Source organism: Bacillus sp. EKM202B, assembly GCF_011066025.1.
GTDB lineage: Bacteria > Bacillota > Bacilli > Bacillales > Bacillaceae_G > Bacillus_A > Bacillus_A toyonensis.
Window position 1 is genome coordinate 1 of the sequence record NZ_JAAMNK010000018.1, and the last position, 57,671, is coordinate 57,671.

Consider the following 57,671-nt stretch of genomic DNA (forward strand, 5'->3'; position numbering starts at 1 on the left):
TAAAGTTAGTTTGTCTAGCATCTAAAAATAAAAATTGACGTTTCACGTTGTTTGTTTCGTTCAGTTTTCAAAGAACTTGTCCGCCGCTTCACAAGCGACTTCATCATATTAACATCTTCATTTTTCGATGTCAACAATGTTTCTTAATTTCTTTTTGTCATTTTCTGCGTTTCCGCATCAGCGACGTTTATTAATATACCATCGTGATTTCGAAATAACAAGTACTTTTTATAAAAAAAATAAAAAAATCACCTATCCTACTTTCTTCTATGTAAGGACTCCTTATCCTCTCTACTGAAAACAGGTATTTTGATTGTATACCAATACACTCCGAGCAACCAAACTGTAGGTCACAATAACTTCTCAGATTTTCATTCTCTTCTATATTAAAGTTCATAATCATTTACTCCCTATAGAATAATGATATAAATTAGCCGTAAGAAACGAATCAATCCACATTAAAAAGTAATTCGAACGAACAATTTCCTCCCCCATCAAAAATTGCACTTTATACAAATAATACAATCTCACCAAAAACATTATCTTAAGATTGTTGTTAGAATTTTTTTACATTTAATTAATGAAAAATATCCATTTTTTGTTATATAGTAAGAAAGTGCCCACAAAACTATAAATACTAATGGAGGAATTATCTTATGGATAGGTTAACAAAATTTTCATTAAAAAACCGAGCTGCTATTATTATCATGGTTTTTCTCATTTCCATACTCGGTGTTTATTCCGGCTCTAAATTACCTATGGAATTTTTACCAAGCATCGATAACCCTGCAATAACTGTCACAACATTATCTCAAGGGCTCGATGCTGAAACGATGACTAAAGACGTAACTGATCCCCTTGAAAAACAGTTTCGTAATTTAGAACATATTGATGGCATCATTTCCTCCACACACGAAGGATTATCACGCATCGACATTGCATATACATCCAAGGCAAATATGAAAGATGCAGCACGCGAAGTCGAAAAAGCAATTAATACGATTAAATTACCTAAAGATGTAACTAAACCTGTAGTTAGCCAATTAAATACTTCTATGATTCCACTCGCTCAAATTACCATTCAGAAGCAAAATGGATTTTCAAAAGCTGACGAAAAACAAATCGAGAAAGAAATCGTACCACAACTCGAAAGCATTGATGGTGTTGCCAATGTCATGTTTTTCGGAAAATCAACTTCCGAATTATCCATCGTTCTTGATCCTAACAAACTAAAAGATAAAAACGTAACATCAGAGCAAGTATTAAAAGTTGTACAGGGAAAAGAAACTTCCACTCCCACTGGAGCAATTACTGTTAATAAAGAAGAATACAATCTTCGTGTCATCGGGGAAGTAAAAAATATAAATGAGATTAAAAACATCACCGTAGCACCTCAAGTGAAATTGCAAGATATTGCTCAAATTGAACTGAAACAAAACTACGATACAATATCACACATAAACGGAGAAGAAGGAACAGGATTAATCATCATGAAAGAGCCGAGTAAAAACGCGGTTGCAATTGGAAAAGAGATTGATAAAAAAATTAAAGACATAAGTAAGCAATATAAAGATCAGTTTTCTATTAAACTTTTAGCCTCAACTCATGAACAAGTTGAAAATGCTGTTACTAGTATGGGAAAAGAAGTAATCCTTGGCGCAATCGCCGCTACTCTAATTATCTTAATCTTTTTGCGTAACTTCCGAACGACACTCATCGCTGTTGTCAGTATTCCATTATCTATTTTATTAACACTCTTTTTACTACACCAATCTAACATCACACTTAACATTTTAACTCTCGGTGGCTTAGCAGTTGCAGTTGGACGTCTCGTCGATGATAGTATCGTTGTCATTGAAAATATTTTTCGCCGTTTACAAAAGGAACCTTTCTCTAAAGATATTATTATCGATGCAACGAAAGAGGTTGCCGTCGCAATCACTTCTTCTACTTTAACAACGGTCGCTGTTTTTTTACCTATCGGCCTCGTATCAGGAGTAATCGGAAAATTAATGTTACCTATGGTATTAGCAGTTGTATATTCAATCCTTTCTTCTTTAATCGTCGCATTAACAGTTGTTCCACTTATGGCTTTTTTACTACTCAAAAAAACAAAGCATCGCAAGCCGAGCTCTTCACCACGATATGTAGCTACATTAAAGTGGGCTCTTTCTCATAAATTTATTATTCTACTAACTTCATTTTTATTATTTGCGGGATCAATCGCTGCATATATATTACTACCAAAATCGAACATAAAGTCCGAAGATGATACAATGTTATCCGTTAATATGACGTTTCCAGCTGATTATAATTCTGAATCTCAAAAACAAAAAGCCTTTGACTTCGAAAAGAAACTACTCTCTAATCCTGATGTAACAGATGTTATTTTACGAATGGGATCTAGCGCAGAAGATGCACAATGGGGGCAAACGACTAAAAATAATCTTGCCAGTATATTTGTAGTCTTCAAAAAGGGGTCTAATATCGACCAATATATTAAAGACTTAAAGAAAGATCATAAATCTTTTGAACCTGCCGAACTTGATTATATAAAAACGAGTTATTCAAGCTCTGGTGGGGGTAACAATTTACAATTTAACGTAACTGCTACTAACGAAACGAATCTAAAAAAAGCCGCTAACATCGTCGAAACAAAACTAAAGAGTATGGATGCTCTCTCTAAAGTAAAAACGAATTTAGAAGACTCTAAGAAAGAATGGCAAATTCATATTGATCAAACAAAAGCCGAACAATTAGGTTTAACCCCAGAATTAGCAGCACAACAAGTAGCATTCCTTATGAAGAAATCGCCTATTGGTGAAATTTCAATTAGCAATGAAAAAACTACTATTATGATAGAGCACAAAAAAGAAAATATTAATAAACAAACAGATATTTTAAACGCAAACATACTGTCACCTATTAACGGACCAATTCCTTTAAAGGACATTGCAACTATTTCAGAAAAACAACTTCAAACAGAAATTTTCCATAAAGACGGAAAAGAAACAATTCAAATTACTGCTGAAGCCTCAAGTGAAGATTTAAGTAAAGTAAGCGCAGAAGTAAACAATGCGATAACCAACTTAGATTTACCTAGTGGAGCAAAAGTAAATATCGCCGGCGCCACTGAATCTATGCAAGAGAACTTCACAGATTTATTCAAAATCATGGGGATTGCAATTGGGATTGTATATTTAATTATGGTTATCACCTTTGGGCAAGCGCGTGCTCCTTTTGCAATTTTATTCTCCTTACCATTAGCTGCTGTCGGTGGTATTTTAGGATTAATCATTTCAAGAACACCTGTCGATATAAATTCTTTAATTGGCGCATTAATGTTAATTGGGATTGTCGTCACAAATGCAATTGTATTAATAGAAAGAGTGCAACAAAATCGAGAAAATGGCATGGAAACAAGGGACGCCTTACTAGAAGCTGGGTCCACGAGACTTCGTCCAATTATTATGACAGCTGTAACAACAATCGTTGCTATGCTCCCTCTCCTATTCGGTCAATCTCAAGCAGGGAGTATGGTATCAAAAAGTTTGGCAGTTGTTGTAATCGGCGGTTTGGCAGTTTCAACTGTTCTTACATTAGTAGTCGTTCCTGTTATGTACGAATTACTGGATAAAATCGGTAGAAAAAGACGTTCACGCAGAAAAATCAGTACTTCTACAGAAACACCTGATATTTAAAGTAAAAAGGCGTTATCTTCACGAATGAAGATAACGCCGTTTCTTTACCTACCCATATAATCCATCCTTCTTTTGCGCATATCGCTCTATAGGTTGACCAAAGTCTACAATAAGATATTCGTTATTTGAAGGTCTTTTACTCCCCCCTTTATATCCATTTCTTCTATATTAAAATACAAAAAGAACCCCCTACTTATAAATAGAGAGTTCTTCTTTATAACTTATGCCGCTTTTACCTTCTTCGTCGTTTTACTTTTTCTTTTCGTTCCTGTAAAACGCTTATGCAATACAGATGCTATCAAGCGTGAAATAACATTGAATAGTAATACCATAATAATTAATACAGCTGCAGATTTTGTCGCAATCAACTTCGCATCCGGGATAATCCCTTCAGAATTCAACTTCCAAATATGAACCGCTAACGTTTCAGCTGGTCTAAATGGATTTAAAGGATGCGCAGGACTTGAGAAGTCCGCTGCTGAATTTAAAATTGGAGATGTTAAACCCGCTGTGTAAATTAATGCCGCTGCTTCACCAAATATACGGCCAGCCGCTAAAATAACACCTGTAATAATTTGCGGTAATGACGACGGGATAATAATACGCGCGATCGTTTGCCACTTTGTCGCACCTAATCCAAGACTCGCCTCTTTTACATTATGAGGAACTTCTGAAATCGCATTTTCACAAACACGCGTTAAACCTGGTAAGTTTAAAATAGTTAAAGCTAAAGCACCACCCATTACCGTGTACCCCCAGCCTGTCATTGTAACGAACACTAACAAACCGAATAAACCAACAACAATAGAAGGTAAAGACGCCATTGTTTCAATACATAAACGAACAAAACTTAAAAATCGACCTTGTTTTGCATACTCCGCTAAATATATTCCAGCACCTAATCCAAGAGGAATAGATATAATAAGCGTTATAACAAGCATATAGAAGGAATTGAATAACTGCGGACCAATCCCACCACCAGCTCTTGTATTGCTTGGTTCTCCAAACAAGAAATTAGGATCCCAAAATCCCCATCCCTTTTGTAAAATTTCAAACACTAAGAACACTAGCAAAGCTACAACTAAAGCCGCAACCGCATAAAAGATACCTGTCCAAACTTTATTTACCGTTCTTGCATTCATTATTATCGCTCACCTCTTTGACCAATCGCTCGAATTACTAAAATAAACAGGAATGAAATAACAAGCAAAATCATCGCTAATGTCCATAGCGCATTGTTCCAAGCTGTTCCGTTCAATGTATTCGTCATATCCATTGTCAGAATACCTGTTAACGTTGCTGTTGGACTATATATTCCTTCTGGTAATTTAATCGTGTTCCCGATTACCATTTGAACCGCTAACGCTTCACCAAAAGCACGCGCTAATCCTAAAACTATACCTGTTAAAATCCCCTGTTTTGCAGCAGGAACGATCACTCGACTAATCGCTTGCCATTTCGTTGATCCTAGACCATAAGAAGCTTCTAAATAATCAAATGGAACAGAGCGTATTGCATCAGAAGCGATACTAGCAATAGTAGGTAATATCATAATACTTAGGACAATAATACCCGCAATTAAACTAAACCCCACTCCTCCAAACGAATCACGTAATAGTGGCACTAAAATCGTAACCCCTAATAATCCGTATACAACTGAAGGAATACCAACTAATAGTTCTAAAACAGGCTTCAATACTTTATTTCCGAACTTCGGCGAAATTAAATTCATGAATATAGCAAGAGCTATAGCAATTGGCGCACTAATAATAACTGCACCTATCGAAACCAATGTTGAACCTATAATAAAAATTACAGCTCCGAAGGTTCCTTCGTCAGCATTCGGATTCCATTTTGTCGATGTTAATACCTCAGTAAATGAGATACCACTTTGCGTAAAAGATTGAATTCCTTTACCACAAATAAACGCAATAATAGCTAATGTAACTAAAACAATAAAAATACCACAAAACGTAACGAGTGATCTTCCTATATATTCACTCTTTACGTAATTTATTTGTTTTTTCCCCTTCATCACAGGACAGACCCCACTTCATAAATTGAAATGAACAGGACTGACCTTGCAGCCAGCCCCATAAATTTTATTACTTATTTAATTTAGACATCGGAATGTAACCCATATCTTCTACTTGCTTTTCGAAATCTTTACCTTTTACATAGTCAATGTAAGCTTTTGTTGCTTCTTTTGCCTCACCTTTTGTTACCATGTACTCGTAAGACCAGAATGGATATTTACCAGCAGCGATGTTCTCAACTTTTGGTTCAGATCCATCAATTTTAACCGTTTGTAGCGCACCTTTTTTCTCACCAACCATGTAAGACATTGCTAAGTAACTCACTGAACCTGGAGTAGAGTTAATCGCTTGCTCTACAGCACCATTAGAATCTTGTGTCGTACCAGTTCCATCATTAATTTTCGCGTCTTTCATCACTGTCTTTTCAAAAGTAGCACGTGTACCAGATGAAGCTGGACGGTTAATTACGTTGATTTTTTCGTCTTTCCCGCCAACCTCTTTCCAATTCGTTACTTTTCCAGTGAAGATATCTTGTACTTGTTGTACTGTTAAGTTATCAACTTTTACATCTTTATTTACGACAAGCGCGAATGCGATACCCGCAACTTTGTTATCTACTAATTCTTTTGCTTTATCAGCATCTTTTATTTTATCTCCAGATGGAACATCCGAATTACCAATTTGTACTGCACCAGATGCTACTTGGTTAATCCCTGTTCCACTACCGCCACCTTGAACTTGAATAGAAACTTTTGAATTTTTCTCCATGAATTTCTTTCCAGCTTCCTCTGCAAGAGGTTGAAGCGCTGTAGAACCTGCAGCTGCAATCGTACCTGACAATTCTTGTTTTGCATTATCGCTTCCTTTAGCATTATCTTTACTAGCTGTATCTTCTGCTTTCCCACATCCAACTAATGCTCCTGCTACCACTAAAGCTGCTAAAGAAAATTTAATACCCTTTTTCATAACCATGTCTTGTACCCCCATTTGGATTATCACTTTTCACATTCGTCTACTTTTTTCGAACACAAATTCATTGTAGGACAACAATATTATGTGAGTGTTAAGCAATTTTTAATTTTAAGTAAATAGCGATAATAATCCTAAAAAGCTAGGAATCCCAACATTTGTAGTTAAAGAACCCAACAAAATCCACACTAAACGAGCTGTAATGTAAATTTATTCTTAATAATGTAAACTCAATGTAAATGTTTTTCTTTCTTTTCACCTTTTAGTTAAAAATATATTTACAAATCCACTATATTTTTAACTTTTACAATCTCATTTTATTTACATTAAACAGAATTTCAGTATTTTTTTTTAGTACAACTAAATAAATTGGAACAATTCTAAAAATAATTGAATATTTTTAAAGTACTAATTGACAGCATCATTCAATGTAGTCTACTATATTAGTAGCAAAAAGTTTACCTAAGGAAACTTTTTAAACTTAAACTAACAATATAGAGATGAGGTAACTTTTATGGTATCGGCTAATACAAGACCACTTTCTGCATTTAAAACAGGAGAGTTTGTACAAATTGAGAAGATACAATTAGAAGGAACTATGAAACGACGTTTATTAGATCTAGGGTTTATCCCTGGGGCAACGATTAAAGTATTACAGCGCAGTCCACTTGGAGATCCGGTCGCTTATCAAGTAAGCAATACAACTATTGCACTGCGTAAAGAAGAAAGCTCCCTTATTTTCGGGGTATTAATAGGAGATGATTTCAGATGAGCAACCACCGTATTGCTTTAGCTGGCAACCCGAATACCGGGAAAAGTACATTATTTAATACTTTAACAGGCTTAAAACAACATACTGGAAACTGGACGGGAAAAACTGTTTTAAAGGCCGAAGGGGAATATGAACATAACGGAAATAAATATACATTAATAGATTTACCTGGAACTTACTCACTATATTCAAACTCTGCGGATGAAGAAGTGGCGAGAGATTATATTATCTTTGAAAAGCCAGAAGTCACTGTAGTTGTTATAGACGCAACTGCTATGGAGAGAAATTTAAATTTAGCACTCCAAGTGATGGAAATGACGAGCAACGTAGTTATTTGTATTAACTTAATTGATGAAGCTGAGAAAAAAGGCATCGTTATTGATGAAAAGAAATTAGCAACATCACTCGGTGTACCGGTAGTAAAGATTTCAGCTCGAAACCGAATTGGTATCGGGCATTTACTAAATGTCATCGCTAAAGTAGCAAATAAAAAAATAATTCCAACACCAATTAAAATTACTTACAGCGAAAAAATCGAAAATATGATTCAGGAATTAGAACCACAAATTTATAAAGTGTTCGGTGATGCGTATCCAGCACGCTGGATTGCGTTACGTATATTAGATGGGGATAAAAATTTCTTAACTACACTTCAAAAACACCATAATGAACCACTTGTAAGGGAGGTCGTAATAAATGGAATCTCACTCAGCCAGTAAAGCTCTTCCATTGGACTATATTATTCAACATGCACAAACACTATCAAAAGAAGATATACGAGATGATATTGTCGGAGATATTTACCGAACATCTGCAAGCATATGTAAAGAATCTGTTCAATACACAAATACTGATAAATTGTATCGTTCCGAAAAACTAGATAAAATTTTCACATCTCCCATCTGGGGATTTCCAATTATGCTCGGTATTTTATCTATCATTTTTTATCTTACAATTGCAGGCGCTAACGTACCATCTGATATGATTGCTGAGTTCTTTGGATGGGTAGAAGGATATTTAACATCTTGGTTCCAAGCAATGCATGCACCTGAATGGTTACACGGTATTTTAATACTTGGTTTATTCCGTGGTATCGGTGCTGTTATTAGCGTTATGTTACCACCTATGGCAATCTTTTTCCCTATGTTTGCACTATTAGAAAACTACGGATACTTACCACGTGTTGCGTTTAATATGGATCGTTTATTTAAGCGATCTGGTGCTCATGGTAAACAATCTTTAACAATGGCAATGGGATTCGGTTGTAATGCAGCTGCCATTATGTCAACGCGTATTATCGAATCGCCACGTGAACGTATGCTTGCTATCTTAACAAACAACTTCGTTCCATGTAACGGTCGCTGGCCTATGCTAATTTTAATGGCTTCACTATTTATGGCTGCTGGTTATACAGGTAGTATGCAAACATTTGTTACTGCTGGCGTTGTAGTTGGAATGGTTGTAATTGGTGTTATTATGACGTTAACCGTTTCTTGGGTACTATCGAAAACAGCTTTAAAAGGTGTTCCAACTCACTACACACTTGAGTTACCACCGTACCGTAAGCCAAAAATTTGGAATACAATTGTACGTGCAACACTCGATAAATCCATCTATGTTTTAAAACGAGCTATAGTTGTAGCTGCTCCTGCGGCTGCATTAACTTGGTTACTCGCTAATATTTTCATCGGCGACACAAGCCTGCTTATGTATTTTGTAAACTTCCTAGATCCATTCGCTAAAACGTTAGGACTTGACGGCTTTATTCTAGCTGCATTCATTCTTGGACTACCAGCTAATGAAATTGTTATTCCGATTTTATTAATGTCTTACTTATCAACTGGATCTTTAACTGAAATAGATGATTTTAATCAGATTAAAAATCTATTCTTAGAAAACGGTTGGACTTGGTTAACAGCGTTAAACACAATGTTGTTCTCCCTTCTTCATTTCCCGTGCGGAACGACACTAGTTAACATATATAAAGAAACAAAAAGTGCAAAATGGACATTCTTATCGTTTGCAATCCCTACCGTTATCGCCATTGTTGTTACATTCCTCTCTACACAATTGGTACATTGGTTAGGGCTTGTATAAAGTGCAATTTTACTCAATAGGGGCTTGTATTAGCCCTCACTAATCAGGCGTGTACGGGCAGTTGACTTCCTATCTAACACCTTGCTCCCACCGAATAGTCTTACTGCCCGTTAACGCGGGATAAAAGCAAAGCATACATAAAAGGTATCCCCCTCCACATATGCTTTGCGCGAAAGAAACCTGAAAATCATTCAGGTTTCTTTTTTTCTTTCCACGGCTGCGCCCCATACGTTGTGAGTTTTTTATGGATGAAGTATATGGTTCCCGGAAGAACCGCCATTAATATCGTGCAACTAATTCCTAATCCAGTAAACAACTTTCATCACCTTATTTCACTCTCTTCGGTAAAGCTGAGCCTGAATGTTCAATTATCGGATGAACATGAACAGTAATTTCAGCATCACTAAAATAATTCTGACCTTGATCCCAATTCTTACTTATTTTTTTCCACTCTTTATAATTATGTCTCTTATACACTTCCCCTAATTCTAATACATCTACCTTATATTTTTTTTGAACAAGCTTAATCGATTTTTGGATGCGTTTCTCCATTTTCTCCGAAATATCCTTCTCTAAACGCTTTTCATTCAAAACTTTTTTATGATCACTAAAGTGCAACTCCGCCAATGTGCCTTCCAGATATATGTGAATATCAAACTTTGGTTTTGTAGCATTCGTTGTAGATACTTTAATTTTCCGACGCAGCTTATGAATTTCATATGTAATAAGTTGATCCTTTTTACGAATGGTAAAAAAGCCTCCAATTTTTTTACCTATTATATAATTCATTCCTAATGTTTCTTCCCCACCCAAAATACCTACACACTTATTATCCTTCCCGCGAAACAACGCTGCCCCGTTCATTTGTACCCCTTGTTTTGTTAGTTCGAGAATAGGTAATACAAAACTCCGATTGGAAATCATCTTTTCCTGGACTTCACCAATTCTTGCAGCCTCAATCATTTGGGCATTTTTCGGAGGATGTTCAGCTAACATATCGATATACTGCGCTGGCAAATTTTCAGGCTTGGCACTCTGCTTTAAAATAGCTTCTGCATTTTTCTTCGAAACGAACAAACGAATATTCCTTCTCATTTCATGATCGCGAATATATACATCTAACGTATTTTGCAAAACATATGGATTCGCTAGTAAATCTTTAGAAAAAATAATCACTTGTATATGCGGAAAGAATAATGAACGACTAATTTTTTTGGCGATAATTCGGATTTGCTCAAAGACACTATCTGCTTTCGCACTAACATTAATATAATTTTCGCCATCTCCATCACCTTGTCCACCTTGTTGCGACAATTTACTGGGGAGTACCATCTGATACGTCCCTTTCATAATTGGATTTGCTTTCTTTGCCTTTACAATATCGTAAGCTGCACCTACTACAAATCCTCTTTCTTCTATTTCTTCTAACTCAGAGCACCCACTTATAGATCCAGCTAAAACCATAACCATTATTATTTTAAGAAGGTGTTTCATTTTTACCATTCCTTCTTTTTATTTTATATACAATAAAAACTAACAAAGGCGCTAACACGACAAACCCCATATCTATCCAAGCTAAATAAGTCCCATAACTTGACAATTTCTTCAAATTACTAGGTATCATATTCACCATAAAAATAATCGGGGCACTTACAAAAATGAAAATATGCTTCTTCACTTTCGGAAACATAGCACAAAATAATAAAGATGCGACATCATAATACATTGCTGTCGTGTTATAAATAGTAATAATCCAAGTAGTAAAAAAAATTGCATCAAATCTTTCTAAAAACCCTCCGCCAATTTCAATTTCTTTTCCTAGTTCAATTGTTGGATATGTCAATCCACGTGTTGTCATATATGTAAAAACACTAATACAAGTTACATAAATTAAAATGTATGACAATACGTTCACCATCACCGCTTTTGCAACTGCCATTGGCGCTTTTTTCGCTGTTTTATCGTTCAACAACACAGCATAAAACAGAGCTACCTCAAATCCGATGAATGTAAAAATAGAATTTTTAACTCCTACAGCATATTGACTGACATTCGTTTGAAAAGCCGGTAATAAATTATCTATTTCCATTAAGTTCACATTCAATAAAGAAAGAAGCACTATCGCAATTAAAACAATTGGCAAGAATAGAACATTTAACCTTAATAAAGCCGCTCTCGATCCAGCTACTCCATAAATAACAACTAATAAGAAGAAGAAAGACAATAGCTGTATTGGTGTATCACTAAATAAATATGTTTGTGAAATAACCGCAATCATTCGCGATTCATATGCTGTCAAAGCTGCAAATGTTAATACTAAGATGCTACTAATTGTGTATGCAACAGGTTTCGTCAAATGCGCACTCGTATATTGAACAAAGTTTTGTTTTGGGAATAAAATAGCTACCCTCGTTACAAACCAACCTAAAACCGCACATATCAATCCACCCAAAAGTAAAATAATCCAACCGTCCGAAAATAAAGTTTGATCAGCAATATCTCTCGGCATAGACAATGCCCCTATACCAATAATGGTTGACGATACCGCAAACCCAATTTCCCGAGATCCAATCTCTTCATCGCCATACTCAAATGGTTTCAATTATTTTCGCTCCTTTGGACGTATTGTAGAATCTTTTGTTTGCAAATATTCCGGTCTCTCTTTCAACATCGATTTTGGCATACGAATAAGTTCTTCTTTCCAATCTTTATAAAATGCAGGAGCAATAGGCGTTGTATAAGGAATACCAACACTCTTTAAATTCGTAATATGAATCGCAAGTGAAATAAGAGCTAAAATGATTCCGTACAATCCAAAAGCAGTTGCTGCTAATACAAAAACAAAAAGTAAAATGCGAAACGTAATTGTAATGCTATATACAGGCAGTGAAAATGTAGCAATTGCAGTAACTGCAATAATAATAACTAAGAACGGGTTTACAATTCCTGCATTCACCGCCGCTTCCCCAATTACAAGACCGCCTACAATCCCAATTGTTTGTCCCATCGGTTTTGGCAATCTAATTCCCGCTTCTCGTATTAACTCCATCGTTAATGCCATCATTAATGTTTCAATATATGCCGGAAATGGTACCCCTTCTCTGGCTCCCGCAATAGAATAAGCTAGTTTAGATGGGATAAGCCCTTGATGATATGATACAAGTGCTACATACATAGCTGGTAGCAAAACTGCCATTATACCAGAAACCATCCGTAAAACTCTCAATAACGTTCCAATCACCCAGCGCTCATAATGATCTTCGACAGATTGAAAAATATCAACAAATACAAGTGGAGCTATAAGAGCAAACGGTGATCCATCCACCAAAATAGCCGCCTTTCCTTTCGCTAATGAAGCCACAATATTATCAGGCCTTTCCGTATTTAAAAACTGCGGAAAGGGTGACAAATTATTATCTTGAATTAATTGCTCAATCGTTCCCGTCTCAAAAATGACATCTGTCACTATGGATTGAAGACGCCGATCTAGTTCTTTTACAATATACGGGTTAATAATATCTTCTATATATACTAAGGTTACTTCTTTCTGCGATCGTTTCCCCATAATATAAGATTGAAACCGTAACTTCGGATCACGTAAACCACGGCGAATTAACATTTTATTTACATTAATATCTTCATTTAACCCAACTCTTGGTCCACGTATTAAATCTTCTGTCACTGGAGGCTCTAGACTTCTTTTCTCCCAAGCTCTACTGTTAACAACAATAGCCGTTTGAATATTATCAATTAATATAACTGTATCTCCCGCTAAAATCGCATTTATAATATCCGGAAATGTTGTTTTCATACCGACTTCTGCGATAGAAATAAAGCGATCCAATAACGTTTGAACAATAGCTGCTTCTTTTTGTATTTCTTCATATTGAAGCGTACGAACTACATATTTATAAACATTATCCTTATCTGTTAACCCACATAAAAAAATAACAGCGCAGCGCGTTAAACTGCCAGCAAGAGCAACTTCTCTAATTGTTAAATCATTAGGTGAACCTAACTCATCTCTTATTTTCTCCATAACTTCAAACAAGTTACCTTCTAACTCTAACAATTCCCCCACCTAACTTCCTTTTCAACAAGTTTTTAGTTAGATTCCGCTAATAGAAGAAAATATATACAAAAAAGAGCTATCTCTTTTCAAAGATAGCTCTCGTGCACAGGTTATTTTTCTACTATTATATTGTCTGTTTTTATAGATACTCTTTTCGTAATCCCACTCACTACAAACATCACAATCATATTCATTAATAATGCGATTATACCTACGTTTAAATCTTTTATATACTGCGGGAAACTCGGAAACATCGTAGCTATAGTAGAACCAGATAAAGTAATATATGCAACAACTAACAGACCAATCGCCATTCCTGCAATCGCCCCTTGCTTCGTAATAATTTGACGTGGAAACAAACTACATACAAGTGCAGGGAAAAGTTGCGTTACAATACTGTATCCCATTAAAAGGAGAGCTCCTATTGTTTCTCCTCCTTTAAATGTAAATAAAACTGCTATAAACGTTACTACAGGCACAAATAATTTTGCTACTTTAGCCACTTGTCTATCTGAAGCAGATGGGATCATCGTTCGGTAAATATTTTTCGCTAACAATGTAGACGCGGCCATAACAAGCATGGATGCTGGAACTAATGCCGTTAATACCCCAGCACTACCAATAATTCCAATAAACCAAGGATCAAAAGTTTGTAAAGCAAGACGGAATAATGAAAGATCTACATCTCCTCCCTTTAGTCCAGGAACTTGCAGGATAGCAGCAAACCCTGCAAAAAATACGAAAAGTAAAACTAAAGAGTACAATGGCATAATTGCCGCATTTTTACGAAATACTTTTTCATTTTTAGCAGAGAAAGCAGAAGCAAATGTATGAGGCCACATATAAAAACCTAGGGCCGTTAATATAATAGTAGAAACAAACCAAGAAATACTCATCCCTTCTTCAGGTAAAGATAAAAATCCTGGTTTCGCAGCTTCTACAGCTTCGAACATCGGCTGAAACCCTCCGTAATAATGATACGGTAAATATATACCTAAAAACATAACAATAAACAGGATCATAATGTCCTTCAAAGCGGCTGTCCAAGCTGATCCATGTATACCTGAAACCATTACATATATAGTTATAACAATAGCGCCAATCCATACTGCAACAACAGGTGATACCCTTCCATAAGAAGCTTCTGAAACGATAATCCCCAATCCCTTCAACTGTAAAACAAGATATGGGATGATGGAAACAACACCAACAATTGAAACAATCAATCCAAGCGCTTTACTTCTATATTTCTTCGCAAAAAAATCTGGCTGTGAAACAAGGTTATGTTCTTTCGCATATTTCCAAATTGGCGGTAATAAGAAATACGATAAAATATAAGCTAGTGCGCCATAACCTAAAATATAAAAAGTAGGCGCTCCTTTACTATACGCCCATCCACTTCCTCCTAAAAATGTGAATGTCGTATAAATTTCGCCTGCCATAAGGAGAAATACGAAAATCGTTCCAAATCCTCTTCCTCCAACTGACCATTGCTCTAAATTCATATCTTTTCCACGCTGCGCCCGAATACCTAAAAATAGCGCTAGAAATAAGAATAAAATAATGATAAATAATGCTGTCATTCCATATCCCCCTTATTAGCAGGATCGAATACGTACACAATCCCCATACAAAGAGAGGTAATAAGCACCGATAATAATACCCAAAATAATAAAAATGGCATCCCTAGTACGTAAGGAGTGACCGAATTTGCAAATACTGGTCCAACTACTAAACAAAGAACGGGAATAAGTGCTAGCACGTGTATTTTCTTCATCTCATTCTCCTTTATTTATGAAATTCATAATGGATGATACAAACACTTCCACGCCAATCGGCAGTGCATCTTCGTCAATCGTAAAACGAGGATGGTGATGAGGATATATAATTCCCTTCTCTTTATTTCCTGCTCCGATAAAAAAGAATGTCCCTGGTGCCTTTTGTAAAAATGCTGAAAAATCTTCTCCAGCCATCGTTGGTTGTAAACGAACAACCCTGTCTCGTCCATAAAGTTGCAATGCCGTGCGTTCAATAAGCTCTGTAACTTCATAATCATTTACAACTGGTCGGTATCCATATTCATAAGAAAATGTATATTTCGCTCCGTAAGATTCTGTAATATACTTTACAATCCGTTCAATCTTCCCCTCTGTTTCTTCTCTCAACTCATGTCTTAAACTCCGCACTGTTCCTTCAATTTCCGCTTGTTCTGGAATCACATTATGGGTTGTTCCGGCATGAAATTGCGTAACAGATACTACGAGAGAATCTAACGGATTCGTGAGGCGAGATACAATTTGCTGAAGTTGTGAAACAACTTGTGTACCGATTGCAATACTATCAATAGTTTCATGAGGGATTCCAGCATGCCCACCCTTGCCCTCAATCGTAATTTTAAAAACATCCGGCGCAGCCATTGCCGCACCATAAATTACACCTATTTTACCAACCTCTAACGACGCCCACAGGTGAGCACCAATAATATAATCCACACCTTCCATTACCCCCGCTGCAACCATTTCCTCTGCGCCACCAGGAAAATTTTCTTCTGCATGTTGGAATAGAAAACGAATCTCCCCTTTAACCTTCTCTCTTTCCTCTACTAACTTATGTACCACACCAAGTAATATCGCCATATGTCCATCATGACCACATGCATGCATCACACCTTGATATGTCGAAATAAAATCAAAATCATTTTCTTCATGAATAGGAAGAGCATCCATATCAGCCCGGACCGCAATTGTTTTACCGGGCTGTTTACCTACTAACTTTGCCATCACACTATATTGAGTCGGTCGTGACACTTCTAAATATGGGATTTTTTGAAGTATGTCGAACACAAACTGCGATGTTTTCTCTTCTTGAAAAGATAACTCTGGATACTTATGAAAATGCCTTCTCCACTCAACCAACTGATTTTTTGACAAAACAAGTTCCTTTGCAACATCCATTTCTCTTCTCTCCTTCTTCACCAAGTTAAATGTTATTATAACGCGAATTATTAACTTTTAAAAGAATATTCCGAATTTTCCGTGTTATAGACTTAAAAATAAAAAGCCATCTAAAAGATGACTTTTTCCTTATTACAAAATAGTAATTGCTTGTTTTCCCATTTGCTCCCAAGCTTTCTCAAATTCCGCTCGTGGAACAGCCAAACGTGGATTGTTTTTAAGAGGATCATTTACATATACAAAGTTTTGATCATATCCAATTACTACTGCACTATGCTCATAATATGTAATTTTTACTTCACCTGAACTCGTATTCCATGTTTCAAAACTACTTTCAGCTAGTGGCTTAAACGTTGTATTAATAATGACCCATACTGGAGATCCAGAACTAATTACTTTATATATATCTTGCATGTCTCTACCTGTTAAATTAATTACTTTTTCAGGAACATATTTTTCTGCTAAATTAAAGATTGGTTGATTATATACACCATATCCAGGTTCAGCCTTCGTATAAATGTTTCCAACGAATCCCTCATAAGGATTTCCACGCAAACCATTTTGTTCAAATGGAACACGATGGATTTCGCTAGCAAGCTGCATCTTATCTACTTGTACACCTTTATATTGCAGTAACATAGCCAAACTTGTCACTTCACATCCACGAGGTAATTCTGGTAATTGTTTTATAAATGGAACATCTTCAATCATAGCTGATTCTTTCATTTCAGATAGAAAATCTAAGCGTAGCACTTGCGCCTTTTGTATAATTTTATCTTTCCCTATAAAAAACGCGGCCGCAAGTATAATCCCAAAAACAAAAAGATATTTTAACTTTTTCATTATAAACAAAACTCCATTAATTATTATTTTACAGACACAACTCTTATCATTGTACCCTTCTTCTAACTAGTTTGCTAGAAAGATTCTGTGAATTATTATTCACATTTATATCGTTATAAAATTCTAATTATTTTTAATAAAAAGAAAAAACAATATACTTTTTCGGAACATTTTGCTAAAATCGAAATTATTAACATAGTGAAGATATCACCTTGTTAATAAACATTCTTAGAGTATTTAGTCATAGTTCGTTTTTTACATACTCCATTCATTTCATAACAAATAAATTGAGTATGTGTCACATCCCCCGCTAATGATTAAACACTCAGAATGAAAACCAGTTAATACATACAAGAAAATAACGGGGTGAGGGGCATATGAATCAACAAGTAGAACAAACAAATTTAAAACGTACAATGAAAAGTAGACACTTATTTATGATTGCACTTGGTGGCGTTATTGGAACTGGACTATTTATGGGATCTGGTCAAATCGTCCATAACGCTGGACCTGGTGGTGCAATTCTTGCATTTTTAGTCGGTGGATTTGTTATGTATTTAACGATGTTATGTCTTGGTGAATTATCCGTTGCTATGCCAGAAGCAGGTTCGTTCCAAAGCTATGCAAGCAAATTTATTTCACCTGGTTTTGGATTTGTTGTCGGTTGGATGTATTGGTTAAATTGGGCTGTTACAGTTGGAGTAGAGTTAACAACTGTAAGTATTTTAATGAAACGATGGTTTCCAGACGTTTCTTCGTGGATTTGGTGCGTTACATTTGCAGCAGCACTTTTTCTTGTAAACGCTCTATCAGCAAAGGCATATGCAGAAACAGAATTTTGGTTCGCAAGTGTAAAAGTTGCAACAATTGTTATTTTTGTCGTACTTGGTGGTGCAGTTATGTTTGGTCTACTAGACTTTAACGGAAAACCCGCTCCAATGCTTCACAATTTCACTGAAAATGGCGGGCTATTTCCAAATGGTGCATTAGCTGTTCTTCTTACGATGATTACAGTAAATTACTCCTTCCAAGGAACAGAATTAATCGGAATTGCTTCAGGAGAAAGTGAAAATCCTGAAAAAACAATTCCAAAAGCAATTAAAAACACAATTTGGCGAACTCTATTCTTCTTCGTCCTAGCAATATCAGTTGTTGTAGGGTTACTCCCATGGCAAGAGGCTAATCTAGTCGAAAGTCCATTTGTACTTGTATTTGATGTAGCTGGTGTTCCATATGCAGCAGACATTATGAACTTTGTTATTATTACAGCCGTATTATCCGTAGCTAATTCTGGTTTATACGCAAATTCTCGTATGCTTTGGGCGATGGCAAAACAAGGAATGGCAAGTCCAGCTTTTACGAAGTTAACTAAAAAAGGGGTACCACTGAATGCACTCATTTTCAGTCTTATTTTTGCAAGCCTTTCTTTATTAACAAGCGTGTTTGCGGCAGATACTGTCTTTCTAGTTTTAACATCTATTGCAGCAATGGCTGCCGTTGTCGTTTGGATGTCAATCGCGGCTTCACAGTTTTTCTTCCGTAGAAATTTCGTAAAAAATGGCGGCGACATAAATGACTTAAAATATCGTACACCGCTCTATCCAGTAGTTCCAATCGTAGCGTTCTCACTCAACTTTATTACATTTGTTAGTTTAGCTTTCATTCCAGATCAGAGAATTGCTCTTTATTGCGGAATTCCATTTATGATTATTTGCTACATTTTATACCAAGTTAAATATAAAAAAGTTGTCACATTTGAACAGAAAAAAAGTATAACTCAGGAAATAAACTAAATATACAAAATATTCAGCTATTTTTCTTATAATAAGATAGCTTTTTTCTATTTATTGGATATCTTGGTATAACTTTATTTATCTTAAAATTTTCACAATCACGTTTTTCTCTGGAAAATAGTTTACAATATAATCAAGTTACAAATGATATTCACCTTAAAAAGTGTGCATTTGTGTCTATTTTTTAACAATATCTCAAAAACTATTGCCTTCTATAAATTAATAGGTTTATATTGTTTTATTGGCATAGTTTCAATCCAAGGAGAAAGGAGATTTTCAATCGTGCAACTAAAGAAAGCATTTTGGAAGTTGGCTTCGCTTCTTCCGTTATCATTACTTCTGTTCCTCGGTGGCTGTGATAAGAAACTCGCAGTATTAAATCCGCAAGGACCTGTTGCAAAAGCACAGTATGATTTAATTGTTTGGTCATTCTTGCTTATGTCATTAATTATCGCAATTGTATTCATCCTGTTTACAGTCATCTTGATTCGTTATCGTGAAAAACCAGAGAATATGGACTACGAGCCACCTGAACAACACGGTAACACATTATTAGAAATTATTTGGACGCTTGTTCCTGTTATTATCGTTATCGCATTATCGATCCCAACAGTAAAAGCAACTTATGCTTCGGAAGAGGTTCCGGAAGAGTCCAAACATATTAAACCAGTTGAAATTTATGTTACATCTGCAAACTGGAAATGGTTATTCAGTTACCCAGAGGAAAAAATTGAAACCGTTAACTATTTAAACATCCCAGCTGGTGTACCAATTCAATTCAAACTGACTTCTGTCGGCCCAATGAATGCTTTCTGGGTACCAGAACTTGGTGGTATGAAGTACACAATGGATGGCATGATTATGGATCTTTATTTACAAGCTGATAAGCCAGGTTCTTACCTAGGCCGTAGCGCGAACTTCTCTGGTGAAGGATTCACTCACATGGAGTTCGAAGTTGAAGCAAAAACAAAAGAAAAGTATGACAAGTGGGTAAAAGAAGTACAACAAACTGCTCCTAAACTAACAGAAGATAAGTACAACGAAATTGTTAAACCTGGTGTAGTTGGTCGTATGACATTCTCTAGTCATCACTTAAGTTATGTAGATCCAAAATCACTTGAATATTGTGATTACAACTACTACAAAAACAAAAAATAATAGCTATTATTCCAACAGATTGGAGTGAACACAGTGAAGCTTGATGAATTCTTTGTCACAGGTGACCCGATTATTTACGGTGCAGACGCTTCTATCGTTCTTGTGACATTAGCAATCATTTTCGTACTAACAAAGTATAAAAAATGGAAGTGGCTTTGGGATGAATGGTTGACAACTGTTGACCATAAAAAAATCGGAGCCATGTATATTATTTCTGCGGTTATCATGTTATTCCGTGGTGGTATGGATGGTTTAATGATCCGTGCACAATTAACATTCCCAGAAACAACTTATTTAAACGCTGAACACTATAACGGAATCTTTACAACACACGGTACAGTTATGATTCTTTTCATGGCGATGCCATTCGTTATGGGATTAATGAACCTTGTAGTACCATTACAAATTGGTGCTCGTGACGTTGCATATCCGTTCTTAAATGCTTTAAGTTTCTGGTTATTCTTTGTCGGAGCAATGTTATTTAACATCGCTTTCGTAATCGGTGGTTCTCCAGACGCTGGGTGGACTTCTTACTTCCCAATGGCAGGTACAGAGTTTACTTCTGGTGTAGGAAATAACTACTACGCAATTGCATTACAGATTTCAGGTCTCGGTACGCTAATGACCGGTATTAACTTCCTTGTTACTATCTTAAAAATGCGTACACCTGGTATGACTTTAATGAGAATGCCAATGTTTACTTGGTCAATCTTAATTACAACAATTATCATTATTTTCGCTTTCCCAGTATTAACAGTTGCTCTTGCATTAATGACATTTGACCGTCTATTCGATGCTCACTTCTTTACGATGGCGAGCGGCGGTATGCCGATGTTATGGGCCAACCTGTTCTGGGTATGGGGTCACCCTGAAGTATATATCGTTATTTTACCGGCATTCGGTATTTTCTCTGAAATCATTAGTACATTCTCACGTAAACGTCTATTCGGTTACAGTGCGATGGTATACTCAATGGTTGCAATTTCTTTACTAAGTTTCGTCGTATGGCTTCACCACTTCTTCACGATGGGTGCAGGTCCAGCGGTTAACTCATTCTTCTCGATTTCGACAATGGCGATTTCGATTCCAACCGGGGTTAAGATCTTTAACTGGTTGTTTACACTGTATAAAGGACGTATTCGTTTTACAGTTCCAATGCTTTGGTCATTGGCATTTATTCCAAACTTCGTAGTCGGTGGGGTTACAGGGGTTATGCTTGGAATGGCAGCAGCTGATTATCAATACCATAACAGCTACTTCCTAATTGCTCACTTCCACTACGTATTAATCGCAGGTACAGTATTCGCTATGCTTGCTGGATTCACATTCTGGTATCCAAAAATGACTGGTCATATGTTAAATGAACGCCTAGGTAAATGGACATTCTGGATCTTTATGAGCGGATTCAACATCTGTTTCTTCCCAATGTACTTCTTAGGTTTAGACGGTATGACTCGTCGTATGTACACTTACTCTGAAAGTCTTGGATGGGGATGGCTAAACCAAATCGCATCTGTTGGTGCGGTAATGATGGGTATCGGCTTCCTACTTCTTTGCTACAACGTAATTTGGAGTGCACGTCACGGTGAACGTGACACAACTGGAGATCCATGGGATGGTCGTACACTTGAATGGGCAACTCAATCTCCTGTACAACATTACAACTTCGCGAAGCTTCCTGAAATTAAAGAAGCTGATGCTTTCTGGTACATGAAAAAACGCGGAGAAACAGTTACACCAGCAGCAGAAGATTTAAAACCAATTCACATGCCAAGTAACTCTGGTGTGCCTATTATTGCGTCTTTATTCTTCGGTCTTGCAGGTTTCGCATTAGTATTTAGCTGGTTCTGGCTTGCAGCAATCGGCGGCGTTGGTATTTTAGCTTGCTTAATCTATCGTTCATTCGATTACGACGATGGTTACTACGTAAGTGTTGATGAAATTAAAGAAACAGAACATATAGCATGAGAGGTGAAATGACATGGCGGCTTTAGATAAAAGCTTACCTTTGGAATATCAATCCGAACAAAGCAGATTGAATATCCTAGGATTCTGGATTTTTCTTGGGGCTGAAATTATGCTGTTCGCAACACTTTTCGCCTCTTATCTAGTCCTTGCTGGTCGTACGGCAGATGGCCCAACTCCAGCACAACTGTTTGAACTTAAAACGCTTTTAATTCAAACATTACTACTTTTAACAAGTAGTTTCACATGTGGTATCGTAATTCACGAAATGCGTAAGCACAACCAAAAAGCAATGCTTGGATGGTTCACCCTTACATTACTTTTAGGTGCAGGTTTCCTATTCTTTGAAATCGAAGAGTTCATTATGTACATCGGTGAAGGCGCAACAATTCAAACAAGTGCTTTCCTATCTGCATTCTTCGTTCTTCTTGGAACGCATGGTGCCCACGTAACAGGTGGTATCATTTGGGCAACTTGTGTTATTATCCAAATTTTAAAACGAGGTTTAACACCAGTTACAGCTCGTAAAGTATTCATTATCAGCTTATACTGGCATTTCCTTGATCTTGTTTGGGTCTTTATTTACACACTAGTTTACTTGAACGGGATGGTGGCGTAAATGGGTCAAAATAACAACCAAGCAAACGGGCATGCACATAGCGGATTCCCTTGGTCACACGTTTTCGGATTTATTTTATCGCTTGCACTAACGTTTCTAGCGTTATACGTGGCACTTTACACAACATTGCCACTTTCAACAGTCTTAACAACTATTATCATAATGGCTGTTGCGCAAGCTTTATTACAATTAATTATGTTCATGCATTTAAAAGAAGGAGAAGGAAGAGTTCAAATTCTTACAATGATATACAGTTTCTTCGTTGCAACTGCAACAGTTGGTTTAACTGTATGGATCTTCTTCTCAATGTAATGTACATGAAAAAGACTGCTGAGATTCCTCAGCAGTCTTTTTTTATCCCCCTACCCTATTACATCCACATTACGGCATTAACCGCAGAATCATGAAAAATATACTTATTATGACAAATGTTAAGAAAACTCTTTCTTTATGAAATCGAATCCATATGCGTTGATTTTCTACCTATTATATGGCTAAATAGGTACTATATTTATTTGAAGGGAGAGAACGCAATGGAACATCATACTTCTGTTCTATCACTTATGGTTGTAGTTGCAATCGCGTTTTTCGTTCCCCTTTTGTTACAACGCTTTAAATTAAAAGCACTTCCTGTCGTTGTTGCAGAGATCATCGCAGGAATCTTTGTAGGTAAAAGTGGGTTTAATATTATTGAGCCAGATATGTGGCTCCAAGTTTTATCAACACTAGGATTTATCTTCCTCATGTTTTTAAGCGGGTTAGAAATTGACTTTTCTATTTTTAAACAAAAAGGGAAAAAAAGTACGAAAAACGAACCAAACACATTCCAAGCAGCAAGCATTATTTTCTTGTTTATTTTCATTTTATCTTATGCCCTATCATTACTATTCGTATGGCTAGGATTTGTAGATAATGCAATGTTCATGACTTTAATTATTTCGACTATTTCTTTAGGTGTTGTCGTACCAACATTAAAAGAGAATAACTTAGGAAAAACCGCAATCGGACAAATCATTTTATTAGTCGCTGTTATTGCAGACTTAGTTACAATGATTTTACTCGCTGTATTTGTCGGATTAAATTCTGAAAGCGGCCAAAGCATGTGGCTCCTACTCCTTCTATTCGGAGCAGGTATTATCATTTACTTTATTGCAAAACGCTTCAAAAACATCCCATACTTAGATAGCTTAAAAGCTGGTAGTGTACAAATTGATACTCGAGCTGTTTTTGCACTTATCTTAATTTTAGTAGGGTTATCTGAATCTGTTGGTGCAGAAAATATTTTAGGTGCCTTCTTAGCAGGTGTACTCGTATCGTTATTATCACCAAATGAAGATATGGTTGAAAAACTTGATTCCATCGGATACGGTTTCTTCATTCCTATTTTCTTCGTAATGGTTGGTGTAAATCTAGAAGTCTGGTCTATTTTTAAAGAACCTTCTAGTATGCTAATGATCCCAATTTTAATTGTAGGACTCTTTATTTCAAAACTTTTACCATCACTCGTCCTACGTAAATGGTATCCGCGTAATATCGTACTCGGAAGTGCCATCTTATTAACATCAACACTTTCCTTAGTTATTGCGGCGGCACAAATTGGTGAAAAACTAGGAATCATCAGCCCAAGTTTATCCGCTTCTCTTATTTTAAGTGCAGTTATTACTTGCATTTTTGCACCTATATTATTTAAAAAGATGTTCCCAAAAGTGGAAACACCAAAACCGAAAGTATCTATTATTGGCGCGAGCAGAATTACTCTTCCATTATCACTTGATTTAAAACGAGAAGACTATGATGTAACGCTATATATGATGCGCCAAAATAAAATAAATGATGAGGAAGCGAAATCACATGACTTCCCTATCGTGAAATTAGATGATATTACAATTGAATCATTAACTGAACGAACAGCATTTGATGCAGATCGCGTTGTCGTTGCAACAAGCGATGATGAACAAAACTTATTATTAGCAGAACATGCGAAAGAACTAGGTGTTGAACATGTCATTGCAAGTGTAGAAGATCCACTTCTACAAGAAAAAGCAACACAAGAACATATCGCTGTATTCTCGACTATTAACTCTACACGTATTTTATTACGTGCTCTTATCGATAAACCGAGTCTCGTTCGTTTAATCACAACAGCGAACGAAACAGTACGTGAAGTTGAACTACGTAGCAATAAATATAACGGCATCGAGCTTCGTCGCCTTCCGTTTTTAGGTGATGTACTTGTCATCCAAATTTACCGAGGTAATAAAGCATTAATACCGCATGGTGATACGAGGTTACAACATGGTGACACACTGCTTGTAACAGGTTCAAAAGAACATATTAATACACTAAAAAACATATTAGAATAGAAAATGCCCTTCACATAATTGAGGGGCATTTTTTTCCATTCTATATGGTAAAATGTTACTATCACATATTATGGGGATGGATCACATTATGTCTATTGTAACTTTAGCTCTATTATTATTAGCGGAAGTACTCGTTGCTATTATTCTCATCGGTGTCAGCATTGAAATTTGTAGTTATGGCTGGAAAAAATCAACTGGCGTCAAATACACTTGTCTCTTGCTTTCGCTCCTTCTTGGAACCGCTAGCATACTCGGACTTTTCGCTGCACCTGCCTATTTCTTTATACAACTAACAGAAAAAGGCTTATAAGGAAGGATGTTAATATAATTACCGTGAAATGTATTGATGCATCTGAAACTTGCGTATTACGTCAAAAATTTTTACACCCGAATCAAACATTAACAGATTGTAAATACTCTTCCGACTACGAAGCAGATACCTTTCACTTAGGTGCTTTTCTAAGCGATGAACCGATTAGTATCGCTTCCTTCTCAAAAAAATATACCCTGACTTACCAACAGGTGTTCATTATCGACTACGTGGAATGGCAACATTACCTAACTTTCGAAACAAACACGCTGGAAGCTCCTTAATTCAAAAAGCGTAACAAGTCTTGCAAGAGCGTAAAGCAAATATTTTATGGTGTAATGGCCGAATTACTGTAACTGACTATTACAAGCGCTTAGGCTTCCAGGAACATGGTGTAATCTTTGAAATTGAACCGATTGGCCTTCATAAAGTATTGTATATAAAAAGATATAAGAAAAGCTTTCCGCAATACGGGAAAGCTTTTCTTATATTTCAATCTTCACTTTTTATTTTTTTCATATATATGTATATAAACAAACTAGGAACTAAAAAACAAGCAAACATAATAAGTCCTGTCATACTAATTTCCTTTATCGAAATATCTGGTGTTACAATGATACAAATAGCTAAAATCCCAATAATAATACCTACTGGAATGGATAATAGCTTCATGAAATAACTACGAGATACTCCCCCTCTATGCTCATACACTTCCACCGAATTTTTTAAGTTTAAAAAGTTAATAACTATTATCCTGCCCCTTGTAAAACATAACGGTAAAACACGATACTTAGTATGACAATATTTTGTAAGATGAAAACTAGTCTAATGTGTTTTAACCCCTCAATCATTAAACGTTCATCTTTCACGATTCTCACCCTATCACTCCTTTTCCCCCCAAAACAAATCATTCAATGTTTTATCTACCGCATAACAAATTTTCAAACATAAATCTAAAGATGGATTGTATTTCCCCTTCTCAATTAAACTAATCGTTTGCCTTGTAACGCCTACTTTTTCTGCTAATTGTTGCTGTGTTAAATCTAACTGAACACGCGCGACTTTTATTTTACTTACAGCCATTCATGTTCCTCCTCTGCCTTAATGTAACATATATATTACATTAAGTAATTTATATTTTTCGTAATTAATTTTCACTTTATCCCGCTATTTATGGGTAATAAACCCCTCACTGATTATAGTTTCACTTTATTATACACAAAAAAGGGGCCTCTCATAAGAAGCCCCTCTTCTATATCTATATTATAAGAATAAATGACATCCAAATAAAATTGTAAATAAGTATAGTAACGGATGTACTTCCATCCCTTTCCCTTTCACAATCTTTAAGACCGGATACACTAAAAATCCGATTGCAATTCCATTCGCAATACTAGACGTTAACGGAATACCTACGAAAATTAAAAATGCTGGTAATGCATCTTCAAACTCATTCCAATTAATATCACGAATACTTTGTGCCATTAAACTACCGACAATAATTAATGAAGGAGCTGTAATAGCAGCTACACTTGATAAAGATGCAATTACAGGACTGAAAAATGCCGTTATAATTGTTAGTCCAACAACTACAATACCTGTTAATCCCGTTTTACCACCCGCAGTAATACCAGCTGACGATTCAATTGTCGCTGCTGTTGGGCTTGTACCAAAGATAGAACCTGTCGTTCCGCCAATCGCATCTGCAATAAAGGCTTTACCAAAACGTTTCTCTGTATTATCTGTAATTAAACCTGCTTGTTTAATTAAACCGAGTAATGCACCTGTCGTATCAAATAAAAGTACAAGTAAAAATGAAAATACAACACCATATAATTCATACTGAATTACATCTGAAAAGGCATTGATTGGATTTGAAACGATAATACCCTCTGGTAAATGAGGCATCGCTACAATTTTATCCTCAAACTTCAGTTGCCCCGTAAAGAAGGCGATAATTCCTGTCACAATCATACTAATAAATAATGCACCACTCACACGTAATACCATTAATACCGCAGCTAAAATTAAACCAATTAAAGTTAAAATAACGGCTGGAGAATGAAAATCACCAATCGTAACTAAATTAGATGGATGATCAACGATAATTCCAGATAGACGTAATCCAATAAAAGCAATAAATAGTCCAATTCCACCTGCAATTGCATGCTTTAAACTATCAGGAATTGCGACAATTAGCTTTTGTCTAAATGAAGTGAAAGATAATAAAAGAAAAATAATACCTGTTACAAATACTGCCGAAAACGCAATGACATATGTAATCCCCTCTGCCTGTTGAACAACAGAATAAGCAAAATATGCATTCATCCCCATAGCTGGAGCAATAACAATTGGATAGTTAGCTAAAAACGCCATACATAGCGTCCCAATAACTGTCGCAATAATAGTTGCAGCAAAAGCTTGATCAAATGGTACACCTGCATCAGATAATATTTTCGGATTGATGACAAGAATATACGCAAATGTAAAAAAAGTTGTGATGCCAGCTAAAAGCTCTTGCTTCACAGAAGTGTTATATTTTTGTAATTGAAACATGCTTATGTACCCTTCCTACATCTGAATTATTATCACACATTCTTTTCTTACTAGTATGTGAGAAAATATAATACTTAATCTTAACAATCAATAAAAAGAAGAGTCAATATATTCTCTAATAGTGAGAATTTTAAGTTTAAGTCTGACAACTCCAGATGTAGTACAGTTCTTTTCTGATTATTTTTGTAGCATAACAGATAGAAATGTTTTATAATTTGAAATAGTTAAATATTTAGGTAGCTCATTCTACAAGGGGGATTCTTCTTATGCAGCACACAAACAAATCTGGAACTTTAAATCGAGGTTTAAAAGAACGACATATTACTTTAATGTCACTCGGTTCAGCTATTGGCGTTGGGCTATTTTTAGGATCTGCTTCTGCTATTAAACTAGCTGGTCCTTCCATCTTACTAGGTTATATGATCGCTGGACTCGTTATTTTTTTCATTATGCGAGCGCTCGGAGAAATGGCAATTGAACAACCGGTTGCCGGTTCTTTTAGTAAATATGCTAATGATTATATCGGCCCACTTACTGGCTATATTACTGGTTGGAACTACTGGTTCTTATGGGTTGTTACTTGTATGGCTGAAATTACGGCGGCTGGAATTTACATGCAGTACTGGTTCCCAGATATCCCGCGCTGGACTTGGGCACTACTCGCTCTATTATTAATGAGCGCTTTCAACTTCTTATCAGTAAAAGTATTTGGAGAACTTGAGTTTTGGTTTGCCCTCATTAAAATTGTCACAATTATCTGTATGATAGTAGTTGGAGCTGGCATTATTTTATTCGGATTCGGAAATGGTGGTATCGCTACTGGTATTTCAAATCTTTGGTCACATGGTGGCTGGTTCCCAAATGGATTTTCCGGATTACTACTTTCCTTACAAATGGTATTATTCGCTTATTTAGGCGTTGAACTAATTGGTGTTACAGCTGGTGAAGCTCAAAACCCGAAGAAAACACTCGCAAAAGCTATCGATAACGTATTTTGGAGAATCCTAATCTTTTACGTCGGGGCATTATTCGTTATGATGGCAATTTATCCATGGAACGAACTTGGTGAGAAAGGAAGTCCATTCGTATTAACATTCCAACAAATCGGCATTGCAAAAGCAGCAGGTATTATTAACTTTGTTGTATTAACAGCTGCACTTTCTTCTTGTAACGGTGGTTTATTTAGTACAGGGCGTATGCTATTTACATTGGCACAACAAAAGAAAGCTCCTGAAAGATTCGGTCGTTTAAATAAAAATGGGATTCCAAGTCAAGGAATTGTAGCAACGGCTATCGTTTTACTTGTTGGTGTTATATTAAACTACCTTGTGCCTGCAAAGGTGTTTACATGGTTAACTAGTATTTCAACTTTCGGGGCAATTTGGACCTGGGGAATTATATTAGTCGCTCAAATTAAATTCCGTAAAGGATTATCAACTGAGAAAAAAGACAAGCTAACGTATAAAATGCCTTTACATCCATTAAGCTCTTACTTCTCACTTGGCTTCCTTGCACTTGTACTATGTATAATGGCGTATTCAGAAGATACACGAATTGCATTAATCGTTGGCCCAATTTGGCTTATTGGCTTAGCTATCGTGTATTACATGAAAGGGTTTCATAAGATTGATGAAACACCTACTTCAAAGATTAGTTAAACAATTTATCCCTTCCTTATTAATTGGAAGGGGTTTTTTATTGTCTATATAAATATTTCTCAACAAAATTCACGGTATTTTTACAATTTTTTAATATTTTTTACGTTTTCTGTCTTTATTTTTTCAGAAAAATAAATTACATTATTAAAGCACATATATTTATTATTAGGGGGATTCTTCTATGAAGAATAAAAAATGGATTACATTTTCTTTAGCAACAGCAATTACACTTAGTATGGGGAGTTCGTTCATACCGTCTACTTATGCCGAAAGCTCTGTAGACCCAGCTCCTGAAATTGCTGCAAAGGTTGTAAATCAAAACAATGGGAAGAAAGTATTATTTGATAATACGCACGGTCAAACTGCAGGGACAGCTGACTGGGTTATTGATGGCGGCTTTTCTGATTTCGGAAACGGCATTGCCCAAAATGGATATCATGTAAAAGAACTTCGTAAATCAACACCTATTACATACGAAGACTTAAAAAATTACAACGTGTTTATCGTTCCAGAGGCAAATATTCCTTACAAAAAATCTGAACAAGATGCAATGTTACAATATGTAAAAAATGGCGGCAGTATCTTCTTCATTGCCGATCATTATAATGCAGATCGTAATAAAAATCGCTGGGACTCTTCTGAAGTATTTAATGGATATAGACGCGGTGCTTGGGAAAATCCCGCAAAAGGAATGTCTAACGAAGAAGCAAACTCACAAGCTATGCAAGGAGTAGAAAGTTCCGATTGGCTATCTAATAATTTTGGTATTCGCTTCCGTTACAATGCACTTGGTGATGTTTCAGCTAAAAACATTGTTTCGCCTGAACAATCATTCGGAATTACACAAGGTGTTTCATCGGTAGCAATGCATGCTGGTTCTACTCTAGCAATTACAAATCCAAAACTAGCAAAAGGACTTGTTTATCTTCCAGAAAACCCATCAAAATGGAATAACGCTGTTGATAGTGGTGTTTATAACGGCGGTGGCGTTGCAGAGGGTCCATATGCTGCAATTGCAAAAGTAGGACTTGGAAAAGCTGCCTTTATCGGTGACTCTTCTCCTGTTGAAGATGCTACGCCAAAATACGTTCGTGAAGATTCTGGCCAAACAAAGAAAACTTACGATGGTTATAAAGAAGAAAACGATGCTGTTTTACTAGAAAATATCGTAAATTGGCTATCGAAACAAGAGACATTTACAAGCTTAGATCAAGTAAACGGTTTACAACTTGATTCACCTACTGCTTTACAAACATTTGAACAACCAAGCTTATCAACAGAGCCACAACCAGAACCTTGGAGTGCACCAAACGCTGGTTATCAATGGTTTAATACAAATACATTTAAACCTGGTTCATACGGATATAACGGCGCCGTAACAGCAAACGATTATGTGATTACACGCCCTAGCATTCTACCAAACAATGAAGTGTTCCAAATAAAGATTCAAGTAAACAACTTATTACCTAATACAACTTATAATAACTATTCTTTAGGTATCTTCACGACTGGCGGAACACAGGTAGCAAAAGTCCAAAATACAAACGGCACTTGGCCATCTACTTTCGGATATAGTAGCGCCTTCTCATTCACAACAAACAGCTTTGGTTCCGCTGAAAAAATTGTGAACGTACAACTTGATTCAAATACAACTGGACAAGCAACACTTCGTCTACGCCAAAATACAACTGCTAAATATAATGAAGCTGTAACGATTAATAAGAAGTAAAAGAAAAGGCAATCCACATGCGGATTGCCTTCTTCTCATTTCTCTTCTTTTGAGAAAAACATTCTGGAAATGACGATACCTATACTACCTACAATTAAGAATAACACTGCCCTGATCATCATTGAAACTTCTGGTAAGTCTAGAAGGAATAACTTTCCTATCGTTACTACTAAAACAACTAAGCCAGCATACAATATTTCATTCATATTTTTATTCCGTCCAAGCCAAACTGCAAATAATGCATATACCATCCATAATAACGATACTGATACGCTTATTATACTTCCATCTGTAGAAAGAACTTCGCCAACTCTAGTAATTGTAATAAATACAATGACCATGAACCAATAGAGAGCTATAGAATAAACATATTTTCCAAAACTCGTTAATACATCTTTCGCTCGTTTCATGCAATAATAAAATGTACCTATTAAAATAATATGAGCAACAAACCCAGCTGAAACAAAATGATCAAACGGGCTAAAAATCGTCTGTACCATTCCAATCGCATAAATAGTGGCACTTACATACAGTTTAATTTGTTGTTTTGCTTTAATAGAAGTAACCATACCGAGAAAACCTTGTAACAATAATACAATTGCTGCATTCACTAAACTGTACTCATATAAAATCGCTAAACTAAATGACCCCATTGCAAAACCAAATAAGAGATTTGCAAATATAGACTGTTTATTCTTCCTATATTCAAGTACAAACATAACAGTATGCACGAGTGCACTTATGACCAATCCCCACGTAGTAAAATCAGGTATTTTTGCAATAGATAAAATAAAGAAAACGGCATTTGTACTAAATATCGCTACTCTTGCTTCTTGTATAAACTCTCTCTCTGAAAACATATGCCAAAATAACAGCAAATGAATTACACCATATACAATCGTTAACTGTATTTGCAAATTCTCTACTAATATCGACATAACAGCAAAGAAGACAAACAGGACAATGGCAGCAACAACATAAGAAATCATATATAAGTACTTATAACGATTTTTCAACGCATACCATAATAAACTAAGTGTTAATATCGTCTCATATCCAAAGAAAATATAAGGATTCGGAGTCGTACTATTTAACAAGAACGGAACGAAGAAAGCTCCGACCGCTACGAAGATAGTAAGGTATTCCGATTGATACTTTTTCGCTAAATAAATTCCTAAAATAACCCATACAATATTACAGATAAACGCAATACTTGCTGGAATAAATCCATATAAATAATGTGCCGCAAACGTCGTTAAAACAATGCCTGTAATACTTCCTCCAGCTAATACTAACCCTAACGCTTGCCGCTCTCGTTTAATTTGAATATCCCCTATATAATACAAACCGATAGATAAGGCGATACCAAACACAATTCGTATCGCTGGTGTTAATAAACCAGCATCTACCCCTGCTTTAAATAACCAAATAACCCCAAGTAGCATAATACCGACAAATATACGCGGCAACCATGTTTGGCAAAACTTAATAATATTGAATGGTTCCGGTTTAAAAGCAGATATATTTACTTGTTTTTCCTCAACTTTTTGCACGGGCTCTTTGATCTTTACTACATCTTCTTGTAATTTTTCATCTATTATCGTTTCGATATATACTTTCTTTTCCTTACTAACATGTTGCTGAGCGTTTTCTACTTCTATTTCCCTTTGTTTTGCTTTCAACTCAAAAAGTGCTTCTTGCATCGTTTCAATTGTAGTTTCGAGTGCTTCTATTTTCTTATTCAAATCTTCCTTCATATGCTCCCCCCTCACCATTCATTCGAAACCTATATATTACCAATTATCTTTATCATACTCTTAGTCTATTCATTTTTAAAACTATTTTTCCAAAAAAAGAAAGGTGTTTTCCCATTATAGAAAACACCCTTTCACTTATTTGTCCTTATTTATCATGATACTAACGATTACACCAATACACACACCTACAAGAGCTGGAATGATCCATCCTACACCTTCTGTATAAAACGGAATATACTTCAATATTGGCGTCCACTGATTCGTCATCACATTTTTATTTAAAATATCGATTGCACTAAATACCGCTACAATCAAAATTGTAACAGGATATATGCACACATACTTCCCAATATATTTATGGAATAACCCTAAAATAATAAGCGTTAATGCAATTGGATAAATAAATCCAAGAATCGGTACTGAAACTTTTAAAATTTGTGTTAACCCTAAATTAGCTAAAATCATACTAATAAAGCTCAATATAAACGCCCAAACTTTATACGATACTTTCGGAAATACACTTGTAAAAAACTGACTACAAGATGTAACAAGTCCAATTGAAACACATAAACACGCAATAGTAAAAATAAGGCCTAACAAAACTACTCCGCCTTGTCCAAATAACGTCGTCATCACTTGTGCTAACACATTCGCCCCATTATTAAACGTACCTAACGAACCGCTAATTGAACCCACATATCCGAGGATGACATAAATAATAGATAATAAAAGACCTGCTCCAATACCAGCAATACTCATATATTTCGCTAAGCCTTGATCATCTTCAATACCTTTTGCACGTAAAGCATTTGCAATAACAATACCAAAGATTAAAGCCGCTAGCGCATCCATCGTTAAATATCCATCTAAAAATCCTTGGAACATAGGAACTTGTCCGTAATTTCCAGTAGCCTCTTTCACACTACCAACTGGTGTAAACATAGTTTTTATAAAAATAAGTGCAATCATACATAATAATAAAGGCGTTAAAACCTTCCCAAATAAGCCCATTAATTTAGATGGCGATAAACTTAACCAGTAAACAAAGCTAAAGAAAACGATCGTATAAACTAGTAAAACTACACTACCCGATTCTGGGAATAACTGACCTGGTCCCATTTCAAATGCTAGACTTCCTGCACGTGGTATACCAAGACCAGGTCCAATAAATAAGTACACAATACACGGAAAAATAATTGCAAATGAAGAATGTACTCTACCCGCTAACGTTTGAAAGCTTCCTGCTTTTGCAACAGCAATAACACCTAATATCGGAAGACCTGTTGCTGATATAATAAAACCTAACAGCGCAATCCACACGTGTTCTCCTGCTTCATATCCAAGGAAAGGCGGAAAGATAAGATTCCCCGCTCCAAAAAACATAGAGAATAGCATAAGACTAATAAGTAAAATTTCTTTTTTCTGTAACAATTTCATTTCTTTCTCCTTCTTCAATTTCATCTCTTGTGAAATCAATTCCACATATAGAAAAACGCGATAATCCGCTTCCTTACAAAGAAAACATAGTCCATAGTCTATCACAAAAGAAATGCCCATTCTATAGCTATTTCCCTTTTCCAATTTCTTCTGAAAAATCAACCTTTCCCCGCATTAACGGACAGTAAGACTCCCCCCCTAATAATTAAGCTAATAACCGGATATCCAGTGGGAATCAAACTGCCCATAAAAGCCCGATTCGTTCAACTAATAATCATATTGGAATAAAATCTTCCAATATGATTAAAGTTTCACTTCATTGACTTATAATAGTTAATAAAGTAAAATATTAAATATACAAAATTATTAACCTTGTTTTTGTTTGTGTCAGGAGGAAAATAACATGGAATCAGCGATACAACTAGAAAAAGAACAGCAAAGAAAAAAGAAACATCCTCCAGGTTTATACTTACTCTTCTTTACAGAAATGTGGGAAAGATTTAGTTACTATGGATTACGAGGATTATTAACATTATATTTAACGACAGCTTTAGTAAGCGGTGGTCTTGGGTTTAGTCCCGCATGGGCACTCTCCATTTACGGATTTTATACTGGAGCCTGTTATTTCACACCAATGATTGGTGGATACTTAACAGACCGTTTTCTAGGTAGAAGAAAAGCCATCACAATTGGTGGTATAACGATGGCAATCGGTAACCTTACACTATTTGCCTTGCAAAACCAATTAGGCCTATACCTCGGATTAGCGCTTATTATTATCGGTAATGGATTCTTCAAACCGAATATCTCTACACTGGTTGGAGAATTATACGAAGAGAATGATCCAAAACGTGATAGTGCATTTACCATTTTCTACATGGGTATTAACGTTGGGTCATTTTTAGCTCCACTCGTTTGCGGATTTTTATCAGAAAATTTATTCAAAACAACAGTTGATGGCGTTGTACATTACGGATTCCGTTACGGTTTCTTAGCAGCTTCAATCGGAATGATCATTGGACAAATTTTATTTACAACACTATCAAATCGCTTCCTTGGTGATATCGGTAAAAAACCAACTCGCGATTTGCAAACAGCTGCTGGACAACCATCAGTAGGAGATACACCGTTAACAAAAAAAGAAAAACAACGTACCGCAGTTATCGTCATTTTAACGTGCTTCGTTGTCTTCTTCTGGGCTGGTTTTGAACAAGCTGGTAGTTCATTAACACTATATACAAACAAATTTGTAGACCGCTCTGTGTTCGGATGGGAAGTTCCAACATCTTGGTTCCAATCGGTCAATCCATTATTTATTATTTTACTTGCCCCAGTCATTTCAGCATTATGGGCAAAACTTGCAACTCGCAAGCGCGGGGATTTAAAAATCCCAACCAAAATGGGACTTGGTATGATCTTACTCGGTATCGGTTATATCATACTTGTTATCGCTACATTAAAAACAGGTAGTGACGAACATAACATTACGGAAAAAGCAAACTTACTATTTATCGTCTTTACGTATCTTTTCCATACGTTAGGTGAGCTATTCTTATCACCTGTCGGACTATCAATGGTTAGTTCTCTCGCTCCAGTAAAACTTGCTTCTTTACTAATGGGTGTATGGCTAGCAAGTTCAGGTATCGCCAATATTTTAGGTGGACAACTTGCAAGCTTCACAACTTCACTTGGATATGCTGAAGTGTTTACTGTTATCGGCGCTGTAGCGATTGTTTTAGGTTGTGTTTTATTATTAATCTCTAAAAAACTAGTAAAATGGATGGATTAAAAAAAAGATGAGGAATTTCTCCTCATCTTTTTTATGCCTTCTTACCTTTTTCTATTGCTTGCTCATACAACTCTTTATGTTCTTTATATTCACTTGGCACGAAACTCTTATAGAAAAATGAAAACCAGCTGTCTCCCTTTTTAAATCCTTCTTCTCGAATTTCCGTTGCTTTTTTATTCGATTTAAATCCTTCAGTAAACCATTTTTTTAATGAGCCATTCTTTTCATACTTGGCAGGAATCTTCAAATCATAGTTTTCAAACGCATACTTATATCCAGCCTTTTCTACTGCCTTTTTTGTAGACTTATAGCCTTTTTCATACGCTGTTTCATATGACTTCACGTATACATCTTTCTCATTATTTCCAGGATTCTTTTCAGCTAGTTCCTTACCAGCCTTTTCCCCTAGTTCAGCTTGCTCTTTTTCAATTTTTTCTGTTCTCTCTTTATTTCCCACTTGGAAACCTTCTGCAAAGATTGGCTTAAACTCTGGAGTAATTTGACTATCGTCCATCGTCTCTTGTGCTAAGCCCTGTTCTTTTCCTTTTTCAAAATGCGTTTTCTTCTGCTCTTCTAAAGACCAAGTAGTAGTATAAGCAGTTGTAAATGCTTGTTTATATGTATCTGATTTTCCAGCTAAATGTACTTGTACATCATTTTTCCCTGCTTTAAAATCAGTCTCTCCATTTTTTTCGCCTTCAAGTTGACCTTTCTCCATATCAACTTGGCGCTTAGCTTCCTCTTGCTTACGTGCCTCTTCTGCTTTTCTTTGTTCCTCAGCTACACGTTGTCTCTCTTCTTCAGCTTTACGCTGTGCTTCTGCAGCACGTTGTTTTTCAGCTTCAGCATTGCGCTGTGCTTCTGCTTGTCTTTCAGCTTCTACAGCACCATTATTATTTTGGCTAGGAGCTGGACTCGTTGCACCACTACTAGAAGCTGGTTTATTGTGATAATGATATTCCCCGTACTGTAATCCCCATTTTTCACAGTTTGTACGACACGTATGTCCACCATTCGCATCTGTACGTCCTGGATGCGCATAAGCTGAAATTGGAGCTATCAATAACGCTACACTTGTTGTTAAAAGAAGTTTCTTCACCTGTTGTCTCACTCTTGTTCCTCCCAAAATTTAGAATTATAACTTTATTATACATAAATAGAAGGATTTTTAAATACAAACTAAAATATTCTATTATTTCTCAAAAGTAGTAAAAAAGAAGGCCAACTCTTTAAAGAGTTGGCCTTCTTTTTTATTTCTTCGCCTTCGTTCCTACTAAATCACCAGCTACAACATAACGCTTAGAATTATCTTTTACAGATACACATGTAATAAGCGTTATCTCATCTTTCCCATGATCTTCTACAACTTCCCATTTATCCGGAGTTACTTCAGATACACCAGTAACAGCGTACTCATATTCATTTTCATTATCATATAAATAAATTTTATCGCCTTTTTTCAAAGATGCTATATCACTAAATAAAACACCTTTTTTAGACATGTTATGCCCTGCTAGTGCGTAATTCCCTTTTCCCATTACTTGATTTTCTTTTACTGTCGCTGCACCTGATAACAGGTTTTTCTCAGTAGAAGATTTTAAAACAGGAATTTCTAATGAAACACTTGGAATCGAAATACGACCGATTACTTGTTTTTTATCTAACGATGCATTCGCTACTTCTGCCAAGTCTGGTTGATTAATTTTTGACGCATCTACAAATTCTGTCTCATGCTTTTCATAATCCATCTTTTGAACAGCTTGCACATTTTCAGTCTGTTTCTTTTCAGCCTTATATCCATCATAAAATGGCTTTCCAATTAAAACCCCACCTACAACAAATAGAAGGATTGCTACTATACTATAAATTCTTTGCTTATTCATATACAATTCCTTTCCCTTACAAAATCTTACTCTATATAAAATGATAAAATAATATTGCTATATGTACAAGTATAAGCTGAAAAGAAACCTTCTTGCCGATGCAAGAAGGTTTCTTTTTAAGCAATTTTATTTCGATATAAAGACACGTGAAAAATCGTCATCTGAATAAAGAAGATACTAAATGCAATATATATCGGATATGCAGGAACATATAGAATAACAATTGGAGAAAGAGTTAAAAACCCAACCGCACAAGGCAACACATACCATAATGACATAAATGTAGTACGACAAGCCTTTTCTGTAATTGCCTTTTCACGCTCATCTTCTTGAGGAAATAATAGTGGAAACATCCAATACGAGAGCTCTTTATATTTTTTCTTTTGAATTTTATAAAGAACCGTCGATACAATACCAAATGTTAAAAGTAATCCGAGCGGTATTAAACTTATTGAAACTTCAAATGGTACTCTCTTCGTTTGAATAAAATTAGCGACTTCAATAGTAAAATAATACAACTCAATAAAAGCCCAACCTGCTAATACCATTAAAAGTACATTTAGCATATAAGAAAATACAAGTCTATTCATCCTCTTTCCCCTCCTTATTTAAAACAAACACATCTTCCATCTTTAACTGGAACACATCACAAATCGTAAGTGCCAATAACAACGAAGGAACGTAATCCCCTTTTTCAATTGCAGCAATTGTTTGTCTCGTCACTCCAACCTTCTCTGCTAATACACTTTGCGAAAAATTGAAGCGAGCCCTTAATTCTTTCACTCTATTTAAAACGGTCAATTTTACCACCTCTCACCATCATTGTATGCTATCCTTAACAAAATGTAAACTCAACTTAACATAATTTTTACAAAAAAATCCAACTTTACGTATTGTAAAGTTGGATTACGTGTTAGTTTAAAATTGTAACTTTAACATTTTTTCTGCCCCAATTACTAGATGAAGCTTTATCAGGCATTAAAACATCGATTTTGTGACCTTTAATTGCGCCACCAGTGTCTGCTGCAATTGCTTGTCCATAACCTTCAACATATACAGTAGAACCTAATGGAATAACACTTGGATCTACAGCAATTAATTTCATTCCTGGGTTTGCAGTTAGATTATAGCCTCCCCATGCAGAATAAACTTGTTGTCCTGGCGCATAGCCATTTTCAGCTGGATCTGCTGTATAAGCTGTTGCATGTACATATATTTCTCTTCCACCAGCAGTTGGCTTCGAAGGTTGTGCAGGTTCTACCTTCGAATTATTATTCGCAACAGGTTCAGCTGGTTTATTAGCTTTCTCTTGCTTTTGTTTTTCAGCAATTTCTGCTTGTGCTTTCACTAAAGCTTCTTGCTCAGCCTTTGCAGCCGCTTCTGCTTTTGCACGCTCTTCTGCTGCAATTCTTGCTGCTTCTTGCTCACGAGCAATCGTCTCTTGTACTGCCTTCATATTTGATTCAATTTTAGCTTTTTCTTCTGCTGCTAAATTAAGTTGGCTTGCAATCTGGTTATATTTAGCTTGAACTGCTTGTAAGTTATCTTGACGCTTTTTCAAGTTATCTTGCAAATCAGCTTGCGCTTTTGCTAATTTTTGTTTGTCTACTACTAAAGATGCTTCTTTTTCGTCAATTGTTTTCTTATCTTCTTCAATTTGACGAAGATCTTGTTCTTGTAGACGTAAAATTTCTTTATCAGCTTCTAAAATAGTAGAAACTGCATTCATACGTTGTAAGAAATCTGCAAAGTTTTTTGACTCTACAACAACTTCTACTACTAAACTTGTATTTGAACTGTTTTGAACAGAAACCATACGTTTTCTCATAATATCTTTACGAGCAAGGACTTTATCCTCTAAAACGACAATTTCATTCTTTTTTTGCTCAATCTGCTTATGTGTTTCATCGATTTTACGTTGAATAGCAGCTTGATCCTCTTTATTTTTTGCAATTGTATTATTTAAGTTATGTAGTTCGTTTTCAATACCTTGAATCTCTTTACTAACAGCTTGCTTCTCTTGCTCTTTCTTCTGCATATCTGCATCGTTTTGCTGCAATTGCTGTTGCATGTTGTTAAGTTTCTCGTCGTTTGACTCTGCTTTTACAGCGACTGTACTAGAAAGACCGATAATTCCTGCTAATACTAGACTACTGATTCGCTTAAAATAGTTCATAATCCGACTCCCTTCTTATACAGTTATACATGATTTATTTTACAGTTTGTTTACAATACTATTAAATACAGTTTATTTTTCATGACAAAAAATAGGGAATTATAAATAAAATGTAATAGATTCTTAAATATTTAACAATTCCTATATTTAAAAATTATAAAAGATGCTAAAATCCAAATATAGAGAAAATATAACTTCCAAAGGCGGTTGAAATAAATACATGTTTACTCAAAAGAAATCACTCCAACATAAAATTGATCAATTAGAAGATCGTATAAAAGAATTAGAGGCAGAATTAAAACAAAAAGATATTGAAAAACAAAATATGATTTCTTCTATCCATGACCGTGTGCAAAACGTCGTTCAAGAGCATCAACTTGTAAATAACCAGCACCATACACTCCAAAATTTAATTCAGCAATTAAACTCGTGTTTTGAAAATGTTTCAACACGTACAACAAATTCTAATGAATTAAATAGTGAAATGTTACAAAAAGAACAAAGCTTAATTCAGTCTATTGAAGAGATTATTGACTGCTCTAATGAAGGAAAAGAATCTGTTCACCGTTTACTTATTGTAATTAATAAATTAGGTGAACAATCTCAGCGCACGTCTAACAGTATGAATCATTTAAGTGAACGCTCAAAAGAAATCGAACAAATTGTAGAAGTCATTCAAAACATTGCAGCACAAACAAATTTACTTGCGCTAAATGCAAGTATTGAAGCAGCGCGTGCTGGAGAGCACGGTAAAGGGTTTGCGGTTGTTGCCAATGAAGTAAGAAAACTAGCAGAAAGTACGGCAGAGAGTACAAAGAATATTGGCAACTTAACGAAAAAAATTCAAGAAGAAATTGAAAAAGCATACGAAAACACAAAAGATAATTTACATTTAGTCGATGAAGGTGTAGAAATGAGTGCCGATACAAACGCTAGAATCGAAAACATTTTAATTATGATTCAAACGTTACAAAATGGTGCTACAAATGTTATTCAAGCAATTGAAAACCAAAAATCTTGCAATGATGATATATTAAGAGAATTTGCAAACACTCAACAAATGTTCCAAAAATTAAATACTACTATTATGAACCATATTCATGATGCAGAAAAAGTCGATGTTCAATTGACTGATGGTCTTCAAGAAACAGTATCTTCTCATTAACAATAAAAACCCCTTATATCGCTATAAGGGGTTTTTATTATATTTCGAATATTTATTTCTTCCCAATATTCATCTATATCTTTGTTATAATGGGAAAGTTGTTTCTTTAGACTAATTAACAAGGAGGATGTTATGGAACAATTTTACTACATTTTAAAATACTTAATTCTTGGTCTGTTCCAAGGACTAACAGAACCAATTCCGATTTCTTCAAGTGGTCACCTCGTTTTAGCACAACATTTGCTAGGACTAAAAATAGAAGGATTTAGCTTTGAACTACTTGTTAATTCAGCTTCATTACTAGCTGTATTACTTATTTATAGAAATGATTTAATTCGTCTAACAAAGAATGGTCTATCTTATATATTTACAAGAGCAGAAGATGCAAAATCAGATTTCTTCTTCATTATTTACCTTGTAATTGCAACTATTCCAGCAGGTGTAATTGGCGTTTTATTTAAAGATTATATCGACCAGTACTTAAAAGGCGTGAAAATGGTTGGGATTTCCCTTCTTATTACCGCTGTCGGTCTTTGGATTATTAGAAACTTACGCGGGCGTAAAAATGATGGTGACCTTTCTATGAAAGATGCAATCATTATCGGATTAGCTCAAGCTTGTGCACTTATCCCTGGAATTAGCCGATCTGGCGCTACAATTGTAGCAGCGATGTTACTCGGTATGAAGCAAGAGACCGCTCTTCGCTTCTCATTCTTACTATATATTCCTGTTAGCTTAGGTGGGTTATTGCTAAGTATTACAGATATTGCTAAAGATCCTAATTTAGACACATTATTCGTACCATATATCGTTGCGTTTATAGCAACATTTATCATGACATATATTTCATTAAAATGGTTTATGAACATTATGGCAAAAGGAAATTTAAAATATTTCTCTTTCTATTGTATTATCGTAGGAGTACTTACTATCATTTTCTTATAAAGTAAACTTACAAATTTAAAGCGAGTCATTCTACTACACTAAGATGGCTCGCTTTTTTATACTTCTATTAAGTTGAAGTGCCTTATTTACTTTAAATTTTCAGAATAGTATAATATTAATTATGTTCCTACTAATAAAAATCCGTCTTCTTTACTACTATTATAAAAGAGGTGTTCCTATGTTTATTGTTACTAAACTAATTCATATTAAATATGGCTATGAGAATGATCTACTATATTCACTTAAACAATATTATCCATCAACTGGAACAAATGGTTTTATTAACATAGAATTTTCACATATGCATCGTACAGATGATGGAGCAAAATATATGGTCCGTATGTTATGGAAAACACAACAAGATTACCATGCGTGGCTTTCTCAAAGAAACGAAAGTGAAACTTGGAAGCACAAAATGCAAAACTATATCCTTTCTTCCACATCCAATGCTACTTATATGCATTAAACTTCACTCGATATTCCTAAGGAGCTTTTCCTAATATAAAATGATAAAACCCTCTTACCTTTTCTCATCCAGTAAGAGGGCTTCCCTTATTTATAAACTTTCTTTTCTTGACAATACAAACGAATAACATGTTTATTTTGTTGAAATACATCATGCGTTAGGCGGATAATAATAAAATTTCGTTTTGTTTGATCATCATGAACAAAAACCTGTTCTCCCTCTTGAAAACGCCACACACTTTCAAGAGTTGTAATATGATCCCCACTTACAGAAAAAAGCTCATATCGCATATCTTGTACCCTCTCTCAACTTATAATAATCACAATATCCTTATATTAAATTTAGTATAACTTAATTCCATTAAAATTTATAATTTTTTCTATTTCAAAATATTTTAATTTTGTTTTAAGGTTCTTTTAACGTTATAATGATAAACGAATTTTCATTGAAAGGAGCCTCATTTTGACTGCATATTTATTTCCAGTAAAAACAGCATTTATTTTATTTCCTTTTTTAGCAATGTTTCTCTTAATACCTTTTTTAATATTTAACTACCGAAAGTATGGTTATTTAAATAAATGGCGCTCATTTATTTTATATTCATTACTACTCTATTTATTAAATGCCTATTTTCTTGTTATTTTGCCATTACCACAAACGTATGATACTTGTAGCCTACAACCAGCTAATACACAGCACATGCAACTCTCACCATTTTATTTCATACAAGAGATTAGTAATCATACATCGGCAATTTTAGCGAAACCAACTACTTACTTCTATTTATTAAAAGAATCTGCGTTTTTACAAGTAGCATTTAACGTTCTATTAACCGTTCCATTCGGTGTTTATTTACGTTATTATTTCCGACGTAGTTTCTTACAAACAGTTTGTATTTCTTTTTGTCTTTCACTATTTTTTGAACTAACACAGGTAACTGGACTATACGGTATATACAATTGTGCATATCGCTTATTCGATATCGATGATCTATTTTTAAACACATTAGGCGGCGTAATTGGTTTTATCATTGCACCAATATTTACGTACTTCCTTCCGAAAACAAGCGAATTAGATAGTCATATTGATTTAGAAACGAAACCAGTCGGATTCGTTCGTCGTCTTATCGCTATGCAAATTGATTGGCTGTTCTTATCTATCGTCGTTCCTGTCATTAAAAATAAAGGAAACTCTCTATTTATTTCTAATATCCAATCTTACACAAATGTATACGAACTCCTTTTCATTACATGTTCAATCTTTATTTACTTTATTATCATTCCATACTTTACAAATGGAAGAACGATAGGAAAAGCTTTGCTTCGTATTTACATTAAAGGAAAATCAGATCGTATTACGATGAAGGAACTATTCATCCGTTACGGTATATTCTATTTCGTTTTAGGTGGAATCAATTATATTCTTTCTAGTAGCTCTATCTTAAATCTTACAGAGCCTTTAGTATTACTAGTTATACTGTTATTCCAATTCGTAATTAACGGCATATTTATTATTCATGTTTTCTTACATGTATTTAGTCGTGATAAGTTACTATTCTACGAGCATATTAGTCAAACAAGAAATGCAATTATACTAAAAAAAGCTGACAAGTAATACTTTGTCAGCTTTTTTTCATAATCGTAAATAACTTTTCTGTATAAGGGTTTAAAAACATTCCTGTTTCATCTAGTGACTTCCTCATTTTTAGAAACGAATGCAATTCTGGATATATGTTTTGTAACTTTTCGTATGTTAACGTATGCATTTTTCCCCAATGTGGACGACCTTCATATTTCAGAAAAATTTTCTCCACTTCACCAAAATAAGCGGCATACTTCATACCTTTATACATATGAACGGCGATATATGCCGAGTCCCTTCCATACGCTGGACTAAGCCATATATCATCACCTTTCACGTAGCGACATTCAATCGGGAAGTGCACCTTATACTTTTTCTTTTCAATAAGACTTGAAATTTCTTCTACAACAGCTCTCATATGCTTTGAAGGGACACTGTACTCCATTTCATAAAATGGAACCGTACGTGATGTAGCGAACACTTCATAGCTTGGGCCAATTATTTTTGTGTTTGGTGCAGCCTTAGCTGATAATCGACTTACTCCTTTACTTATGGAAGGAAACCATTTGCACCCTTTAGATAACAAAGAGAACATCCTATTTTCAAGTAACTCCACCTTTAGTTTATGCCATTTTAAATCAGTTCCTTTACTCGTTGTTTCATTTGTAAACTTCACCTGTACTTCATTTGAATAAGGAAAAACAAAAAACTCAAAATGACGATTCTTCTTATATTCTTCTAGCTTGTTCATTACAGTAGATAGTGACTGTTTTTCGCTTTCATAAACGAGCGAATATGATGGGATAATCTTTAATTTTATCTTTACGATGATACCTAGCATTCCAAGCGATAACTGAAATGCTTTCCAATATTCGACGTTCTCGGTTTCTGAACAAACTATACTCTCACCTGTTGATAAAACTGTCGTAATCTCTATAACTTGTGTTGATAAACTCCCAAAGTTAACACCCGTCCCATGCGTCCCCGTACTAATTGCTCCTGCAATAGATTGTGAATCAATATCCCCTAAATTTTCTTGTGCATAACCTTTTTCTTCAAGTAACTTCCCTAGGTCATGTAGCTTTGTTCCTGCCCATACTTCGGCAACCATCTTCTCCGCATCAATATTCACAATGCCCTTCAATTCGTCTAAAGAAACTAAAATTTCTTCTGTTTGCACGAGAGGCGTAAACGAATGCCCTGAACCGACAACACGAATTTTCTTCCCTTTTTTTTGTGCAAGCTCTACAACTTCTACTACATCTTGTATAGTTTCTGGATACATCGTATAATGCGGCGTTCCTTCTACATTCCCTGTCCAATTTCTCCATTTTTTCCCCTCTATAGAAAGCATTGGCCATCCCCCCGATATGTTGAATACTCCCCAATAATCTTCCCTTGTTTCACACGATACAGAATTGGAAAACGCTCACATAATTCTCCAGCTTTACTATGACGAAACAATATAGAATCTCCTATATTCACTCGCTCCTCACCGTTATAATGAACGGGAGTTTGTACTTCACCAGCACCTTCTAAATCTAATAGTTTTGCACCATCTGGTCTCCAAACCTCAGGCTCTTTATCTTTACCAACTGCGCCTGAAGCAATATATCCACCACCTAGGCAAGTATAGATAAACGGAGCTGGTTTACGTACAACTGGTAAAGCAAATCCGACAGCTGGATGAAATTGTACTTCTTTATAATAGTCAAACAGTCTGGGGGCATAAAAAGCAGAACCTACTGTAATCTCTGAAACTGAGTTATCTTGCTCAGTTGTTTTTATACTTCCTGTTCCACCCCCATTTACAAACCTAAGTTCAATACCAAGGTTTTGTATTTCTTTCACGATACGTCCTCTTCTTTCTTTAACTTCTAACACTGATTTCTTCTTTAAATAAGAAATTACTTTACTTTTTATCCATTGATTCGGTATATAATCTCCAACCCCAGCAATTTGAGCTTCATATCCCATTACACCATCTAGTATTAAAGATGATGATTCCTTCACTTTTTCTACTATTTCCAGAGCGCTCCGCACATCTTTTACCGGGGATCTTTTTACACCAAAATGAAATTGAAAAAAACGGCTACTCATATCAATATCCAAACAAACACGAAAACACCCTTTAGACTTCTCAGCAATTTTTTCTAAATAAACAATATGGTCTTCACAGTCCACCATACAAGTTATAATAAGCCCTTTCTTTGTTAGCAAACTAATTTCACATAAAGCCCTGTCATCATAAGCTGGATATCCTAATAATAAATCATTAAATCCTTGTTCAATTAAAAACAAAGCCTCTCTAGGTGAAAAACACATAATACCTTGAAATCGGTTGTTTGCAGCTAAAATCCGTTTCATAATTGGAACGGATCGTAATGATTTACTCGCTATTCGAATCTTTTTATCGCCACTTAGTTCAATAACCGATTGAATATTTCTTTCTAAAGCTACTTCATCTAAAAATGCACACGGTAATAGAACTTCTTTAAAAATTCCTCGATCCACATTTTTCGCTCCTCTTCTATATATGTCTTATACATATTGGAAAGAAAGAGTGATTTTCCTGTTTGCAAATAAAAAAAGTTTCTTCTTTACGAAGAAACTTTTTTGACTACTTCATAGAAATAGTAGCCTCTACTGGATAATGATCAGAGTAATCATTATACGTATATTTTTTAAACCATGATGTAACAGTCCATTGTGGAGATTTCGGCTGTAACACTTTATTTTCTATATGCGATGGGTTTGCATGATCTTTACTTGCAATAATATAATCTAAATACTCGGCAGGGCTATCAGGGAAATTGTATTTCGCAATACTGTTTGTCATCGCATCCCAAGTCGCTGTATGTCCAGTATAAGATGGAATAGAAGCATGTAATGTTTTAAACATAGATGCATACTCTGAATCACTATTATTCTCAGCGTTTATTTTATTTACGTTCATATCTCCACCAATTAACACATACTCGTTATTTGGTATATTTTTATTTTTAATAAAATCTTGAATTTCTTGTAGCTGTTTTGTACGTACAGATGCAGGTGAAGTTTTTCCACACATACTATCTTCAGCTTGTAAATGAGTCCCAATTACATGAACAAAACTATCATTTTTCTTAATTTTCGTGTATACAAATCCTTTATTTGATAAATTATCTGGTCCGCATCCTTTTTCGAATACATATTGAATTTTTTCAACGATTGGCCATTTACTCACAATCGCAACGCCCCCATCTTCAGGAGTCGAAGATGAATAGTTCCCTAATGTTTTATCCCATTCGTTTCCACTACTACGACCTAATACCGCCGTTTGATTTGGATATTCTCTCTTCAAATTTCCTAACAAACGATCTGAGGCGCTATTATCAAACACTTCATTTAATATAACAACGTCCTGATTCTTTATATAATCTGCCGCTCCAATTAAATCAGCACGCTCACTTTGTCCCCAATTCGGATATAAGTTTGTTGATAGCATGTACACGTTATGCGTCATTACTTTTAATGTATTATTTTGATTTGTAGGCGTTTCTGCTTGAGCTGAAGATCCACTATATAAAGCTCCTAAACCAATTCCAAAGCTAAGTACACCTTTTAGCAATTTACTTTTCACGTTTCATACCTCCATGTGTATAGTGATAAAAAGGCCAAATACTCTATTCTGAGATTTGACCTTTTTTAAATACTTAACGATTTCCGTACGTATCAAACCAAAGCTGGATGTATCCAGCAGTAACACGTTGTGCATCCATTAAACGCTTACCTGTCATTGGTGTAACTTCAGCGCGCCATTTATCTGCATAATCTTGCGATACAGCAGCTCTCACGAACCAATCTTTCGTATTATCATTTACAATGCCAGCGTAATCTTGTTTCGCAACTACTGCCGCTCCATGAATCCAATCTTCTGGATTTGTACCTTTCCAGTTCCAATATCCATTTCCATCCGTTACTTTGTAATTATCTTTTATCGTATCTACAAAGTTTTCATATTTAGAATGGAACCCTTGTGGATACGAAAGATTTGTAAAGTTTGCCGCATGCATCGGTTGGTTTACATCTCCTAAATAATGAAGAGATAATCCTAAATAGAAGAATGCTTGTTTCATATCTTTATTTTTGTATGACTCACCAGCTAATTTAAAATATTTAGCTCCAGTTTCCTTCGCCTGCTTTGCATATGGAATATACGTTTTCCCGTTATCAGGGTCATAGAAGTGTGAAGCAAATGTGCTATTATCATAATAAGGATTTTCATAGTCAGCAGCATAAATACCATTCTCTAACTCCGTACGCCATTCATTTAATAGTGCAACTCGCTCTTGTTTTACAAGTGTTGTATTACGAGACATAATATCCATTGCACGGTTTACAATCCATAAATGAGAGTTTACGCCTTCTTTATGTTTATCTTCAGCAGACCAGCGCGGAATAACGCCTACTCTCTGTCCTCCATCGTTTTCATGAGCAAACGCAACACTTTGTAACGGTGCTACTAACGTAATAGCTGCTGCTAAAGCAAGAACTTTCTTTTTCATCTGAAATCCTCCATTTTATAATTGAATTATTGTAAACATTTTGCTAGGATCCTATGATGTCGTCTGGTTAACCTATGACTAGAATATCCCACCTTTCATAAAATTTCTATCACTAAATTAAAATATGCAAATGTTCATATCATTATAACTTTATACATAGTGAATATAATGAATGAATGCACTTACATTGTAATAAAGTATTGTTAAGCTACTGCAAATACTTGTCTAAACTAATGTAAAAAAAGAGTAAAACAATTACATGCTTTACTCTTTTCTTCTATTCGATAATATACTTGGTAGTTGCACATTAACCGCCAACTTATGAATAAATCCAAACACTAATCCAATCCCGATAAATATGTATAGTATCGTAAATATCTTCCCAAAATCAGTTTGAGGACTAAAATCTTTATCGCCTACAGTTGTCAGTGTCACAACACTAAAATATAAAGCATCAAGGATACGTAATCCCTCCACTGTGCTATAAAAGATTGTACCCGATATTAAAGTCAAAATTGTTAATACGAATAAAACTTGAAATTCTTTATCCTTCCACGCTCGCAAACAGGCTCTTAGCATACGTTTCAATGTTAAAAAAAATGAAAGCATTCAACTTTCCGTATAGAAAAAAAGTAGCCCTCTTCTATTTCTAGAAAAGGACTACTTTTTTCAATTCTTTATTATTTGGGTGAAACAAGAATTTTCACTTGTGTTTTATCTTTTACAAGTGCTTCAAATCCTTCTTCAACAACTTGATCCACTGTAATTTTTTTCGTAATTAATTTCTCTGCTTGAATTTGACCAGAGCTAATTAATTTAATAACAGATGGGAAGATGTGACGGTATCCAAGAATACCGATAACTTCTTTTTCTTTTAATACAAGGTTGTTCGGAGTAATTGTTGCATCTTTTTCCCATACGCTAACAATTACCGTTTGTCCTTCGAAACTTGTACTTTCAATTGCTTGACGTAGTACAACTTCAACACCTGTTACTTCGAAGCTAACATTTACACCTAAACCGTTTGTTAAGTTACGAATTTCTGCTAATACATCTTGAGTTGCTGGATTTAATACGTAATCCGCACCTGCTAATTTTGCTAACTCTTGACGTTCTTTAGAAAGTTCAACTGCGATAACAGGAGTTGCTCCTGCTGCTTTAGCTGCTTGGATAACAAGAAGTCCAATTGGACCACAACCAAATACTGCTACAGCTTCCCCTTCTTTTAATTTACTTTGACGTACTGCATGAACTGCTACTGCTGCTGGTTCTACAAGTGCACCTTGTTCATACGTCATTTCATCTGGAATATGATGAACCATATCTTCTGGTACTACTGTATATTCAGAGAAACCACCACCGTCTCCACCAAGACCGTGGAAAACAAGCTGTTCACAAACATTGTAATGTCCATGTTTACAAGCTTCACATTTACCACAAGAATAAATTGGTTCTACAACAACGCGGTCTCCCACTTTATGAGATGTAACTCCTTCACCAATCTCTATTACCTCACCACTAAACTCATGACCTAAAATAACAGGTGCTTTCACATGTGTTAATGGATGTTCTTCTGTTGGAATAAAAATAGGCCCTGCTAAATATTCATGCAAGTCTGTCCCACAAATACCACACCATTTAACTTTGATTTTCACTGTTCCTGGTTTGACTGTTGGTTCTGGTACTTCTTCTACTCGTACATCACGTTGATTATGCCAAAGTAGTGCTTTCATTTTATACATCCCTCTCTATGTATATACTTAACCTGGTGAAGTTTACAATTCTATTATAATACTTCTATCCATATATTTCAAAAAAAACAATCACATTTCCACTAATTTTTTACAAATAACGTTCAATATTTTGTCACTTTGTACTTTTTTCCACATCTGTTAATTCAATTTCATTGCAGGTGAAATTAGCATTGTGCCATAATAGCATAGGAGAGGTGAATATCGCTTGAAATATTTTATTTACTTTATCGTTATCGTGGCATTTTTAGATACATTTTCACAATTACCTATTATGAGTACTTTCGCTCAAAGTCTTGGAGGAACCCCTCTTATTATCGGGCTAGTTGTCGGTATGTACTCATTCGCTAATATGATCGGTAATATTATTGCTGGAGCCGCTGTCGATAAATTTGGTGCAAAAAAAATCCTTTATATAAGCATGGGAATTACGAGTTTCATAGTCTTGTTATACACCGTTGTTCAAAGTGGTGAACAACTATTAGTTGTTCGCTTTATGCATGGATTTAGTGATGGCTTTTTAATTCCTGCTGCCTTTACATTTTTATCAAAACAAACAAATGCAAAAAGACAAGGAAAAGCAATGGCTCTATCTGGTGCTGCTGTTGGAACAGCGGCAATCGTAGGACCTGCTTTCAGCGGTATTATGAAAGCAACAGCTGGTGTAGAATGGGTCTTCATTACTATCTCTATTTTAATGGCTCTTGGTACCATCGTATCTCTATTCTTCTTACCAAATAACGTATCAAGAAAAGATACATCAAGAACGCAAATGATGAACAAAGAAGATATGGTTGAACTTTTAAAATCAGAACCGTTATTACAAGCATATATTGGTGCTTTCACATTAATGTTTTCACAAGGGATTGTCACTTATATGTTACCAGTAAAAGTTGAGGCATTAGCGCTTAAAGCATCTACAACAGGCATGATGTTAAGTGTATTTGGTATTACTGCTATCCTCTTCTTCTTGCTTCCAACAAATCGTATTTACGATCGATTTAATCGTTCGAAACTAATGCTAATCGGAATTGCAGTTATGGCATTCGCATTATCTTTACTCGGATTATTTGCTACAAAAGGTATGCTCTTTATCGTAATGATGATTTATGGAATTGGATTCGCAATCCTCTTTCCGTCTATTAACGCTTTACTCGTTGAAAATACTACAGACGATAATCGCGGAAAGGCATTCGGATTATTTTATGCCTTCTTCTCATTAGGAGTTGTTGCTGGTTCCTTTACAGTTGGAGCAATCGGGGCATCACCTAGTGTCAGCTTCGTTATCGGAACTGCATTCTTATTAACGTTTGCCGGTATGATTTACGTAAGAAGCAAAGTAAAAAAGACAATGATGGGTTAATTCCATCATTGTCTTTTTTTTAAATGCATATTGATATAACCCATAATATAAGGGCAAAGTTGGAATCACACCAATTAATTTGAATATAAAAGGTAGCGGTTCATCCTTCTCTTCATATAAACGTAAAATAAAAACGGCACTCAAAGTCCAAATAATGCTAAACACGAAGATGCATTTCCAAACGATTGAGGTTAATATTTCTACATCGAAGACAAAACCAAATAGCCCTATCCACGTAATAATGGATACTACAAAATCAAACTTTTGAATTGGTGTTTGAAACATCCCTCTTATTAATGAAGTAATAGCTAATATCGCTACAATTACTAAATAAATTTTCCACAACATAATGATAAGCTCCTGTTCAATTTTTCACTTTCAATAAACCATACTTAATAAATAAGCTGGCATTATATTTTTCATAGAAATAATACAACGGATAACAAAATAAGAAGAAAATAAGTACGGTTGGTACATTATCTATAATAGAAAAATATTTTCCTAGCAATTCTTTAATGCTCTCACCAATCATAATAAACAGTGGGATTATACAAATTGCCGCTAATATTAAACATGGCGCTATCCTTATTTCTTTCAGCTTCACCTTACAATGTGGACACCTTAATGAAAAAAGATGTGGGATGTCGATAATATGTTGTGCAGTAATATTTCCTTTACACTGTGGGCATACAATTGTTTCTTTCATTTATAACTTCTCCTTTCTACTCACAAAAAAAAGCTCTATCGAATAGAGCTCTTTTTTCGCCTAATATACATTACTTCTGCGTATAACCAAGTAATACTGTAAATAAACTTATGTATAAAAGCAATACTACTTTCTCCCTAAAAAAAAGAAACTTAATAAATACCGACGATACTTCGACAATTTCCTCGGAAATATTTCCTTTCCCCATATAATTTGATACACTACATATGAACAGACACTTGTATTACATAAACTAAAATAATAACTTACTGTACAAATTAAAAAGCACATTCTTCATATGAAGAATGTGCTTTTATTTTATTAACGCTTAATCCAAACCGCACCTGCAGACTTATCCTCTGCTTGTCCAACAACTTGGAATTTAAGACCAAGATTTGGCACTTTTCGTCCTGCATCAGCAATTTGCTTGTTACTGTATACTTTTGAATCATCAAATGTTGTAACACCTTGTAATCCAGCATAATTAAACTGTCCACGTGTTAATGAATTTACACTCCATGCTGGTGTTTGATCAAATGAAAATGCAGCGTCTGCAATTTGCATGCCTGTATTACCGTACGCTGATTTCCCGTTCAAATTACCAACAAACGCTTCTGGATGAGAGTCTACAACCCCAAGGAAGCCTTCACCTGGATGCACCCCAACCCAGTTATCTTTGAAACTATCATCTGCATACCAAACGACAAGACCTGTATTGTATACCGGACCTCTTCCTGCTTTTAATCCATTATCTGATCCAGCGTAGTTTCTCCACTCTAAATAATAATAATGAGCTTTCTTCTCTGTCCCATCAGAAACAACGAATCCATTTAACTGCATTTTTGACTGTCCTTCTGCATCATCAGAGAATACACCTTGTCCGTCAACAGTTACACTTACATTATCCATCGCGAAACCTTTATATGTTACAGCTGGATCTGTAATGTAGTCGAATTGTAGTTTCACTTTCTTCCCTTTAAATTGACTTAAATCGTATGATTTATCAATCCATTTCCCATCTGTTGTATCTTTATCTCCTTGTACTACTTTTTCTCCAAGTCTATCAATTAATGTTTTTGTTCCATCTTCTGTTACTGCATGTACTTCAACAAAATCGCACTCTGCTTCTAACTCATAATTTGCTTTATAATCGAATTTTGCATGTGTTCCTTTTGTTAAATCAAAGAATGGTGTCTCTAGTGTTGTGTGCATATCATCTCCTCTTGTACTATAATATGCATGCTTTCCAAACTCAGGTTTAATCGTTTCAACACTCTTACCTGGCAAATTAACACGTACAACACCTGGACGATTTGATTTCGTAACACTTTGATCAATATATGTAGGAATTCCTACACCACGCTTAATTTTATCGTAATCTACTTCTAAAATTTTTGCCCAGTTGCCACCCATATTCTTTTGTAAGAAGTCTTTATTTTGTGGTGAAAAACTAGTCGGCTCTGTTCCTGCAATTTTTCCTGTCCAACTGCCTCCACTCATTAATGACCAAGCTTCAACAGGTGATCCAGCTCCAGTATATTTCGTATCATATTCATCCGGTAAACCAAGGTCATGTCCAAATTCATGTGCAAACACACCTACAGCGCCATCTTCTGGTTCAATTGTGTAATCATGCGCTGCTACTTTTCCACCAAAGTAATCTACCTTTGATTTTGTCCCTTCAATCGCTACTGGATCTGTAGCTAATTTTGAACGATGTGACCAAATTGCATCATCACCTAATTTACCGCCACCAGCTTCTTGACCAACACCAGAATGAATTACCATTAAATGATCAATTACACCATCAGGTTCATTTTGATTCCCATCGCCATTTGTATCATATCTATCGAATTGATCAAACTGAGATAAGTCTAACCCTTTCTCAGCAGCTGCATGTAAAGCTTCCTTCACTAAATCACGTGCACCTTTTGGACCTTTATTATCGTGACCACTACTACCATCAGCTCCATAATCAGATGCTTTTCCTGGAACAGTTAGCCACTCCGTTACATATCCGTCTGTCGTATAGCTACCGCCAGACTGCTCTTCATAATATTGTTTAAATGTTTTTACTTTCGAACCATCAAATAATGTATAAGGCTCATTACCAAACAACATCTTTTGATAATGTTCTCTACTAAAGTCTTTCGAATACATATAACCTGGTGTTTGATCAATATTATTATGTTTATAATCACTAAATTCAACGAGTAGCACTAATACTTTATCAGATCGAACAGATCCCTTATATGGAGCTTGCTTTGCCTTGGAAGTTGGAACTTGTCCATTCAATTGCTTTTTATTTGGTTCCGGCTTTTGCTCAGGGCTAACATTTTTTTCAGCCTTCTTTACGTTCTCCTTTTCTTCCATCTTTTTCTCTTTTACCTTTTTCACGAAATCAGATGCTTCTTTTGCCGTATCCTCTGGAAGAATTTCTTTATTCGCTTGATCTCCTTGCTTCTTTTCAATATACTGCTCGACAGCTTTTTTCGTTTCTTCTTTAGAAGATGCTGGATTAATTGTTCCTCTTTCTTTCAGCGCTTCCGCTAAACGATCTTCTTGAATTAAATTGTAATCAATTGGTGTTGTAGACACATTATCTTTTTCTTTCGCTGGCGTTTCTGCGTATGCTAACGGAGCACTCATTACAGATGTACATCCGATAATTGCCGCAATTGCTAACGTTGATAGTACTTTAAATGGAGCTTTTCTTTTCATCCTCTGTCTCTCCTTTTATAAAACTTAAAATTCAGATAAATAAGTGCGTTTAAATCGAAATCCCGGCTTTCTGCCCTCCCTATATAAAAAGGCATAATTCTATAAACGTTAAGCTTTCTGTTATAGAATCATGCCCTCCAGTTTTCTGGTCAGACCCTCTATCTTTTTATCCCACTATTTGCTAGGCAGTAAGACTCCCACCTCAAAATTCAGCGAACCCGAGGAAGTTAATTGGGAGATAACTGCCCGTAAAAGCCCAATTGGCGAGGGCTAATAATCCGGTGGGGGATGAACAACCCCCATCACTGATTAAAGTGTTACTTTATATCGAAATATAAAAAATAAAGAGTGATTTGTATATATTAAATAGCTTATATTAAAAATTTAAAAGACAATATGCAAAATTGCATGAAAATTCCTTCAAATAAAAAAAGAACCCTAGTCAATTAAACTAGGATTCTCGATTTCATATTATTTCTCTTGTGTTTTTTCCCAATCAGCTAGGAATTTCTCAATCCCTTGATCTGTTAATGGGTGCTTCACTAATGAAGCAATTACGTTTGCTGGGATTGTTGCAATATGTGCACCATTTAGTGCTGCGTCAGTTACGTGAACGCTGTGACGTACAGATGCTGCAATGATTTCTGTTTCAATGCCGTGAATTGCAAAGATTTCTGCGATTTGGCGAATTAAGTCCATACCGTTATGACCGATATCATCTAGGCGACCTAAGAATGGTGAAACGTATGTCGCACCAGCGCGAGCTGCAAGTAATGCTTGAACTGCTGAGAATACTAATGTAACGTTTGTACGAATTCCTAAATCTGAAAATGCTTTTACTGCTTTTAAACCTTCCGTTGTCATCGGTACTTTTACAACAACGTTTGGAGCAATCTTCGCTAATTCTTTTCCTTCTTCAATCATTTTATCAGCTTCTAAGCTAATTACTTCTGCACTTACAGGTCCTTCTATAAAGCTGCAAATTTCACGAATACGCTCATGGAAATCTACGCCTTCTTTTGCTACAAGTGATGGGTTTGTCGTTACTCCAGCTACTACGCCTAATGCATTTGCCTCTTTAATTTCGTTAATGTTTGCTGTATCAATAAAGAATTTCATTTGTTATTCTTCCTTCCTAATTTTCATTTTATATTTATTTATTTTTTTTAATAAGCTCTAATTCAATCGGAATAGATTTGTCCACTTTTTTACCTTGTGTTATTTCTTTTGCTGTTTGCATCGCCTTCTCTCCGATTAATTCCGGTTTTTGAGCGACTGTTGCAGCCATACGCCCATCGTTAACCGCTTTCACAGCATCGTCTGTTGCATCAAATCCAACAACTACTACATCCGTTTTCCCAGCAGATTTTAATGCCTCAAGTGCCCCTAATGCCATTTCATCGTTATGAGCAAATACCGCTTTAATATCGCTATTCGCTTGCAAAATATTTTCCATAACAGATAAACCTTTTGCACGATCGAAATCAGCTGCTTGTTTTGCTACTACTTTTAAAGACTTATCAGCTACGTTATGGAATCCTTTCCCACGCTCACGAGCAGCTGAGGATCCAGGGATTCCTTCTAACTCAGCAACGTTCGCTCCCCCGCCAACTAATTCACGAATGTAATCACTAGCCATTTGACCACCTTCGATATTGTTAGACGCAATGTGCGAAACAACTTTACCTGAATTCGCAACGCGGTCTACTGTAATAACAGGAACATTCGCTGCATTTGCCGCACTTACTGCTGAAGCAACAGCATCTGAATCGGTTGGATTAATAACAAC

The 57,671-nt window shown here is 35.4% G+C and carries 50 protein-coding genes and 3 pseudogenes (1 of these 53 running past the window's edge); 20 read left to right on the top strand and 33 right to left on the bottom strand.

Going from position 1 to position 57,671, the window contains the following annotated elements; translation table 11 throughout:
- Window positions 1–656: 656 nt before the first annotated feature.
- Window positions 657–3,701 (top strand): efflux RND transporter permease subunit, encoded by a 3,045-nt coding sequence (locus G9F74_RS19730; RefSeq protein ID WP_016107570.1) that lies wholly within the window; start codon window positions 657–659, stop codon window positions 3,699–3,701.
- A gap of 221 nt (window positions 3,702–3,922) precedes the next feature.
- Here the strand turns inward: G9F74_RS19730 and pstA are convergent, their stop codons facing one another.
- The 3 genes from pstA to G9F74_RS19745 form a co-directional block, all read right to left on the bottom strand.
- The gene (pstA, locus tag G9F74_RS19735) at window positions 3,923–4,843 is read right to left on the bottom strand and encodes a phosphate ABC transporter permease PstA (protein ID WP_000994143.1); all 921 of its coding nucleotides are present in this window, start codon (window positions 4,841–4,843) and stop codon (window positions 3,923–3,925) included.
- Window positions 4,844–4,845: 2 nt separating this feature from the next.
- Window positions 4,846–5,736 carry a phosphate ABC transporter permease subunit PstC gene (gene pstC / locus G9F74_RS19740; RefSeq protein WP_000676684.1) on the bottom strand — a complete coding sequence of 297 codons (891 nt, stop codon included), beginning with the start codon at window positions 5,734–5,736 and terminating at the stop codon, window positions 4,846–4,848.
- A 70-nt stretch (window positions 5,737–5,806) separates the two neighbouring features.
- A complete protein-coding gene (locus G9F74_RS19745; protein WP_000245100.1) occupies window positions 5,807–6,709 on the bottom strand; it encodes a phosphate ABC transporter substrate-binding protein PstS family protein in 903 nt (300 codons plus the stop codon).
- Window positions 6,710–7,220: 511 nt separating this feature from the next.
- On the opposite strand from G9F74_RS19745, the gene G9F74_RS19750 reads away from it, so the two are divergent.
- The 3 genes from G9F74_RS19750 to G9F74_RS19760 are packed head-to-tail and all read left to right on the top strand — an operon-like array spanning window position 7,221 to window position 9,575.
- A complete protein-coding gene (locus tag G9F74_RS19750; RefSeq protein ID WP_000252995.1) occupies window positions 7,221–7,478 on the top strand; it encodes a FeoA family protein in 258 nt (85 codons plus the stop codon).
- Window positions 7,475–8,197, top strand: coding sequence for a FeoB small GTPase domain-containing protein (locus tag G9F74_RS19755; RefSeq protein WP_016107569.1), 723 nt, complete (start codon window positions 7,475–7,477; stop codon window positions 8,195–8,197). The genes G9F74_RS19750 and G9F74_RS19755 overlap by 4 nt, the downstream gene beginning before the upstream one ends.
- Entirely contained in the window at window positions 8,175–9,575 is a 1,401-nt protein-coding gene (locus G9F74_RS19760) for a nucleoside recognition domain-containing protein (RefSeq protein ID WP_016107568.1), read from the top strand. The genes G9F74_RS19755 and G9F74_RS19760 overlap by 23 nt, the downstream gene beginning before the upstream one ends.
- Before the next feature lie 187 nt (window positions 9,576–9,762).
- Here the strand turns inward: G9F74_RS19760 and G9F74_RS30160 are convergent, their stop codons facing one another.
- The 8 genes from G9F74_RS30160 to G9F74_RS19795 form a co-directional block, all read right to left on the bottom strand.
- Window positions 9,763–9,891 (bottom strand): hypothetical protein, encoded by a 129-nt coding sequence (locus G9F74_RS30160; protein WP_000493995.1) that lies wholly within the window; start codon window positions 9,889–9,891, stop codon window positions 9,763–9,765.
- A gap of 11 nt (window positions 9,892–9,902) precedes the next feature.
- Window positions 9,903–11,069: a Ger(x)C family spore germination protein gene (locus G9F74_RS19765; protein ID WP_016107567.1), complete on the bottom strand. Its 1,167-nt coding sequence runs from the start codon at window positions 11,067–11,069 to the stop codon at window positions 9,903–9,905.
- A complete protein-coding gene (gene gerLB / locus G9F74_RS19770) occupies window positions 11,053–12,177 on the bottom strand; it encodes a spore germination protein GerLB (RefSeq protein WP_000801990.1) in 1,125 nt (374 codons plus the stop codon). Before gerLB ends, G9F74_RS19765 begins: the two co-directional genes overlap by 17 nt.
- Window positions 12,178–13,656 carry a spore germination protein GerLA gene (gene gerLA / locus G9F74_RS19775; RefSeq protein WP_098643559.1) on the bottom strand — a complete coding sequence of 493 codons (1,479 nt, stop codon included), beginning with the start codon at window positions 13,654–13,656 and terminating at the stop codon, window positions 12,178–12,180.
- Between the two features lie 101 nt (window positions 13,657–13,757).
- Window positions 13,758–15,230 carry a sodium:solute symporter family protein gene (locus tag G9F74_RS19780; RefSeq protein ID WP_000125694.1) on the bottom strand — a complete coding sequence of 491 codons (1,473 nt, stop codon included), beginning with the start codon at window positions 15,228–15,230 and terminating at the stop codon, window positions 13,758–13,760.
- A complete protein-coding gene (locus G9F74_RS19785) occupies window positions 15,227–15,424 on the bottom strand; it encodes a DUF3311 domain-containing protein (RefSeq protein ID WP_000719865.1) in 198 nt (65 codons plus the stop codon). The genes G9F74_RS19780 and G9F74_RS19785 overlap by 4 nt, the downstream gene beginning before the upstream one ends.
- A gap of 1 nt (window position 15,425) precedes the next feature.
- The gene (locus G9F74_RS19790) at window positions 15,426–16,601 is read right to left on the bottom strand and encodes an amidohydrolase (protein ID WP_016107565.1); all 1,176 of its coding nucleotides are present in this window, start codon (window positions 16,599–16,601) and stop codon (window positions 15,426–15,428) included.
- 132 nt (window positions 16,602–16,733) lie between these two features.
- Window positions 16,734–17,444 carry a C39 family peptidase gene (locus G9F74_RS19795; RefSeq protein WP_000734486.1) on the bottom strand — a complete coding sequence of 237 codons (711 nt, stop codon included), beginning with the start codon at window positions 17,442–17,444 and terminating at the stop codon, window positions 16,734–16,736.
- A gap of 377 nt (window positions 17,445–17,821) precedes the next feature.
- Here G9F74_RS19795 and G9F74_RS19800 point away from each other — a divergent pair, with 377 nt between their 5' ends.
- The 8 genes and pseudogenes from G9F74_RS19800 to G9F74_RS19835 all read left to right on the top strand — a co-directional run.
- Window positions 17,822–19,237, top strand: a complete 1,416-nt coding sequence (locus G9F74_RS19800) for an amino acid permease (protein WP_016107564.1) — start codon at window positions 17,822–17,824, stop codon at window positions 19,235–19,237.
- Window positions 19,238–19,519: 282 nt separating this feature from the next.
- Window positions 19,520–20,395, top strand: a complete 876-nt coding sequence (locus G9F74_RS19805; protein ID WP_001176160.1) for a cytochrome aa3 quinol oxidase subunit II — start codon at window positions 19,520–19,522, stop codon at window positions 20,393–20,395.
- A 33-nt stretch (window positions 20,396–20,428) separates the two neighbouring features.
- Window positions 20,429–22,363, top strand: a complete 1,935-nt coding sequence (gene qoxB, locus G9F74_RS19810) for a cytochrome aa3 quinol oxidase subunit I (RefSeq protein WP_000762376.1) — start codon at window positions 20,429–20,431, stop codon at window positions 22,361–22,363.
- Window positions 22,364–22,376: 13 nt separating this feature from the next.
- Entirely contained in the window at window positions 22,377–22,979 is a 603-nt protein-coding gene (gene qoxC, locus G9F74_RS19815; protein WP_016107563.1) for a cytochrome aa3 quinol oxidase subunit III, read from the top strand.
- Window positions 22,980–23,291: a cytochrome aa3 quinol oxidase subunit IV gene (gene qoxD / locus G9F74_RS19820; RefSeq protein WP_000531386.1), complete on the top strand. Its 312-nt coding sequence runs from the start codon at window positions 22,980–22,982 to the stop codon at window positions 23,289–23,291.
- A 221-nt stretch (window positions 23,292–23,512) separates the two neighbouring features.
- Window positions 23,513–25,342, top strand: coding sequence for a monovalent cation:proton antiporter family protein (locus G9F74_RS19825; RefSeq protein ID WP_000399997.1), 1,830 nt, complete (start codon window positions 23,513–23,515; stop codon window positions 25,340–25,342).
- A 52-nt stretch (window positions 25,343–25,394) separates the two neighbouring features.
- Window positions 25,395–25,652 carry a DUF4022 family protein gene (locus tag G9F74_RS19830; RefSeq protein ID WP_000926990.1) on the top strand — a complete coding sequence of 86 codons (258 nt, stop codon included), beginning with the start codon at window positions 25,395–25,397 and terminating at the stop codon, window positions 25,650–25,652.
- 14 nt (window positions 25,653–25,666) lie between these two features.
- Window positions 25,667–26,091, top strand: a pseudogene (locus G9F74_RS19835) (GNAT family N-acetyltransferase); the annotation flags it as partial.
- Window positions 26,092–26,144: 53 nt separating this feature from the next.
- Here the strand turns inward: G9F74_RS19835 and G9F74_RS19840 are convergent.
- The 3 genes and pseudogenes from G9F74_RS19840 to G9F74_RS19850 form a co-directional block, all read right to left on the bottom strand.
- Window positions 26,145–26,530 (bottom strand): annotated as a pseudogene (locus tag G9F74_RS19840) (hypothetical protein).
- Window positions 26,531–26,534: 4 nt separating this feature from the next.
- Window positions 26,535–26,735, bottom strand: coding sequence for a helix-turn-helix transcriptional regulator (locus tag G9F74_RS19845; protein ID WP_016107560.1), 201 nt, complete (start codon window positions 26,733–26,735; stop codon window positions 26,535–26,537).
- Between the two features lie 180 nt (window positions 26,736–26,915).
- A complete protein-coding gene (locus G9F74_RS19850; protein ID WP_016107559.1) occupies window positions 26,916–28,208 on the bottom strand; it encodes an NCS2 family permease in 1,293 nt (430 codons plus the stop codon).
- Between the two features lie 266 nt (window positions 28,209–28,474).
- Between G9F74_RS19850 and G9F74_RS19855 the strand changes: the two genes are divergently transcribed.
- Entirely contained in the window at window positions 28,475–29,866 is a 1,392-nt protein-coding gene (locus G9F74_RS19855; protein WP_016107558.1) for an amino acid permease, read from the top strand.
- 181 nt (window positions 29,867–30,047) lie between these two features.
- Window positions 30,048–31,595 carry a DNA-binding protein gene (locus G9F74_RS19860; protein WP_000791528.1) on the top strand — a complete coding sequence of 516 codons (1,548 nt, stop codon included), beginning with the start codon at window positions 30,048–30,050 and terminating at the stop codon, window positions 31,593–31,595.
- A 35-nt stretch (window positions 31,596–31,630) separates the two neighbouring features.
- Here the strand turns inward: G9F74_RS19860 and G9F74_RS19865 are convergent, their stop codons facing one another.
- Both G9F74_RS19865 and brnQ1 read right to left on the bottom strand, forming a co-directional pair.
- A complete protein-coding gene (locus tag G9F74_RS19865) occupies window positions 31,631–33,352 on the bottom strand; it encodes a DUF2339 domain-containing protein (protein ID WP_000656748.1) in 1,722 nt (573 codons plus the stop codon).
- A gap of 135 nt (window positions 33,353–33,487) precedes the next feature.
- Window positions 33,488–34,789, bottom strand: coding sequence for a branched-chain amino acid transport system II carrier protein BrnQ1 (brnQ1, locus tag G9F74_RS19870; protein WP_080119642.1), 1,302 nt, complete (start codon window positions 34,787–34,789; stop codon window positions 33,488–33,490).
- Window positions 34,790–35,192: 403 nt separating this feature from the next.
- Between brnQ1 and G9F74_RS19875 the strand changes: the two genes are divergently transcribed.
- Window positions 35,193–36,578, top strand: a complete 1,386-nt coding sequence (locus tag G9F74_RS19875) for a peptide MFS transporter (protein WP_000443131.1) — start codon at window positions 35,193–35,195, stop codon at window positions 36,576–36,578.
- 31 nt (window positions 36,579–36,609) lie between these two features.
- Here the strand turns inward: G9F74_RS19875 and G9F74_RS19880 are convergent, their stop codons facing one another.
- The 5 genes from G9F74_RS19880 to G9F74_RS19900 all read right to left on the bottom strand — a co-directional run bounded on the left by G9F74_RS19880 (window position 36,610) and on the right by G9F74_RS19900 (window position 40,637).
- Complete coding sequence (locus G9F74_RS19880) at window positions 36,610–37,689, bottom strand: YHYH domain-containing protein (RefSeq protein ID WP_016107556.1); 1,080 nt, start codon at window positions 37,687–37,689, stop codon at window positions 36,610–36,612.
- A gap of 139 nt (window positions 37,690–37,828) precedes the next feature.
- Window positions 37,829–38,461, bottom strand: a complete 633-nt coding sequence (locus G9F74_RS19885; protein ID WP_001041715.1) for a class A sortase — start codon at window positions 38,459–38,461, stop codon at window positions 37,829–37,831.
- A gap of 116 nt (window positions 38,462–38,577) precedes the next feature.
- A complete protein-coding gene (locus G9F74_RS19890) occupies window positions 38,578–39,051 on the bottom strand; it encodes a hypothetical protein (protein ID WP_001081109.1) in 474 nt (157 codons plus the stop codon).
- Window positions 39,044–39,262, bottom strand: coding sequence for a helix-turn-helix transcriptional regulator (locus G9F74_RS19895; protein ID WP_016107555.1), 219 nt, complete (start codon window positions 39,260–39,262; stop codon window positions 39,044–39,046). Before G9F74_RS19895 ends, G9F74_RS19890 begins: the two co-directional genes overlap by 8 nt.
- 112 nt (window positions 39,263–39,374) lie before the next feature.
- A complete protein-coding gene (locus G9F74_RS19900) occupies window positions 39,375–40,637 on the bottom strand; it encodes a 3D domain-containing protein (protein WP_001105796.1) in 1,263 nt (420 codons plus the stop codon).
- 484 nt (window positions 40,638–41,121) lie between these two features.
- On the opposite strand from G9F74_RS19900, the gene G9F74_RS19905 reads away from it, so the two are divergent.
- The 3 genes from G9F74_RS19905 (at window position 41,122) to G9F74_RS19915 (ending at window position 43,213) form a co-directional block, all read left to right on the top strand.
- Window positions 41,122–41,802 carry a methyl-accepting chemotaxis protein gene (locus G9F74_RS19905; protein ID WP_375546904.1) on the top strand — a complete coding sequence of 227 codons (681 nt, stop codon included), beginning with the start codon at window positions 41,122–41,124 and terminating at the stop codon, window positions 41,800–41,802.
- Between the two features lie 132 nt (window positions 41,803–41,934).
- Window positions 41,935–42,747 carry an undecaprenyl-diphosphate phosphatase gene (locus tag G9F74_RS19910; protein WP_000434781.1) on the top strand — a complete coding sequence of 271 codons (813 nt, stop codon included), beginning with the start codon at window positions 41,935–41,937 and terminating at the stop codon, window positions 42,745–42,747.
- Between the two features lie 178 nt (window positions 42,748–42,925).
- Entirely contained in the window at window positions 42,926–43,213 is a 288-nt protein-coding gene (locus tag G9F74_RS19915) for an antibiotic biosynthesis monooxygenase (protein ID WP_016107553.1), read from the top strand.
- Between the two features lie 86 nt (window positions 43,214–43,299).
- On the opposite strand, the gene G9F74_RS19920 is transcribed toward G9F74_RS19915, so the two are convergent.
- Window positions 43,300–43,503, bottom strand: a complete 204-nt coding sequence (locus G9F74_RS19920) for a hypothetical protein (protein ID WP_016107552.1) — start codon at window positions 43,501–43,503, stop codon at window positions 43,300–43,302.
- A gap of 172 nt (window positions 43,504–43,675) precedes the next feature.
- Between G9F74_RS19920 and G9F74_RS19925 the strand changes: the two genes are divergently transcribed.
- Window positions 43,676–44,827: a VanZ family protein gene (locus G9F74_RS19925; protein ID WP_016107551.1), complete on the top strand. Its 1,152-nt coding sequence runs from the start codon at window positions 43,676–43,678 to the stop codon at window positions 44,825–44,827.
- Window positions 44,828–44,834: 7 nt separating this feature from the next.
- Here the strand turns inward: G9F74_RS19925 and G9F74_RS19930 are convergent, their stop codons facing one another.
- The 6 genes from G9F74_RS19930 to bdhA form a co-directional block, all read right to left on the bottom strand.
- Entirely contained in the window at window positions 44,835–46,148 is a 1,314-nt protein-coding gene (locus tag G9F74_RS19930) for a D-arabinono-1,4-lactone oxidase (RefSeq protein WP_000948669.1), read from the bottom strand.
- On the bottom strand, window positions 46,136–47,308 hold the full coding sequence (locus tag G9F74_RS19935) for an amino acid deaminase/aldolase (RefSeq protein WP_016107550.1): 1,173 nt from the start codon (window positions 47,306–47,308) through the stop codon (window positions 46,136–46,138). The genes G9F74_RS19930 and G9F74_RS19935 overlap by 13 nt, the downstream gene beginning before the upstream one ends.
- Window positions 47,309–47,414: 106 nt before the next feature.
- Window positions 47,415–48,416, bottom strand: coding sequence for a sphingomyelinase C (gene sph, locus G9F74_RS19940; RefSeq protein WP_016107549.1), 1,002 nt, complete (start codon window positions 48,414–48,416; stop codon window positions 47,415–47,417).
- A gap of 73 nt (window positions 48,417–48,489) precedes the next feature.
- Window positions 48,490–49,341 (bottom strand): phospholipase CerA, encoded by an 852-nt coding sequence (cerA, locus tag G9F74_RS19945; RefSeq protein WP_000731003.1) that lies wholly within the window; start codon window positions 49,339–49,341, stop codon window positions 48,490–48,492.
- 264 nt (window positions 49,342–49,605) lie between these two features.
- Window positions 49,606–49,950, bottom strand: coding sequence for a potassium channel family protein (locus G9F74_RS19950; protein ID WP_000947914.1), 345 nt, complete (start codon window positions 49,948–49,950; stop codon window positions 49,606–49,608).
- 71 nt (window positions 49,951–50,021) lie between these two features.
- The gene (gene bdhA / locus G9F74_RS19955; RefSeq protein WP_000645825.1) at window positions 50,022–51,074 is read right to left on the bottom strand and encodes a (R,R)-butanediol dehydrogenase; all 1,053 of its coding nucleotides are present in this window, start codon (window positions 51,072–51,074) and stop codon (window positions 50,022–50,024) included.
- Between the two features lie 226 nt (window positions 51,075–51,300).
- On the opposite strand from bdhA, the gene G9F74_RS19960 reads away from it, so the two are divergent.
- Window positions 51,301–52,455 (top strand): MFS transporter, encoded by a 1,155-nt coding sequence (locus G9F74_RS19960; protein WP_016107548.1) that lies wholly within the window; start codon window positions 51,301–51,303, stop codon window positions 52,453–52,455.
- 21 nt (window positions 52,456–52,476) lie between these two features.
- Here G9F74_RS19960 and G9F74_RS19965 read toward each other — a convergent pair.
- The 5 genes and pseudogenes from G9F74_RS19965 to rbsB all read right to left on the bottom strand — a co-directional run.
- A pseudogene (locus tag G9F74_RS19965) lies at window positions 52,477–52,803 on the bottom strand (hypothetical protein); the annotation flags it as partial.
- Window positions 52,804–52,819: 16 nt separating this feature from the next.
- A complete protein-coding gene (locus G9F74_RS19970) occupies window positions 52,820–53,161 on the bottom strand; it encodes a hypothetical protein (RefSeq protein WP_016107546.1) in 342 nt (113 codons plus the stop codon).
- Window positions 53,162–53,482: 321 nt separating this feature from the next.
- A complete protein-coding gene (gene inhA2 / locus G9F74_RS19975) occupies window positions 53,483–55,882 on the bottom strand; it encodes a M6 family metalloprotease immune inhibitor InhA2 (protein ID WP_016107545.1) in 2,400 nt (799 codons plus the stop codon).
- 471 nt (window positions 55,883–56,353) lie between these two features.
- On the bottom strand, window positions 56,354–57,001 hold the full coding sequence (gene fsa, locus G9F74_RS19980) for a fructose-6-phosphate aldolase (protein WP_000667666.1): 648 nt from the start codon (window positions 56,999–57,001) through the stop codon (window positions 56,354–56,356).
- Window positions 57,002–57,035: 34 nt separating this feature from the next.
- Window positions 57,036–57,671, bottom strand: partial view of a ribose ABC transporter substrate-binding protein RbsB gene (rbsB, locus tag G9F74_RS19985; protein WP_000758982.1) — the 3' portion only. Its footprint extends 291 nt past the window's final position; 636 of the gene's 927 nt are visible here — the last part of the coding sequence; its start codon lies beyond the right edge, outside the window; its stop codon occupies window positions 57,036–57,038.

Bases quoted from the DNA above. Each gene is read 5' to 3' on its own strand.
- G9F74_RS19730 (WP_016107570.1), top strand. From the start codon at position 657: ATGGATAGGTTAACAAAATTTTCATTAAAAAACCGAGCTGCTATTATT.
- pstA (WP_000994143.1), bottom strand. From the start codon at position 4,843: ATGAATGCAAGAACGGTAAATAAAGTTTGGACAGGTATCTTTTATGCG.
- pstC (WP_000676684.1), bottom strand. From the start codon at position 5,736: ATGAAGGGGAAAAAACAAATAAATTACGTAAAGAGTGAATATATAGGA.
- G9F74_RS19745 (WP_000245100.1), bottom strand. From the start codon at position 6,709: ATGGTTATGAAAAAGGGTATTAAATTTTCTTTAGCAGCTTTAGTGGTA.
- G9F74_RS19750 (WP_000252995.1), top strand. From the start codon at position 7,221: ATGGTATCGGCTAATACAAGACCACTTTCTGCATTTAAAACAGGAGAG.
- G9F74_RS19755 (WP_016107569.1), top strand. From the start codon at position 7,475: ATGAGCAACCACCGTATTGCTTTAGCTGGCAACCCGAATACCGGGAAA.
- G9F74_RS19760 (WP_016107568.1), top strand. From the start codon at position 8,175: ATGGAATCTCACTCAGCCAGTAAAGCTCTTCCATTGGACTATATTATT.
- G9F74_RS19765 (WP_016107567.1), bottom strand. From the start codon at position 11,069: ATGAAACACCTTCTTAAAATAATAATGGTTATGGTTTTAGCTGGATCT.
- G9F74_RS19780 (WP_000125694.1), bottom strand. From the start codon at position 15,230: ATGACAGCATTATTTATCATTATTTTATTCTTATTTCTAGCGCTATTT.
- G9F74_RS19785 (WP_000719865.1), bottom strand. From the start codon at position 15,424: ATGAAGAAAATACACGTGCTAGCACTTATTCCCGTTCTTTGTTTAGTA.
- G9F74_RS19790 (WP_016107565.1), bottom strand. From the start codon at position 16,601: ATGGATGTTGCAAAGGAACTTGTTTTGTCAAAAAATCAGTTGGTTGAG.
- G9F74_RS19795 (WP_000734486.1), bottom strand. From the start codon at position 17,444: ATGAAAAAGTTAAAATATCTTTTTGTTTTTGGGATTATACTTGCGGCC.
- G9F74_RS19800 (WP_016107564.1), top strand. From the start codon at position 17,822: ATGAATCAACAAGTAGAACAAACAAATTTAAAACGTACAATGAAAAGT.
- qoxC (WP_016107563.1), top strand. From the start codon at position 22,377: ATGGCGGCTTTAGATAAAAGCTTACCTTTGGAATATCAATCCGAACAA.
- qoxD (WP_000531386.1), top strand. From the start codon at position 22,980: ATGGGTCAAAATAACAACCAAGCAAACGGGCATGCACATAGCGGATTC.
- G9F74_RS19825 (WP_000399997.1), top strand. From the start codon at position 23,513: ATGGAACATCATACTTCTGTTCTATCACTTATGGTTGTAGTTGCAATC.
- G9F74_RS19830 (WP_000926990.1), top strand. From the start codon at position 25,395: ATGTTACTATCACATATTATGGGGATGGATCACATTATGTCTATTGTA.
- G9F74_RS19845 (WP_016107560.1), bottom strand. From the start codon at position 26,735: ATGGCTGTAAGTAAAATAAAAGTCGCGCGTGTTCAGTTAGATTTAACA.
- G9F74_RS19850 (WP_016107559.1), bottom strand. From the start codon at position 28,208: ATGTTTCAATTACAAAAATATAACACTTCTGTGAAGCAAGAGCTTTTA.
- G9F74_RS19855 (WP_016107558.1), top strand. From the start codon at position 28,475: ATGCAGCACACAAACAAATCTGGAACTTTAAATCGAGGTTTAAAAGAA.
- G9F74_RS19860 (WP_000791528.1), top strand. From the start codon at position 30,048: ATGAAGAATAAAAAATGGATTACATTTTCTTTAGCAACAGCAATTACA.
- G9F74_RS19865 (WP_000656748.1), bottom strand. From the start codon at position 33,352: ATGAAGGAAGATTTGAATAAGAAAATAGAAGCACTCGAAACTACAATT.
- brnQ1 (WP_080119642.1), bottom strand. From the start codon at position 34,789: ATGAAATTGTTACAGAAAAAAGAAATTTTACTTATTAGTCTTATGCTA.
- G9F74_RS19875 (WP_000443131.1), top strand. From the start codon at position 35,193: ATGGAATCAGCGATACAACTAGAAAAAGAACAGCAAAGAAAAAAGAAA.
- G9F74_RS19885 (WP_001041715.1), bottom strand. From the start codon at position 38,461: ATGAATAAGCAAAGAATTTATAGTATAGTAGCAATCCTTCTATTTGTT.
- G9F74_RS19890 (WP_001081109.1), bottom strand. From the start codon at position 39,051: ATGAATAGACTTGTATTTTCTTATATGCTAAATGTACTTTTAATGGTA.
- G9F74_RS19900 (WP_001105796.1), bottom strand. From the start codon at position 40,637: ATGAACTATTTTAAGCGAATCAGTAGTCTAGTATTAGCAGGAATTATC.
- G9F74_RS19905 (WP_375546904.1), top strand. From the start codon at position 41,122: ATGTTACAAAAAGAACAAAGCTTAATTCAGTCTATTGAAGAGATTATT.
- G9F74_RS19910 (WP_000434781.1), top strand. From the start codon at position 41,935: ATGGAACAATTTTACTACATTTTAAAATACTTAATTCTTGGTCTGTTC.
- G9F74_RS19915 (WP_016107553.1), top strand. From the start codon at position 42,926: ATGTTTATTGTTACTAAACTAATTCATATTAAATATGGCTATGAGAAT.
- G9F74_RS19920 (WP_016107552.1), bottom strand. From the start codon at position 43,503: ATGCGATATGAGCTTTTTTCTGTAAGTGGGGATCATATTACAACTCTT.
- G9F74_RS19930 (WP_000948669.1), bottom strand. From the start codon at position 46,148: ATGCTTTCTATAGAGGGGAAAAAATGGAGAAATTGGACAGGGAATGTA.
- cerA (WP_000731003.1), bottom strand. From the start codon at position 49,341: ATGAAAAAGAAAGTTCTTGCTTTAGCAGCAGCTATTACGTTAGTAGCA.
- G9F74_RS19950 (WP_000947914.1), bottom strand. From the start codon at position 49,950: ATGCTTTCATTTTTTTTAACATTGAAACGTATGCTAAGAGCCTGTTTG.
- bdhA (WP_000645825.1), bottom strand. From the start codon at position 51,074: ATGAAAGCACTACTTTGGCATAATCAACGTGATGTACGAGTAGAAGAA.
- G9F74_RS19970 (WP_016107546.1), bottom strand. From the start codon at position 53,161: ATGAAAGAAACAATTGTATGCCCACAGTGTAAAGGAAATATTACTGCA.
- inhA2 (WP_016107545.1), bottom strand. From the start codon at position 55,882: ATGAAAAGAAAAGCTCCATTTAAAGTACTATCAACGTTAGCAATTGCG.
- fsa (WP_000667666.1), bottom strand. From the start codon at position 57,001: ATGAAATTCTTTATTGATACAGCAAACATTAACGAAATTAAAGAGGCA.